General features: G+C 67.4%; 44 protein-coding genes and 4 pseudogenes (1 of these 48 running past the window's edge). 26 read left to right on the top strand and 22 right to left on the bottom strand.

Annotated elements, in window-relative coordinates; translation table 11 throughout:
* On the top strand, positions 1–2,209 hold the 3' portion of the coding sequence (locus tag ABD156_RS23995) for an ATP-binding protein (RefSeq protein WP_344277792.1). The gene continues 74 nt to the left of window position 1, outside the view; the window shows 2,209 of its 2,283 coding nt (coding positions 75–2,283); its start codon lies beyond the left edge, outside the window; the stop codon is at positions 2,207–2,209.
* Between the two features lie 214 nt (positions 2,210–2,423).
* On the opposite strand, the gene ABD156_RS23990 is transcribed toward ABD156_RS23995, so the two are convergent.
* The 4 genes from ABD156_RS23990 to ABD156_RS23975 form a co-directional block, all read right to left on the bottom strand.
* Complete coding sequence (locus tag ABD156_RS23990; protein WP_344277789.1) at positions 2,424–3,062, bottom strand: helix-turn-helix transcriptional regulator; 639 nt, start codon at positions 3,060–3,062, stop codon at positions 2,424–2,426.
* Between the two features lie 70 nt (positions 3,063–3,132).
* A complete protein-coding gene (locus ABD156_RS23985; protein WP_344277786.1) occupies positions 3,133–3,687 on the bottom strand; it encodes a type VII secretion system-associated protein in 555 nt (184 codons plus the stop codon).
* Positions 3,680–5,881 carry a hypothetical protein gene (locus ABD156_RS23980; protein ID WP_344277784.1) on the bottom strand — a complete coding sequence of 734 codons (2,202 nt, stop codon included), beginning with the start codon at positions 5,879–5,881 and terminating at the stop codon, positions 3,680–3,682. The genes ABD156_RS23985 and ABD156_RS23980 overlap by 8 nt, the downstream gene beginning before the upstream one ends.
* 94 nt (positions 5,882–5,975) lie before the next feature.
* Positions 5,976–6,758, bottom strand: a complete 783-nt coding sequence (locus tag ABD156_RS23975) for a type VII secretion system-associated protein (protein ID WP_344277781.1) — start codon at positions 6,756–6,758, stop codon at positions 5,976–5,978.
* 1,362 nt (positions 6,759–8,120) lie between these two features.
* On the opposite strand from ABD156_RS23975, the gene ABD156_RS23970 reads away from it, so the two are divergent.
* Both ABD156_RS23970 and vioD read left to right on the top strand, forming a co-directional pair.
* The gene (locus ABD156_RS23970; RefSeq protein WP_344277778.1) at positions 8,121–9,500 is read left to right on the top strand and encodes a pyridoxal phosphate-dependent decarboxylase family protein; all 1,380 of its coding nucleotides are present in this window, start codon (positions 8,121–8,123) and stop codon (positions 9,498–9,500) included.
* 86 nt (positions 9,501–9,586) lie between these two features.
* Entirely contained in the window at positions 9,587–10,696 is a 1,110-nt protein-coding gene (gene vioD / locus ABD156_RS23965) for a capreomycidine synthase (protein WP_344277775.1), read from the top strand.
* Positions 10,697–11,112: 416 nt separating this feature from the next.
* Here vioD and ABD156_RS23960 read toward each other — a convergent pair whose 3' ends face one another.
* On the bottom strand, positions 11,113–11,247 hold the full coding sequence (locus tag ABD156_RS23960; protein WP_344277772.1) for a hypothetical protein: 135 nt from the start codon (positions 11,245–11,247) through the stop codon (positions 11,113–11,115).
* Between the two features lie 402 nt (positions 11,248–11,649).
* On the opposite strand from ABD156_RS23960, the gene ABD156_RS23955 reads away from it, so the two are divergent.
* Both ABD156_RS23955 and ABD156_RS47860 read left to right on the top strand, forming a co-directional pair.
* Entirely contained in the window at positions 11,650–12,237 is a 588-nt protein-coding gene (locus tag ABD156_RS23955) for a hypothetical protein (RefSeq protein ID WP_344277769.1), read from the top strand.
* Positions 12,238–12,374: 137 nt separating this feature from the next.
* Positions 12,375–12,531 (top strand): annotated as a pseudogene (locus ABD156_RS47860) (ketopantoate reductase family protein); the annotation flags it as partial.
* A gap of 425 nt (positions 12,532–12,956) precedes the next feature.
* On the opposite strand, the gene ABD156_RS23950 reads toward ABD156_RS47860, so the two are convergent.
* On the bottom strand, positions 12,957–14,879 hold the full coding sequence (locus ABD156_RS23950) for a BTAD domain-containing putative transcriptional regulator (protein ID WP_344277766.1): 1,923 nt from the start codon (positions 14,877–14,879) through the stop codon (positions 12,957–12,959).
* 1,071 nt (positions 14,880–15,950) lie between these two features.
* Here ABD156_RS23950 and ABD156_RS23945 point away from each other — a divergent pair.
* Positions 15,951–16,556 (top strand): hypothetical protein, encoded by a 606-nt coding sequence (locus tag ABD156_RS23945; RefSeq protein ID WP_344277764.1) that lies wholly within the window; start codon positions 15,951–15,953, stop codon positions 16,554–16,556.
* Positions 16,557–16,584: 28 nt separating this feature from the next.
* On the opposite strand, the gene ABD156_RS23940 is transcribed toward ABD156_RS23945, so the two are convergent.
* The gene (locus ABD156_RS23940; RefSeq protein ID WP_344277761.1) at positions 16,585–17,529 is read right to left on the bottom strand and encodes a hypothetical protein; all 945 of its coding nucleotides are present in this window, start codon (positions 17,527–17,529) and stop codon (positions 16,585–16,587) included.
* Positions 17,530–17,701: 172 nt separating this feature from the next.
* Between ABD156_RS23940 and ABD156_RS23935 the strand changes: the two genes are divergently transcribed.
* Positions 17,702–18,574, top strand: coding sequence for a hypothetical protein (locus ABD156_RS23935; protein ID WP_344277758.1), 873 nt, complete (start codon positions 17,702–17,704; stop codon positions 18,572–18,574).
* A gap of 69 nt (positions 18,575–18,643) precedes the next feature.
* On the opposite strand, the gene ABD156_RS23930 is transcribed toward ABD156_RS23935, so the two are convergent.
* On the bottom strand, positions 18,644–19,150 hold the full coding sequence (locus ABD156_RS23930; RefSeq protein WP_344277756.1) for a hypothetical protein: 507 nt from the start codon (positions 19,148–19,150) through the stop codon (positions 18,644–18,646).
* A 438-nt stretch (positions 19,151–19,588) separates the two neighbouring features.
* On the opposite strand from ABD156_RS23930, the gene ABD156_RS23925 reads away from it, so the two are divergent.
* The gene (locus tag ABD156_RS23925) at positions 19,589–19,729 is read left to right on the top strand and encodes a hypothetical protein (protein WP_344277753.1); all 141 of its coding nucleotides are present in this window, start codon (positions 19,589–19,591) and stop codon (positions 19,727–19,729) included.
* A 388-nt stretch (positions 19,730–20,117) separates the two neighbouring features.
* On the opposite strand, the gene ABD156_RS23920 is transcribed toward ABD156_RS23925, so the two are convergent.
* The 5 genes and pseudogenes from ABD156_RS23920 to ABD156_RS23905 all read right to left on the bottom strand — a co-directional run bounded on the left by ABD156_RS23920 (position 20,118) and on the right by ABD156_RS23905 (position 24,092).
* Positions 20,118–20,249, bottom strand: a complete 132-nt coding sequence (locus tag ABD156_RS23920) for a hypothetical protein (RefSeq protein ID WP_344277750.1) — start codon at positions 20,247–20,249, stop codon at positions 20,118–20,120.
* Between the two features lie 110 nt (positions 20,250–20,359).
* Positions 20,360–20,734 (bottom strand): annotated as a pseudogene (locus ABD156_RS47855) (tyrosine-type recombinase/integrase); the annotation flags it as partial.
* Between the two features lie 424 nt (positions 20,735–21,158).
* Positions 21,159–22,121, bottom strand: a complete 963-nt coding sequence (locus ABD156_RS23915; RefSeq protein WP_344277747.1) for a hypothetical protein — start codon at positions 22,119–22,121, stop codon at positions 21,159–21,161.
* A gap of 751 nt (positions 22,122–22,872) precedes the next feature.
* Positions 22,873–23,217 carry a chymotrypsin family serine protease gene (locus ABD156_RS23910; protein WP_344277745.1) on the bottom strand — a complete coding sequence of 115 codons (345 nt, stop codon included), beginning with the start codon at positions 23,215–23,217 and terminating at the stop codon, positions 22,873–22,875.
* Positions 23,218–23,408: 191 nt separating this feature from the next.
* Positions 23,409–24,092 (bottom strand): hypothetical protein, encoded by a 684-nt coding sequence (locus ABD156_RS23905; protein WP_344277742.1) that lies wholly within the window; start codon positions 24,090–24,092, stop codon positions 23,409–23,411.
* Between the two features lie 461 nt (positions 24,093–24,553).
* Here ABD156_RS23905 and ABD156_RS23900 point away from each other — a divergent pair, with 461 nt between their 5' ends.
* Both ABD156_RS23900 and ABD156_RS23895 read left to right on the top strand, forming a co-directional pair.
* Positions 24,554–25,012 carry an SRPBCC family protein gene (locus tag ABD156_RS23900; RefSeq protein WP_344277739.1) on the top strand — a complete coding sequence of 153 codons (459 nt, stop codon included), beginning with the start codon at positions 24,554–24,556 and terminating at the stop codon, positions 25,010–25,012.
* Between the two features lie 18 nt (positions 25,013–25,030).
* Positions 25,031–25,270, top strand: a complete 240-nt coding sequence (locus ABD156_RS23895; protein ID WP_344277737.1) for a hypothetical protein — start codon at positions 25,031–25,033, stop codon at positions 25,268–25,270.
* Between the two features lie 52 nt (positions 25,271–25,322).
* Here ABD156_RS23895 and ABD156_RS23890 read toward each other — a convergent pair.
* From ABD156_RS23890 to ABD156_RS23880, 3 genes and pseudogenes are all read right to left on the bottom strand, one after another.
* Positions 25,323–26,234, bottom strand: a pseudogene (locus ABD156_RS23890) (Tn3 family transposase).
* Between the two features lie 42 nt (positions 26,235–26,276).
* Positions 26,277–27,350: a hypothetical protein gene (locus tag ABD156_RS23885; RefSeq protein WP_344277734.1), complete on the bottom strand. Its 1,074-nt coding sequence runs from the start codon at positions 27,348–27,350 to the stop codon at positions 26,277–26,279.
* Between the two features lie 34 nt (positions 27,351–27,384).
* Positions 27,385–27,849 (bottom strand): hypothetical protein, encoded by a 465-nt coding sequence (locus ABD156_RS23880; protein WP_344277731.1) that lies wholly within the window; start codon positions 27,847–27,849, stop codon positions 27,385–27,387.
* A gap of 322 nt (positions 27,850–28,171) precedes the next feature.
* On the opposite strand from ABD156_RS23880, the gene ABD156_RS23875 reads away from it, so the two are divergent.
* The gene (locus tag ABD156_RS23875) at positions 28,172–28,543 is read left to right on the top strand and encodes a winged helix-turn-helix transcriptional regulator (RefSeq protein WP_344277728.1); all 372 of its coding nucleotides are present in this window, start codon (positions 28,172–28,174) and stop codon (positions 28,541–28,543) included.
* A 14-nt stretch (positions 28,544–28,557) separates the two neighbouring features.
* Here ABD156_RS23875 and ABD156_RS23870 read toward each other — a convergent pair whose 3' ends face one another.
* Together ABD156_RS23870 and ABD156_RS23865 are read right to left on the bottom strand one after the other, a co-directional pair.
* Positions 28,558–29,817: a GGDEF domain-containing protein gene (locus tag ABD156_RS23870; protein ID WP_344277725.1), complete on the bottom strand. Its 1,260-nt coding sequence runs from the start codon at positions 29,815–29,817 to the stop codon at positions 28,558–28,560.
* 46 nt (positions 29,818–29,863) lie between these two features.
* A complete protein-coding gene (locus ABD156_RS23865) occupies positions 29,864–31,222 on the bottom strand; it encodes an MFS transporter (protein ID WP_344277722.1) in 1,359 nt (452 codons plus the stop codon).
* Between the two features lie 1,338 nt (positions 31,223–32,560).
* On the opposite strand from ABD156_RS23865, the gene ABD156_RS23860 reads away from it, so the two are divergent.
* Both ABD156_RS23860 and ABD156_RS47850 read left to right on the top strand, forming a co-directional pair.
* Positions 32,561–32,857, top strand: a complete 297-nt coding sequence (locus ABD156_RS23860) for a response regulator transcription factor (protein WP_344277719.1) — start codon at positions 32,561–32,563, stop codon at positions 32,855–32,857.
* A 70-nt stretch (positions 32,858–32,927) separates the two neighbouring features.
* Positions 32,928–33,075 (top strand): annotated as a pseudogene (locus tag ABD156_RS47850) (GP88 family protein); the annotation flags it as partial.
* A gap of 35 nt (positions 33,076–33,110) precedes the next feature.
* Here the strand turns inward: ABD156_RS47850 and ABD156_RS23850 are convergent.
* Entirely contained in the window at positions 33,111–33,992 is an 882-nt protein-coding gene (locus tag ABD156_RS23850) for a hypothetical protein (protein WP_344278079.1), read from the bottom strand.
* A gap of 196 nt (positions 33,993–34,188) precedes the next feature.
* On the opposite strand from ABD156_RS23850, the gene ABD156_RS23845 reads away from it, so the two are divergent.
* From ABD156_RS23845 to ABD156_RS23835, 3 genes are all read left to right on the top strand, one after another.
* On the top strand, positions 34,189–34,851 hold the full coding sequence (locus ABD156_RS23845) for a GP88 family protein (RefSeq protein WP_344277716.1): 663 nt from the start codon (positions 34,189–34,191) through the stop codon (positions 34,849–34,851).
* A 495-nt stretch (positions 34,852–35,346) separates the two neighbouring features.
* Complete coding sequence (locus tag ABD156_RS23840) at positions 35,347–35,997, top strand: hypothetical protein (RefSeq protein WP_344277712.1); 651 nt, start codon at positions 35,347–35,349, stop codon at positions 35,995–35,997.
* A 73-nt stretch (positions 35,998–36,070) separates the two neighbouring features.
* Entirely contained in the window at positions 36,071–36,934 is an 864-nt protein-coding gene (locus ABD156_RS23835; RefSeq protein ID WP_344277709.1) for a DNA-processing protein DprA, read from the top strand.
* On the opposite strand, the gene ABD156_RS23830 is transcribed toward ABD156_RS23835, so the two are convergent.
* Positions 36,931–37,404 carry a hypothetical protein gene (locus ABD156_RS23830; RefSeq protein ID WP_344277706.1) on the bottom strand — a complete coding sequence of 158 codons (474 nt, stop codon included), beginning with the start codon at positions 37,402–37,404 and terminating at the stop codon, positions 36,931–36,933. The two genes, ABD156_RS23835 and ABD156_RS23830, sit on opposite strands and share 4 nt — an antisense overlap.
* A 468-nt stretch (positions 37,405–37,872) precedes the next feature.
* On the opposite strand from ABD156_RS23830, the gene ABD156_RS23825 reads away from it, so the two are divergent.
* The 5 genes from ABD156_RS23825 (at position 37,873) to ABD156_RS23805 (ending at position 44,492) form a co-directional block, all read left to right on the top strand.
* Positions 37,873–38,910 carry a hypothetical protein gene (locus ABD156_RS23825; RefSeq protein WP_344277704.1) on the top strand — a complete coding sequence of 346 codons (1,038 nt, stop codon included), beginning with the start codon at positions 37,873–37,875 and terminating at the stop codon, positions 38,908–38,910.
* 20 nt (positions 38,911–38,930) lie between these two features.
* The gene (locus ABD156_RS23820; RefSeq protein ID WP_344277701.1) at positions 38,931–39,794 is read left to right on the top strand and encodes a class II glutamine amidotransferase; all 864 of its coding nucleotides are present in this window, start codon (positions 38,931–38,933) and stop codon (positions 39,792–39,794) included.
* 222 nt (positions 39,795–40,016) lie between these two features.
* Complete coding sequence (locus ABD156_RS23815) at positions 40,017–41,681, top strand: ParB/RepB/Spo0J family partition protein (RefSeq protein WP_344277699.1); 1,665 nt, start codon at positions 40,017–40,019, stop codon at positions 41,679–41,681.
* A gap of 88 nt (positions 41,682–41,769) precedes the next feature.
* Positions 41,770–42,738, top strand: coding sequence for a bifunctional DNA primase/polymerase (locus ABD156_RS23810; protein ID WP_344277696.1), 969 nt, complete (start codon positions 41,770–41,772; stop codon positions 42,736–42,738).
* Between the two features lie 209 nt (positions 42,739–42,947).
* Positions 42,948–44,492, top strand: a complete 1,545-nt coding sequence (locus ABD156_RS23805; RefSeq protein ID WP_344277693.1) for a DUF4192 domain-containing protein — start codon at positions 42,948–42,950, stop codon at positions 44,490–44,492.
* Positions 44,493–44,793: 301 nt separating this feature from the next.
* Here ABD156_RS23805 and ABD156_RS23800 read toward each other — a convergent pair whose 3' ends face one another.
* The gene (locus ABD156_RS23800; RefSeq protein ID WP_344277690.1) at positions 44,794–45,318 is read right to left on the bottom strand and encodes a DUF6283 family protein; all 525 of its coding nucleotides are present in this window, start codon (positions 45,316–45,318) and stop codon (positions 44,794–44,796) included.
* 606 nt (positions 45,319–45,924) lie between these two features.
* Here ABD156_RS23800 and ABD156_RS23795 point away from each other — a divergent pair.
* Complete coding sequence (locus tag ABD156_RS23795) at positions 45,925–46,392, top strand: single-stranded DNA-binding protein (RefSeq protein ID WP_344277687.1); 468 nt, start codon at positions 45,925–45,927, stop codon at positions 46,390–46,392.
* 276 nt (positions 46,393–46,668) lie between these two features.
* Positions 46,669–47,100: a hypothetical protein gene (locus tag ABD156_RS23790; protein ID WP_344277685.1), complete on the top strand. Its 432-nt coding sequence runs from the start codon at positions 46,669–46,671 to the stop codon at positions 47,098–47,100.
* A 218-nt stretch (positions 47,101–47,318) separates the two neighbouring features.
* Here ABD156_RS23790 and ABD156_RS23785 read toward each other — a convergent pair whose 3' ends face one another.
* Complete coding sequence (locus tag ABD156_RS23785) at positions 47,319–47,927, bottom strand: hypothetical protein (RefSeq protein WP_344277682.1); 609 nt, start codon at positions 47,925–47,927, stop codon at positions 47,319–47,321.
* Between the two features lie 658 nt (positions 47,928–48,585).
* Here ABD156_RS23785 and ABD156_RS23780 point away from each other — a divergent pair.
* The 3 genes from ABD156_RS23780 to ABD156_RS23770 form a co-directional block, all read left to right on the top strand.
* Positions 48,586–49,779, top strand: a complete 1,194-nt coding sequence (locus ABD156_RS23780) for a CobW family GTP-binding protein (protein WP_344277679.1) — start codon at positions 48,586–48,588, stop codon at positions 49,777–49,779.
* Positions 49,780–50,101: 322 nt separating this feature from the next.
* Entirely contained in the window at positions 50,102–55,213 is a 5,112-nt protein-coding gene (mobF, locus tag ABD156_RS23775) for a MobF family relaxase (RefSeq protein ID WP_344277676.1), read from the top strand.
* A gap of 1,127 nt (positions 55,214–56,340) precedes the next feature.
* Positions 56,341–57,671 (top strand): DEAD/DEAH box helicase family protein (locus ABD156_RS23770; protein WP_344277672.1); only part of this gene is annotated, 1,331 nt, incomplete at its 3' end.

Genomic DNA, 57,671 nt, shown 5'->3' with positions numbered 1-57,671 from the left:
ACTCGACCTGGGATCGTCGTTCCGCCGGGGCGTGTTCGCCGTTCTCGCTTGCTCCGCCGAACACACGGTCGCCCGGCATGAGCTCGTCGACGCACTCTGGGGCGAAGCGCCACCGCCGAGCGCGAGCGGCAGCCTCTACACCTATGTTTCCGATCTGCGGCGGGTGCTCGAGCCAGGACGGCCTCGGCGCGGCGATTGCCGGACACTCGCATCGGTCGGCTCGGGCTATACGCTTTCGGTGCCACGGAAGAACATCGACCTCTTCCAGTTCAGCGCTCTGTGCGAAACCGCGCAGGATCTCGCCGCGAACGCCCGCCGGGAACTAGCCCTCGAGACCGTCGAAACCGCGCTCGGGCTGTGGCGTGCCGATGCTCTGTCCGGCGTCCCGGGACCGTTCGCCGAAGCACAACGGCTCCGGCTCGCCGGAGTACGGCTGAGCGCATTGGAACTGAGGGCCGAGCTGCTGCTCGGTCTTGGCCCGCAGACCGGACTCGTCGACGAGCTGCGAGTGCTCTGCGCCGAGCATCCGAACCGGGAATCACTTCGTGCACAGCTCATGCGAGCCCTGCACGGTTGCGGCCGCACCGCGGAGGCACTGAAGGTGTTCGCGGAGTTCCAGTCGATCCTGATGGACGAGTCGGGCATCGAGCCGAGCCTGGATCTCCGAAAGCTGCGGCAGTGGCTTCTCGACCCCGTAGCCGAGCCCGCTCCGGCGTCCGCGCGACCGCAGGTGGCCGCCGGCGGACCCGCGGGCTCGCAGAAGCGGGAACTGGAGCGGACGAACGGCTTCGTCGGGCGTACCGCGGAGCTGAGCCTCCTCGACGCGGCCTTCCGTGAGGCAGTCGCCGGACACGGCGGCGCAGTGCGAGTGGCGGGCGAGCCGGGAATCGGCAAGTCCGCGCTGCTGGCGGAAGCCGCCTCGGAGATGTCCGGCGCACAGGTTCGCTGGGCCACAGCGCACGAACTGGACACGGAGGTCCCGTTCCGGCTGTTCGCGGACCTTCTCGGCCTGCCGGCGGACGCCACGCCCCGGGGCGGAACGGACTTCGACACCGAGACGGCGCAGGCGATCGCGGTGGTGCGAAAGCTCTGCGCCGAGCAGCCGCTCGTCTTGGTGGCCGACGATATGCAATGGGCTGACGAGGCGAGCGCCGCGACCTGGCGGTGTCTCAGCGAACTCGAAGGCCTGCCGCTGTTGCTGATCAGCGCCTCGCGCACAACAGAGGCTGGCACGGCCGGCCGCGGCACCGTCCTGTCCCTCGGTCCGCTGCCGCCGGCCGACGTACGCCGGTTAGTCGACCGGTGCACCGAGCCCGGCAGGAACCCGCTCTACCGGGAAGCTGCCGACGGAGCCGGCAATCCTTGGTACATCCGCCAGATCGTCGCGTGCATGGACGAGGCGCCCCCGTTCGCCGACGCGTTGCCGGAGCAACTGGTCTCGCTCGTCAGCCAGCACCTGACCTTCCTCTCCGAGGAGACACTCGCGACGATCAAGTACGCGGCGATGCTGAGCCGCGGATTCACCGCGGACGAGGTGGCCGCCGCTACCGGCCGGACCGGGACCGAGGTGACCGCACGCCTTCAGGAGGCGACGTCCGCGGGGATCCTCGATCGCACCGAGGATCGGCACGAGTTCCGGCATACCGTTGTGCGCCAAGCACTCTACGAGCAGACACCCCGGGCGCTGCGCGGCATGCTGCACCGCCAGCTGGCCGAGGCACTGGCCGGCATCGGCGTGCCTCCGCACCGGGTGGCGGAACACCTCGTCGTCGTTCCGGCGGCCGCCGACGACTGGACGGCCGAATGGCTCACGACAAGAATCAGCGCGGTCGCCGCCGAGCGGCCGCAGCTCGCCGTACAGCTGCTGCGCCAGGCGCTCGGCTTCGGATCGCTCGCGCCGCACACCGCCGACCTGTGCAGCGCGATTCTCGCCTGGATTCTCCTGTGGCTCGGCGAAGAGCCCGAATTGGAGGCCCGGTCCGCGCTCGCCCGGACAGAAGACCCGGAACGCGCCGCGGAGTTCCGATGGATCCTGGCTCATATCTACAAAGGACGCGGAGAGCGCGACGCCGCGCTCGCTGAGATCACCGAGGTGCTGCTGGACAGGCGGGTCACCGCAGAATGGCGCGCTCGGCACGAGACGTTGCTGAGCCTGCTAGGCGTCCGGCCAGCAGGTCGCGACAGCGGTCGGGGCCACACGGCGGGCTGAGCCGGTTTCCCGCCGCCGCGCACCGTCCGGTCAGGCGCAACGCACGATCAGAACCGAGGTGCGTCGCGTCCCGCAGGCGTTCCTCTTGCCAGCCGGAATCCGGTCGCCGACGCGCCTGAGCAGGACCGGCTCCGCCACCTGCCCGATTGCCGGGCGGAGTACGGCTGCGCGCCGCATCGGCAGGCCAGTCATCGCCCAGCAGGGGGCGAGCGGGTCAAAGGGCTCCGGCACGAATCGCGTAGGCCACGGCGTGCGCCCGGTTCTGCAAACCGAACCGCTCGATGACGCCGTACAGCACGTTCTTCACTGTGCCCTCCGAACACCACATCCTGGCCGCGATCTCGTCGGTGCGCAGCCCAGCGGCCACCATGCCGAGCACATCCACTTCGCGGTCGGCCAGACCGGCGAGAGAGAAACCGTTGGGCTCCAGCACGCCCCGGCGCAGCGCGTTCAACTGCTCGAGCAACGCGCGCTGCAGCTGAGACGGCAGGTACGCCGACCCCTGCCCGGCTGCGTGAACCGCTGACACGAGCAACTCCTGGCTGATCTTCACCCTGGGCAGCACTGCCTTCACGCCGTGCTCGACTGCGCGCATCGTCATCGCCGGATCGAACCGGTCGGTCACCACCACACAGCGCTGGGGCCGCCGGTGACCGGCCCGCCTGACACGCAATCCGGACAACCGGTTCAGATCGGCGACCACAACCTCGCCGGTGATCAGCACGACCACCTCGGCCGCTCCTGCCTGCTCGCCGTCGACCAGTCGCAACTGGTCGTCAGAACTCAGGAATCGAGCCGCGCCCGTGTAGTTGATCTCGTCCGCGGCCAGAATGCTCACTGTTGTCGGGTTCATGCCAGCCCCCGTCATGCTCGTTTCGTCACCGGATACGCACCAGTGTGAGCGAGGGCTCTTCATACCTCCTCTATGCGCTCGGATGACCTGCCGCCGTCCGGGACGCCGCGTCGCGGACCGTGTCGGCGAGCAGGCGCATCGCCGCCGGGCCGCCGGGATTGAGCAGGACGTCCACGCCGCTTCTGGGAAGCGCTTCGGCCAATCGCCGGACCGTGACGTTCGCCCACCCGGGCACGCCGTCCACCCTGACGCGGTGCCCGGGAGACGTCGTGACCAGCACGGAAGGCACTCCGTCCGGAGCGGGACGCACCAGCGCCACGCCCCGCTCATCGACCGCGATACCGACCAGGACTTCGCTCAGCAGCGCCAGCAGCAGCTCGGCGACGTCCTCGCCCTTCGCCAGCATGCGCAGAATCGCGTCGATCGGGTCGAGCGGCGAATCCGGCCGTCTCGGCCGGTACACCGGATTCGGCTGGAACACGCCGCGTTCTCCCTCGGGACTCACCACCCACGCCCCGAGCAAGACCTCCAGAGGCGGGTCGGGGGTCTCGCCGGTCGGCTTCCATTCCAGATCGACGAGAACCATCAGCCCGCCGCCGTCAAACGGATCGGCCCGCTCAGCCATCGCCGACTCCCGGCAGCACCCGGAACCTGGCCGCGGCGGCAGCCGGTACCCGCAGTGCGGGTACCGCTGCCGCCCAGCGCTCTTCGCTGCGTCGAATCGACTTCTTCGCCATTTCGTCCAGCGACGACCGGTTCGGAGCTGGCTGGCCTTCCGCGGTGATCTCGGCAGCCGGCAGCTCGCGCAGGACGATCCGGCCGCGAGAGGCACCGCCCGGGCGGGCCAGCTCCAGCACCTTGAACGCGGTCTTCGGCGCGAACATCACACGGTCGACCGCCCCGGTGGCCGGCTCCAGCAGTGCTGTCCTGCGACCGGACACCGACCACACGAGCAGGTCGGTGTCGCCGGCGGCGGCCGAGCACGGCTCAGCGAGGAGGTTCAAGAAGCCGAGCTCGGTAACCAAGGCACTTGCGTCCAGTACCGCCCACTGCGCGGCGGTGGGCGTCAGGGCAGACACTGCCGCGCCCCGATAGGCGGGCAAGGCGGCGAGACCTGCGGCCACGCATCGGCTGAACGTGCGGTCGGCGCCGGACTGTCCGGTGCGGAGCCCCGGGTCGATCTCGATCCCTTGCCCGGCCAGGTACATGCGCAGCGCGACCGCATCTGCCACCGCCCCCAGGCGCTCCGCGCCGGACCTGATCCGGAACACCTTGGGATTCTTCGCGAGAACAGCTTCGACGGCTGCCGTGTGCGCACCGAAATCCGCCGGCCAGTTGGCCTTCAGCCATTCCCGCGCGGACTCGAGGTCTTCCGCGGCCGGAGGCTCCGGCCGCGGAGGCTCCGGTGGCCCGGCGGCCGGAGCTTCCGCTGTCGCAGCTTCACCGGCGGCGGGCATCTCAAGCTTCATCGTTTCCATGAGCTGGCTGAGCCAGGGCAGTGCGGTGACCGGTCCGGCGTTCTCCAGCGGACGTGTCCTCGGGGCTGGCGGTGCGTCCGAACGCAGAACCGACACCGGCGCCACCTCGGTCACCCGGCGGGTCGGGGCGCTGAGGCGTTCGGTCAGCTCTACGGCCAAGGCACGCATCCGAGTCCCCTGGGCCGCATCGACGTCCTCGAAGAGGACGAGGTGCCGAGCCGGGTCGGCTAGCGCGGAATGGACCAGCGCGGTGTTCGGCGACTCCCCCTCCGGCCGGACCCACAGCCCGGCGCGCACAACCTCGACCACCGCCTCTACCGTGTAGCGGTACACTGCTGGCGAAAGCTCGGGCAGGCCGACGATCGGCGGCCGGTAGGCGCTCAACATCACCGGCGCGGCGCTGGTGATACCGGGCCGAAACACAACCTGTTCGGCACAAGCATGCCAGCCGTGCGAACCGTCCGCGCGCAAGACCACCACGTGGGGATCTTCCGGGTTGCCGGACGGGATGCCGGTGTAGCACACCACCGCTGTTCCAAGCAGATCGGCCAGCGCCTGCCCGAGACTGACGGACGGCGGCAGCTCCACGGGCCCGGCCTGTGCGAATTTCGCTCGCGCCCGCGCGGCATCGTCCAGGGTGGACCACAGCTCCGCGACCGCCTCCAGCGGCAGCGGCGGAAGCCGCTCCCCGCCGAGGACGATGGTGAGCACCTCCGGCTGGCATGGAACCCACCGGGCAAGGCGGTAGCGCCCCCGATCGAGGAGCGGCTCACCGCCATCCGAGCGGAGCCACAGCCCGCCGGGCAGCGGCTCGGCGCTCGCCGTCCCGGTCAGCGACCAGGTCGCCGAGTTGGCCGAGGACTCCCAGACTGGGCGGGGAAACCGCATCCCCTCGCGCACAGGCGGGCGTCCGCGACGGAACCGACCCCAGCCACAATTCTGCCCGGGAAGGACGAACAACGTCCCGGCGGCGGTCTGGAAGGTCGTGCCGCACGGCGCGACCACCGGCCGGCCGAGCCATTCGGCGAGCCACTGTGCTGTCTGCGGGCTCATCCGGCGCGGAAACCGGCCCGGGACCAGGCGCACCGGTCCCTTCCCCTTCGGCACTGCCGCAGCCACTGACTCCCAGACCTCAGCAGACGAATCCGGCGGCACGTCGACAACGACGAGAAGGCAGTCCGGATCGGGCGGCAGTGCTGCGGCCATCGAGCTTGCATCCACCCCCGCGCCGTCCGCGCCGTGCACGACGGTCGCCGCACCGCTGACAGTTGCCTGCATTCCTCCGGCATCGCGGCGGGACCGCAGCCGTCCCTTGCCAGGGAGTCTGGACAGGAGAGTCATTGGCTTCCCTTCGGGACGCGTTGCGTCACGATCACACCGCCGCCGAGCCGCCCGCACCGAATCGGTACCACGGACCGGTTTCGTCGGCCTTCTCTCAGAGCGGAGGCTCGGTCGTCCCGGACTCGCCCGGCCGGCCCGGATCGCCTGCCTCCACGGGCGGCGGGGCGGCCTCGGTGCCGTCCTCCTCTTGCTCCGCTCCGTCGGCCTCGGCTTCCTCGGCCTCGGTTTCTTCGCTGGTGTCCTCGCCAGGCGGCCGGGTCAGGTCGACCGGGACGACGCGCAGCCCCTCTGAGTCCAGCTGGTGTTCGGCGTACAGCCCGGCCAGCTCCTCTTCGTCCATCATCAGCGTTTCGCGGATGAAGTCGCCGTCGAGGCGAACGGCCGAGGGGCCGCCCGGGTTGATGAACACGTCGATCTCGTCTTCGAGCAGCTCCACCAGCTCGTCCAGATCGACTCGCGCCCAGTCCGGCGCGTTGATCCGGAGCCGGTGCACCTCGCTGGTCACGATCACGGTGCAGAGCTTGTCGTCGGGCGACTGGGTGATCAGCGGGCGGCCGTCCCCGTTCATCGCGATGTCGAAAAGCGTCTCGCGCAGGATGAGCTGAATGTGCTCCGCCGTCGCGTCGCCCTTCATCACCAGGCGCAGCACTGCGTCGAGCGGGTCCGACGGCGAGTTCTCGTCGGAGGGCTCGTACTGCGGGTTGGCCCGGAACTTGCCGAGCTTGCCGCCCTCCTCGACCGGCCAGAGCCCGACCACCGCCTCGATCGGCGGCGGCTCGTTCTCCGACTGCGGACGCCAGGCCGGGTCCATCAGTAAGAACCAATTCTCCAGCTGATCGTCGGGTGCACCCTCGGGTGTCTCTGTCACCGTGCTCATCGGCCTTCCCCGTTCGTCCTGCGGTCTCGCATGGGATGCTAGGCCCGCACCGCCCGCACCGCGGCCGATCGGGCTGCATGTCATTCAATCTTGCCCCAACGCGCCGCCCGTTCCGGACCTCGCCTCGGCGGCCACCGATCCCGCTGCGTTTCGGGGCACGGACGTATCGACGAGGGCCAACTCTTCCGCCGGAGAGTCGCGTCGCGCGCGACGGGCCGGACCATGCGGTCCAGGAACTCCGCAAACTCTCCGGTGCACTGTCGTTCTGGTCAGCTTGTTCCTCGATGCCGACCACGGCGACGTGTGGCCGGCATGCTCGGCTCCGCCCTCAGGCAGGCGGTGCTCGTCCCAGCTCGGTGGAGTGCGCCGCCCGGCCGACAGCCGCCGAGCAGCGGTCCCGTCCGCTGGAACGCCGAGACTTGGCGGGAGCCAGACGCACTGCGCTCGTTGCCGCCGCGCGGAAACTGCCCGGCCAGATGAGCGTCCCGGGATACGGATTCTCAGGTCATGCAGCGCAGCAACTATTCACATGGCTGGTCGAGCTGTCCAGCAGTCTCGTTGACAGCTGCGTGAATGACATCGAAGAGTGATTGACGCAGTTTGGGGCTATGGAGACTTAGCCGCGGCCCGTGCCCGCGCCGCACACACAGCGGCACCGGCGCAACCCATCGCCCGGTAATCGCGGAGCAATCCAGAGCGGCGCCGGCGATACGGCCGCACCCTGCAGAAAGCAACGAACCGAGGTCAGCGCCGCTACCAGAGCACCGGCCAGGGACACGGTCCGCAATCTCGTCCGGACCACCCGGCGAAGCGAAAATCATCGTGCGCCAAGCTGCTCCGCCGGCGTACGACCGGTCTTGCGGCGCGCTGAACGCGGCGGCGGAACCTGTTCCGGACTGTCCGACCACTGATTCGACGAGTTCCGGGCCAGCGGCCACTTCAGTTGGGCGTTCTCGCGCTCTGGCGGAGTGCTGCGCGTTCCCTCGCGACAACACGCGAGAAGCCAACTCCTCAAATCGCGCAAGAAAACGCTCCAGCGAAACATCTCGCAGCCGAACACCCCGTCGCCCCAGAGCACTCAGCACCACTGCGCACGCCCGGCAAACCCCGGGCAGTTTCGCTCAGAGACCGCCCGAGCGCAAACGCAGGTACGCACGGGCAAGGTTTTCTGCCCGCACCGGTCCGATCCTGGACGATTTAACCTCGCAAAGAGTATCGTGCCCTCACAACATTGAACCTCGACCGGATGCACATGCCACCGACTAAAACCTCCAGGCATACCGCTGGCAAAAATGAAGCGTACCGGAAATCCGGCATCGATTCAGCTATGAAAAAACAAGAACCACGAAATCCGGAAGATTCATGAGTCTGCACATGCATGAATACGACGAACAGCTCACAAGCCTGGTCTTCGATCACCTGCGCAATCGTCTGCGCCGGAACCCAGTTGAACTTGATTGCCCAGCTCCCGGCGAAAACGTCGCCAGCCAGCTGGAAGGCATCCTTTGCCCCGGCGGAAATGACCCCGAATACGTGCTCAAGCTGTACAATCGAGAACTGATGCGCACGGTGGTATCAGCGGACAGCCCTCGATACCTGTCGTTCATCCCCTGTGCCCCGACCAAGGCCGCGCAGCTAGGTGAAATGCTGGTTTCCGCCGACTCCCTCCAAGGCATCTTCTGGATGGAAGCGGCCGGGGCGATCGTCGCGGAAAACCAGGTTTTGCGACTGATCGCCGATCAAGCCAAGCTCCCGGAGACAGCTGGCGGCTGCTTTGTCACCGGAGGCTCGGCCGCCAATCTTTCCGCATTGGTAGTCGCACGCGATACCGCCCGCCGGCGGTTAGGCTTGCCGGTCAGCGCACGGTTCCGGGTGGCCGTGAGCGAGGAAACTCATTCGTCCGTGACCAACTCGCTCAACATCATCTGCGCGGAAAAGCTTGTCGTCCCGACCGACGACCACAGACTCACCGGCGAGGCGCTGCGGGCCGCACTGGAAGCAGACAACGACCCGGCCCCGGTCATCGCCGTCGTCGGCACTGCCGGCACCACCAACGCGGGACTCATCGACGACCTCTCCGGCATCGCGAGAGTGGCCAAGGCAAACGATATGTGGTTCCACGTCGATGGTGCCTACGGCGGTGCCGGGCTCTTCGCTCCGACCGTTCGGCAGCGGTTCGCCGGCATCGAATGCGTCGACTCCTTCGTGGTAGATCCGCACAAGTGGCTCTTCGCCCCCTTCGACTGCGCCGCGCTGATCTACCGGAACCCACAACTGGCCAAGTCGGTGCATACGCAAGCTGGCCCGTACCTGGACCTGGTGCAGGCCGCCGAAAACAGCCCGGAATGGAATCCTCCGGACTACGCCTACCACCTCACCCGCAGCGCATGCGGCCTTCCGCTCTGGTTCTCGCTGGCCGTCCACGGCATCGACGCCTACCGCGAAGCGATCGAGAGCGGCATCGCGCTCGCCAAAGCGGCAGCCGACCTGATCCGCGACGAGTACAAGTACCTCGAGGTCATCCGCGAGCCTGAACTGTCCTGCTTGATATATCGACGTCCCGGCTGGACGGCAACCGAGTACCGCCGCTGGTCGAGGCGCCTGCTCGCAGACCAGGTCGGTTTCGTCGTCCCGACCAGCTGGGAGGGAGAAGTAGTCACCAGACTCGCGTTCCTGCACCCTGGAACCACCCTCGAGATGATCCGCGAAATCCTTGACAGCATGCGCGAAGCGCCCGCCTGACACGAGGCGCTCCAAGAGCAGAAACCCATCGTTATTCGCACCCGTCCGGCACCGAAACCTTCCGCAAACCAAGAGAAACCCTGGCCATGGATCGCATGATTGCATCGGCGCCTCTCGAAGACTGGCTTCGCACGCGCTACTTCGACTGCCCCATCGACATTTCGAGTTCCGGCGTAACCGACTACACGTTCGGAGAACTGATCGATCAGCTCGGCATCCATTCCGCCGACCTCGACCGCGTTCCGTTCAAAGACAGCCCCTCGCTCGGCTGCCGACGGTTACGCGAAGCCGTCGCGGCCAGATATTCGCCCGGCCACGCCGACTCGGTCATGGTGACGCACGGCTCAAGCGAGGCGCTCTTCCTCGCTATCGCCTCCATAGTCGAGCCGGGCGACGAAGTCGTCGTGCTGTCTCCCGGCTATCACTCCCTGTCCGCGATCGCCGAGAGCATGGGCGCAGTGCTCCGACCATGGCACCTGGACGCAGACCGAGGATTTCGGCCAGACCTGGAATCCCTGCGCGAGCTGCTCAATCGGCGAACGAAGGCCGTCATCGTCAACTTTCCGCACAATCCGACCGGTGCCACCCTGGCCGAGGATGAGTATTCAGAGTTCCTGAAAATCATCGGCGGACACCATGCATACCTGCTCTGGGACGGTGCGTTCGCCGACCTCGTTTACGATCGCCCCCCGCTCGCCGACCCGTTCACCCGGACGGAGCGAAGCTTTTCTTTCGGAACACTTTCAAAAGCATACGGACTCCCTGGGCTGCGAATTGGCTGGTGCATAGCTACAGGAGCAAACCTCGATAACATGATCAAGATTCGCGATTATACTACCATCAGCTGCTCTCCACTTTCCGAGAATTTGGCCGCCAGCGCACTCGAGAATGCGGACACGCTCATCGGCCCTCGTCTAGATGATGCAACGGCAAACCGGAAACTATTGTCTCGCTGGGCTGCAGCAAACGCTGAATTAATCGACTATCCGCCACCCGTCGGCGGGGTCACCGCATTCCCCCGATTTCGCACATTTAGCAACACTCGCAATTTGTGCGAGATTCTATCGTCCGAGGACGGGGTGCTCGTCGTTCCCGGCTCCTGCTTCGGACTGGCCCAGCACATGCGCATCGGCTTCGGCTGCCACACCGAGACGTTGACAAAAGGACTGGACCGATTAAGCAGCAGAATGAGGTGACCGCACTGGCTTTCAGCCGAGTCTGCCGTTTTCGAAGCGGCAAGGATGAGTGCGCTGATCTTGCGGGGGTCGCCGACGAGGTGGCGGAGTACTCGTCAGCAGCCGAAGAGGAGCGCGAATGCCTTCGCCCAGGCAACCCGCGCCCGCGGAGCAAGGCATCGCGGGCGCGGGTTGTTCATGTCCAGCGCTGGTTCCCGGCAGGTTGTTCAACCGGGGTGCGCACAGCAGATCCGCCTTCGGTGCGACTGCCAGCGGCCAGCGTAGGCAGGCGAGACGGGAGCGAGCCTGAGACAAGGCACCGAGAACGTGGTTTCACGCCGCGATGATGTCGTCGATGGAGCCGGATACGGCCGACCAGCATGAGGCCGGGAACGCATCGGGTTCCATCAAATGCCTAGGAGCTTGCCGTCTTGTTCTCAGCACGCACTGGAACACCAGGCATCGATCTGCTGATCGTTCACGCTGGCGGCCAGTACCGCAATAGCCTCGTCCGGATAGCGGTAACCGCCCAGCCCGGACGACGCCGCAGTCCAGCGCCTGTGCAGCCTCATCTCGGTCCTCCCGAAACCAGCGCAACCCGAACACAGTTCGCCGAAAGCAGGTCGACGCGCGTCGGCGGCGTCAAGTACCCGACGCCCAGGCGTTCAGCAGGGAGCTGGGGTAATGCGCGCGGTACGCCGAGCATGACTCGATAGACCCCTTTCGCGTGGTCGACGTGCCCGGCTGAGCAGTTTCGGTTTCAGTGTCCCCGCGGCGGCGCGGTCTCGTCTGCCAGTACCGGTCCTGGCACAGGCTGGACTGCCGCAAGCATTCGGCCGCTTCCGGTGCCGGATACCGTCCGTGCCTCCTTCGTCACCCTCGCGCAGTGGTGAATTTCGCCCAGCGATCGAAACCAACCTTGGGACAATGCAAGTACCCCGTCCGCTGTCCGTGCGAGAGATCGAGGATTCCCTATGACTTCCCCCTGGAACCCGGATGACCTGCCGCCGCGGAGCGGCCAGCCATACCCAGGCTTGCCGCAACATCCGTCCTCCTCGCTGGCTCCCGGACAGCCGTATCCGGGTAGCTCCCGCGTGATGCGGCAGAAACCGCACGGCGGCACCGCGATCACCGCGGGTGTCCTCGCGATTGTCGGCGGCGTCTGGGCGAGCATCTCGGTGCTCGTCTCGATCAGCGAACTGTCGACGCTCCACACCGGACCGCTCTGGCCGCTCTACGCAGTAGTCGGCGCGAGCGCGATCAACGTGGGACTGCTGATCTACGGCGGCATCGGCCTGTTCTTGCACCAGCCGGCTGGGCGCATGTGCACGATCATCGGCTGCGGCCTCGCGATTGTGTTCAGCACCTTTTCTGTCGCGACGTCCGGCATCGCGTTTTCCGGGACGAGGGGCAGCGGCAGTGTCCTGGAGGCAGGAATCGGCGTCCTCGTAGTCGTACTGCTCTACGGCGGCGTCGGACTGGTGCTGGCGCTGGTCAAGCCGACCGCCGACTGGGTCAGCTATCGACCGAGCTCAGCTGAAGGTCCGCGGGCCGGCGCGTAGGATACGGGTCACCGGGCAAGACGAGCTCAGGCATGGCGCCGCCCGCTGCGGGCCGAGCGACGAGTGGCCCGATGATCCGCACATCGGCAGAAAGCCGCCCAGCGGAGGACAGTTTCTTGCCGCCGCAGCCTGGCCGACTGACTGCGCACGTCCCGCGCGCGCGTAAATTTCGCCGCGCACTCCGACCCCAACGCCGAGGAGCCGCGTGCGGTCTGCCGGGACGCCCTTGCCGAAGCGTGCCGGTTGGGCATCGCGGCGACGCGGCTGGAAGCTGCGGAACCGTACTTTGCCCGGGGCCGGGTAAGCGTGAATCCGCCGGTCCCGGTGGCCCATTGCGGTTTCCCAGTCCCCCGCAACCAGATGCCAACCTTGTTCGCATCGGTCGGCCGACTGTCGTTCGCGCGCGGTTTTTCGCTGCCCAGCCACAATGGACTGGCACCGAGAAGCGCGAACTCCCCTAGCAGGTATGGGGCCTTTCGCGCACAGAAGATCCGCGAAGGAGACCTGGTCTCGCGGGTCCGCCTCGCGCAAGTACGCCGTAACGGCGCCGCTTCTCCAGAAATCCGGGCTGGCCACGCCGAATCTGTAGCCGGCCGATTTCGCAGCGCCTGCCGCCAGCGCCACTACCGCGGGCGACGTAGCTCGCCCTTCGCGGACTGCCGCGCGACGCGGTCGTTCCGGTGGCAGTGTCCCGCATGAGGACGCTGCCACCGGAACCGTCACTTCCGCTCGATGAGGAGCGCCGCCGATGCCCGTTCAAGTTCCGTAGTCCGCTGTGTGGCTTGGGTGTCGTCTCCAGTGGCTGTGGCGATCTGGATGGCGGCAGGCAGCAGGTTGACGCGGCGAAGGGGATCCATGGCTGCGGCGGCCAGCGCGGTATCGATCATGGCGGTAGCTGCCCGCGTGTCCCCCTGGGCGAGCCGCACCATCGCGAGCCCGGGCTGGACGACCGCTCCGCACGCCTCGGCATGGCCGAGGGCGCGCTCGGCTCGGAACAGCTCACCGCGGGAGAGATAGATCATCGCGAGTTCGTAGTGGGCGATTCCGGCATGGAGCAGATCAACGGCCTGGATCTGCGAGCGGGCCGCGATCATTTCGGTTTCGGCCTCGTCGGGCTGCCCGAGCGCGCGCAGGACCTCCGCCTTGTGAATCTGGCAGTCGCCGGGAATGCCCCTGATTCCGGAGGCTTCGATCGCCTCGATCCATTCGGCGGCCCGGGCGTAATCGCCGGTGGCGAGCAGCGCCTGGGTCGACCAGCAGAAGATCTGCCCGGTGGCGATCGGGCCCAGCCTTCCGGTGGACGCGGTCGCCAGAGCTTCGTCCAGCAGGCACAGGGCCTCGTCGAAGCGCCCGAGCCGAGCAAGGGCACACCCGCGCAAGGTCAGGCCGACTGCCTCGATGTCCTGGTCGGCGACGGCGCGGCCGATTCGTTGTGCCTCAGCCGCCTCCGCCTCGGACGCGTCGGGCCGGCCGTTCGCCATGGCAACGAGAGCCCCGGTGAATGCCAGCACCCCGTGCGCGGCGCCTTCCGGTTGACCGACCAAGAGCCGACGTCCCTTGTGGTACCAGCCAGCGGCGATTGCGGCACGGTTCCGGACGTAATGGTTGCCTACGATCAGGAAGGCGGCGATGGCTGCCCGATCCGGCCGGCCGGCGTCCAGCCACAGAAAGTGCGCTCGCTGGCGAGCGGAGATCGACCTGGTCTGCTCTCCGGCCATGAAGGCGACGTCGCCGAGGAGTTCGAGGTCGTCTGCCCCGAGCCCGGCGGTCCGGTCGGCGGCGATCAGCAGTTCGCACGCGTTTCGCCACTCGCGTTGCCGGGCCGCGGCCCGCCCCTGGAAGAGCGGCCCGTCCGTCGGGTCCGCTCCAGCGCCCGGCTGGCGGCCAGGCGGGTCGAGGGCCGGATCCTGCCGCAAGATCCCGGCCTCCAAGGCGGTCAGCGGCGGCGAAGGATCGATGCCGAGCTGATCGGCGAGGAAGGTGCGGAGTCGGCGGCAGGCGGCCAGTGCGTCCGCCTGGCGGCCGCAGCGGTAGAGCGCGAGAATCATGATGGCCCATCGCTGTTCGCGCAGCGGTTCCTCGGCAACCGCCGCTTCCGCGCCAGCTACCACCCGCTCGTGCTGTCCGGCGTCCAGCCGGGCCCGCAGCAGCTGCTCGGTGCTCTGTACCCGCAATTCCTCCAGCCGGGCAGCCTCGGGCTCTGCCCAGGGCAGGTGCGCCACGTCCTGGAACGCACGGCCGTGCCACTTGGCGAGCGCTTCGGTCAAGCAGGCCAGCGCGCTGGCGTAGTCCCCGCTGGCCAGCTGAGACGCGGCGGCACTGGTCTGCAATTCGAACGCCGCGGCGTCCAGGACCTCCGCCCCGCCGAGACACAGCGCATAACCCCCTGGCCGGGTTTCGAGACACGCCCCGATCTCCGCGCGCAACTGGTTGATGTGGCTGTGCAGCGTCGCCTTCGCCGGCGGGCCGGCCGTTCCCTGCCAGGCGTCCGCCAGCAGGGTGTCCGTCGACACGACGTGCCCTGCGTCAAGAAGGAGCCGGGCGACCAGCGTGCGGCGGCGGGTACCGCCCAACTGGACCGGTGAGCCGTCGCGGCGGGCCTGCGTGGGGCCGAGTACGCGGAAGTCAACAATGCCAGTCATGGGTCTCAACTCCTCCGCGGGCCACCTTGGGGACAACATTATCTGTTCCTACGGCGGCTACTTTAGCCTGAATCCGTGGATTGGCTGGCTTGTCGTTCGGCATACGGACAGCGAATGCGCGACGAACCCGACTTTTTCACGACTGCCTCCCGCCGGCATGCCGGATATCCAACGACCAGAACTTCGTGTCGCGCGCAGATCTGGCACTGGCACCGATCCGCTGCGCGGGCCTCGCCGGACGACAAGCAGGTCAGGTCGACCATACGGACACATCTAGTCAATCTCGTCACTGTGTCCAATATCGGACATGGGCGACTGCCCGACTGCGCAGAGCGCCGGCCGCTGCTAGCGCCGAGCAGAGTTCCGAGTAATTCGCAGTCTTTCGCACCGATGGTCCGGCCGAACACGCGGTCGACGACTGATGGACCGCAATTTCGCTGGCGTGGCGGCTAAAATACCTGCAGCGAAGCCTTCTTATCGTCAAAGCGAAAATCAAAAATTTCCGGAAGGAAAGATATCTCGCGCAGCCAGGAACCGCCGGTCGACACCCGCGGCTGGGAAATTGCAGTCGAACGCATGTTTGACTACTCCAACGGTGAGACCGGCATCGGTTCCCCTGCAGCGACGAGCCTCCGGTTAATTGTTGTAAACGGCGTTTGAGGCTGGTGAGCTCGCGTATTCAACTATCGCCAGTTCTCGGTGGTTGTGGCCGTGAGTGATCGCCAGGGGCGCAGCGGCTCCAGGTCGCACCGGCTTCGGCGGCTATCCCGGTCGTGATGTTCTGGTGGTAGCCGAGGGCGTCGGCAACGACGGGGTGCTGGCATGTCGAGGGCGTGCTGGCGGATGGCCGAGGTCCGGCCGGTCGTGGCGGGAATGCCGAGCTCGTTGACGAGGGCGGCAAGCTAGTCGGGGTGCATCGGCTGGCCGGCGCGGCGGCCGGGGAACAGCCAACGCGGTCTCGGCCGCCAGCCAGCCCAACGGCACCCCTCGCGCTCGGATGCACCGACGTAGGACCGCCACGTATGTCAATCAACGGCTCAAGGAGTCGCCTAGGTAGAGTGTCCGCGGCAGGTGGGAATCGCGACCGAGGGGTGGGGAATCGACGCGGGAGGGCCGGAAGCGTCATCGGGCAAGTCCGAGGGGCAGGGGCACAAGTGGCTTGCAGCAGTCGGAGCGCTTCTGACAGGGCTTGCCGCTGTCGGTATTACTGTAAAGGGCTGCAGCGGCTCGGACGCCGACCCGCCGACCCCTCGACCTTCGGCGACTCAGCCTGGCACCGCAGCCCAGCAAAGCGACACCACGCAAGCGAGCGCTCAGCCACCGTCCACCGCGGCACTCGAAAAGCGAGGCGACGTCACATTGACCGACGGGGACCAGGTCGACCTTGAAGGGAAACAAGTTGGCAAAGACGTCCCCAATAACGATCTGTCCTTCTCGGGCGTGTTTCCGCAGCAGCTGATTCCATCGAGTGGGGTGATCACTTACATTTATTCGGGTGCCACTGCGGAAAATTGCCGAAAAGAACTCGAAGGTAAAACTTATTCCAACGCTACCGTAGATAACGGTAGAACTTTCTGTCTTCGAACCGTCGAAGGGCACATCGCAACGGTCGCGATCGTCAAAGCAAACCCGCACGAAAACGCGCCGGTTCAGTTGAAATATACTGTGTGGCTATGATCTTGTCCCGACTGGTGAACTCGCCTATTCAACTGTCACCATCTCTCCGACGCTGTAGCGGTGAGTGATCACCGGGTGCGTAGCGGCTCCAGGTGGCGCCTGCGTGCGCGGCGATTCTGGTCGCGGTGTTCTGGTGGTAGCCGAGGGCATCGGCGACGACGGGGGCTGGCATGTCAAGGATGTGCTGGAGGATGGCTGAGGTCCGGCCAGGCGTGATGGGGATGCCGAGTTCGTTGACAAGGGCGGCGAGCGACTCGGAGTGCATGGGTTGGCCGGCGCGGCGTCCGGGGAACAGCCAGCGTGAGCCCGGGTTGGTTGCGGTGTTCATGTTGTCCCGCTTGCTAATCCACGCGAGTAGCAGTTCCGCGGCGGGTGCGGGGACTGGTGAGGGCGGCTCGCCGAGGCGCAGCAGCACCTGATCACCGTCGTGGGTGACGTCGTCGACGGTGAGCCGCACGATCCTGCTAAGTGGCTGTGCGTAGAGCAGGACGATCACTCCGGCGACCCTGGAGCGCAACGGGAGATCCTGGTCGGTAAGCAGTCGTCCCAGCAGGGCTATCCGTTCGTGCTGCGGCAGCGATGCCTTCCGGTTGACCGACGGGCCGGGCAGCCGCAGTGAACGGGCGAGTTTGCTAGTCATGGCCCAGGTCAGGAAGCCGCGGACGCGGTTGCGTTCGTGGTCGCTGTGCTCGGCGTGCCAGGTGTCGATGTCGGCCTGACGGCAGGTTTCGAGGGTGCGCTGCTGCTCGGTGAGCCAGGTGAGGAACTGTGTGGCCAGCTTGATCTGCTCGCCGGCGCAGCGCCGATTGGCAGGGGTGAGCGGCGTGTTCTCGGCGCGGTTTCGCAGGCGTGGCAGGACTTCCCAGGTGGCGAACCGGTGGATGAGCTGGGCGTGGGTCGGGTCGCTCACTGTGTCGAGATGGCCGGGCAGCCAGCGTTCCAGTGAGCAGATTTGCTTGTCCAGCTGCGGCAAGGCACCGCAGGCCATGAGCAGTTCGCGCAGGTGCGCGGCGGCCCTCCAGGGCTGCAGAGCATGGGTCGGAGATCGTCGCGACCCGCACGAGTATGCCCGCCTGGAAACGCGGTGACCGGGCCGCGTGCAAGGTGTGTCGGCTTTGTGGTCGCGCCGACGTTCGCCTGCGGGCATGTCGTGGTCGTACAGGCCGAGCGCGCGCTCGGATCGGGATTGCCCGCCGTGCCGGCGGGCCGCCTGGGCCGAGGTGGAGAAACAGCTTCCCGCACGCCGCGAGAAAGCCCGCGCCGCCTCCGCGGCGACCGGGGACGAAGCGCGGGAACTGCTGGCGGGGATCGACATCCCGGAATCGGTGCCCGCCCCGCTGGTGGCCGGCTGGCGCAGCGTTGCGCTGACGCTGATCCGGCGGGCCATGGTGGCCGAGCGCGCGTTCGGCAAGACAGGCGCGGTCGGCACCGCGAAGAAGCATGCCGGGCAACTGCTGGCCGGGCTTCCGCCCGGCGAAGCCGAGCTGCGTGCTGCCGTCGACGCCCGCGAGCCGGTCAAGATTCTGGGCAAAGCCCACTGGCCGCACGGCTCGCTGCGCGTCCTCGGCCACGACAGCGAGCCACCCGCCGAGGACCCCGCGGCCGTCGCAGCCCTGCGCACCTGGTTGCGCCAGGCACTGGCGGGCACCGATCTGAAAGCGGATGCGGAGAGCCACAGCACGGCGGCCGTGACCGGGCTGCTCACGGGGCTCGTTCGGGACTGGGCCGATGCCCAGCCCCGCACGTTCCGGCACAACCGCTGGATCGGCTACCGCGAACTCACCGTCCCCGTCACTCCCGGCGGCGCGCGCCGCTACGGACGACTCGACGTCGTCGTCAACCGCCCGGGCCGACCCGACCTGGTCATCGAGATCGACTCCGCGCACAACCCGCGCAGTGTGGAGAAGCTGCTGTTCGCGCGCGATGCGGGCGCGGTGCCGATCTGGATCCGATGGCTGGGCGGCTCGCTGCACGAACACCCCGACATCACCGTCATCGACCTGCGAGCTGCACAGTAATGAGACGGAGCCGCTCGCCGTGACGAGCGGCTCCGTGATCGTCATGCCTGCCGGGGATCGGGTTCGAAGCTAGGGCTGCCGTCCGCGTCGGCGGTCTCGCGCGAGCTGTTCGAGCCGGTCGTGGTCGCGAGCCATCGAGGGGGTGCGGTTCTCCGCGGCCCATTTGGCCCGCGCCGCGACGGTTTCGACCAGGCCGTTCGGCTCGATGGCCCCGGAGGTCAAGTCCTGGGCGAGGTCGGCGATGCTGGATGCCTGCAGGGTCGGCGCCCAGCGGGCGAGCAGGTCCATCGCCGTCGGCAGGTCATCCGCTTTCAGGTAGGGCGCGATCGACGAATGGCCGCCGATCTCCAGCAGGAACTCCGGGTGGCTCCGGGCCGCGGTGTCGCGGCTGTGGCGGATGAACACGCGCATCGCGAACCCGATGGTCTCGCCGTTTCCCAGGCTGAGGAACTCCTCCCAGCCCTGCGAGCTGAGGATCTTCTCGAAGTCGTGCTCGTCGTCGGGCACGCCGGCAAAGGCGCCGTAGGGCTCCCAGCTGTTGCCCGACCAGTGCAGGTCGGCTCCGTCAGCGCTCATGATCCCGTCTTTTCGCGCCCGGGTGCTGAGACCGGGTCTGGCCTCCTTTGGATCATCCGCGCGGAGTCCGGCCGTTCCAGCGCACTGACCGGCTGTGCGGGACCGGAAATTTGGGGTTCTTGTTGTGCTGCAAGGAGACTCGTCGATCGTCGACACTCCGACGAGCGAATTCGGCGGGGCGCGCCGGGCACGGCTGGCGGCTCGCCCGCCGGGTGGGGCAGGCTGACGGCTCCCGCCCGGCCAGGAGAGGAGCCCGACCATTGCTGTCGTCGACACCGCGTCCGTTCCGCGCGCGGAGAACTGGTCGTGGGGGCCGTCGCGGCTGAGGCTCGGCAGCTACGGCGGCACGTGCACGGTCGGCCCGCTCGCGTTCGCCGTGAACGTCAGCCGACGCCACGGCGACGGCTGGGACCTGCAGGTCGCCTGCACGCTGGCCGGGTGAAGCTGGCGACGCAGAGCTGGGAGACCGACGGCCTGCTGTGCACGCCGGAGGGCATCGTCGCCGAGCTGTCCGATCGGGACGTGCTGCGCCAGCTGGCCGACACGACCCGGAAGAAGGTCGCCGACCCGGCCGGGTGACGCGGCGGCGCGATCGTCGCGTCCAGTGTCGGTCTCAGTGTCAGTCGCCGGGCAGGCGGGGCTTTATCCGTAGTATCACAGGCTTTTCCTGCACTCGGGTAGGGTTCGCGGCGTTTGGCGTGTTCCTCGTCGTCGAGGCTGCCTGGGCGGATCGCCGCGATGTGGTGCGCGGAGTGGGCGCCGTGGGCGCGAACGCGGTTGACCGGAGGTTGCTGGCCGGTCCAGCCGACGTAGTGCGTGATCGGGCAGTCGCGAGTGCGTTCCCCGTGCAGGTGATCGCGATCGGACACGGTGACCGGGCGGGCCGTAGCAGAGGATGTCGACGTGCTCGGCGTGCTCCAGGCAGTCGACCGGGCACGTGCCGGCGGCACAGGGGCGAGGCGGCGGGTCATCGCGTTGCCCCGTCGGGGCCGCCGGGTGCGGCGAAGGTGGCCGCGGCGACCAGGTGCGCCGGGTCGGTGGAGAGGTGGTCGTCGGTGTGCTCGTAGAGGGCGGTGGTGTCGGCGCTGACGTGCGCCAACGCGTGCTTGCGCGGCTCGAGGGTGGCGCCGCGGGCCTTGGCGATCGTGTTGAACGCGTGCCGGGTGGAGTGCGGGTGATCTGCTGCGGGTCCGGGACGCTGGCGGCCGCGGCGAGGACCTGCACGAGGTATTCGACCTGGTAGCGGGTGATGCGGGTGCCGTCGCGGTCGACCAGCAGCGCAGTCTCGCCCGGGTCGGCGATCCGGCGGGCCAGCCAGGCGTCCAGCAGCGGCGCCAGCGGGACCGGGATCGGCCGGACCCGGATCTTGTTGCCCTTCATCCGCAGCGTGACGATGCGGTACTGCGCGCCGGTGGCGTCGCTGCGGTGGCCGAGGTCGGGCAGGTCGAGGTGGCAGATCTCGGTGACGCGGGCCCCGAGGTCGACCGTCAGATGCATGGTGAGCTGCGCGCACGGCCGCGGCCACGGCCTGGGCGCCGCGGTCGGGGCGAGCGCGCACATCCGTCGGGCCTGCGGTTCGGTCAGCGAGCGGGTGTCGGTGTGGCGGCGGTCGTAGCGCGGCCGCGCGGCCTTCGCAGCCGGGTGCTAGTGCATCTGCCCGGCGCGGCCGAGGAAGGTGTAGAAGGACGACACCGCGTTCAGGACGCGGGCGATGCTCCGCTCGCTGCGCAGCTTGCCGGTGCGCTGGGCGCGTCGGCCAGGGCCTTGCCGAACACCTGGATCTCCGGCAGCCCGAGCGTGCGCGGGTCCAGGTCGTGTTCGGCGCACCAGCCCAGGAACAGCCGCAGGTCGCTGCGGTAGGCGGCGGCGGTGTTCGCCGCGAACCCGGCGAGGAACGACGCGACGAGCTGCGCGCTCGGGTTCTGCCCCGTGCGTGTGCCGGCGAGGCCCGTACGTCTCTGCGGCCGCAGCGTCGAGTCTGCGGCCGCAAAGACATCGCGTGCCGGTGTCAGAGGAGCTTCACGGCGGCGATGGACACGAACCCGGCGGCGCCGTCCGCGCCCGCCGCGGAGTGGTTGTTGCGGGCGCCGTTGCCGCCCGCGCCCTGGCCGTCGAGAAGGCCGAGCGCCTTGGGCATTCCCGCGCCGGCGGGGCCGCCGAGGCGGGTAGCCGCGCCGGAGGCACCGTCGCTGCCGGTGGTGCCGGTCACGTTCTTGCAGGTCGCCTGGCCGCCGCTGCCGCCGTGGCCGTAGGCCTTGGCGGAGTGCTGCTCGGTGTAGCCGCCGATGCCGCCGTGGCCGCCGGCGCCGGCCCAGCCGCCGCCGTGGCCGCCGTGGCCGCCGGTGCCAGTGCTCCAGCCGACCGAGGCGGAGCCCCCGCCTCCCCCGCCTCCGCCTCGTGCGTCGGCGAGCGTCGGACCGTCGATGACGAAGACCGACGACGCGCCGCCTCCGCCGCCTCCGCCGGAGTTGTAGCCGTTGGAGCCGTTGTCGCCGTTGCTCCCCGCTGCCCAGGCGGTGCCGTTCGAATTGGTGTAGCCGGTGCCGCCGGCACCGCCGTTCGGGCCGTACGGGTCCGGGGCACTGCCGCCACGGCCTCCCCCGCCCACCACGATCTGCAGGGTCTTGCCGCCCGCCACCAGCGTGGTGCACACGGCCGTTCCGCCGCCCCCGCCACCGCCGCCGGAGCCGCCCTTGGCGGCCGAGCCGCCGCCTCCGCCGCCGGCCCCCCGCACCGTGATGGTGACCCACACCACGCCGCCCTCCGGCAACGCCAGCGAGTACTGGCCCGGGGCGCTGTACGAGGTCGGGAGCAGCTCCGCCTGCGCCTGCGGGCCGGCCAGCGCCGTCGGCGCTGCCGTCGACCCCGCTGTCAACGCTCCTGTCGCCAACGCTCCTGTCGCGGCGAGCCGCGCCGCGGCTCGCCCCATCGAACGACCGGACGCCGCGCCCGGCGCTCGTTGCTCTCTCATGTATGTCTTCCTTTCACTTGTCGAATTGATTCGGAGAATGCGAGGGCCGCTCTGCCGCCAATTACGAGGGCCAGGGATCAAGCGGGTGGCAAACGCAAGCAAGACCCGCAGGCGTCTGCGGGCGCTGAAACGACATGCCGCACCCTCGGCAATCCTCTCGTCACCGCGGTCGGCGTTGCGCGCCGAGCGAATCGGAGCGTGCTGCACCGATTCCCGGCGGGCCGGCTGCCTCGCCGCGCACTGCACGAGTTCTGCCCGAACAGGCAGTCGATCTTGTTCGTTTGCCGCCCCGCGAAGAAGGTTGCCAGGTCGCGTCACACGAACGCGCCCACCGCTGCCGAGCAGCGGCGCCTCGTCCGCACCATCTCTCGAAGGGGCACAGCAGTGAGCCCCGAGGCAGTGCGCCCCTGCCGCACAACACAAAGTCGTCAATGCCCATGGCGCCCAGGCGGGGCGATTCGCACAACCGTTGTCATGTGTTTGCCGCACGCTGCGCGGCCAGCGACGCGTGCGGCCGTTTATTCGGGATGCCGGTTATGCGCTTGCTTCCGATCCACGCAATTTCGGGTTTCACAGGAGGCAGGTCGCAGACCCTGCGCCAGGTCAGGCGATCCACCCGGGGGCGTCGGGCTTTGCGGCTCGTTGAAATATCGACATGGGATGTCTGCGTTCCCCGGGCCGTAGGCTGGAGGGCGTCCCGGTGCGCAGACCTCCCCTCTTGTCGCACCGGGGCTTTCCACGTCCGCCGGGGCTAGCGGCCGGCGGGCCGGCCCTCGCGCTCCGGGCGGGTGATCCGGACGCAGAGCAGGTGCTCGACTAGCGGGACCGGGTTGAGCAGGCTGACCGTCGGGGAGGTCGCGAACACCAGGCCGACCGCGCGCGGCCCGGTGCCGACGGCGAGAGAGCCGGAGTCGCTGGGGCCGGCCAGCGTCGCGTCGGCGACGATCTGCTTGGCGAAGCGCGCGACCCGCCCGTACAGGTAGTTCACCGTCACCGTGGCGTTGACGGCGCGGACCCGCCCGGTCGTGTGCCCGCTGGCCCGGCCGCTCTTGGCGAGCAGGTCCCCGATCTGCGGGGCGGGGTTGGCCGAGGACACCTCGCCGATCCAGTGGATCCGCCGGTCCAGCTGGTCGAACCGCCCGCCGCGATCGCCGCGTCAACATGGTTGACCGGCACCATGCCCGGGTCCTGTGGGACGCGGCCGCCGGGCAGGAACCTGATCGGCACGAACCGGGCCAGCCGGGCGATGACGTCGCCCGGCGCGCGGCCGCCGTCGGCCGGGGCGGGCTACAGGACCGGGTCCCCGATCGCGGCGTCGTTGCAATTGGCCAGCACGTGGTTGTTGGACAGCAGGTAGAACCGGGGCGCCGCCGCGGTGCCGATGGCCCCGGTGCCGGGGGCGGCGTCGGTGCAGCAGACGCCCAGGGTCCCGGCGGTGCCGTGGACGTGCCCGACCGACAGCCCGCCGGCCGCGGGGCGAAGCCGCGCCGCGGCCAGCGGGTGTGCCGAAGCGCCGGGTGACCCGGCCTCGGCGGCGCGGCGCCGGAGGGCGGCCTGCTCGGCCGGGGCGAGGGTCGAGAGCCTCGCCTGCCACGCCGCGGACGCGTCGTCGGACTCGCCCCCCGGGTAGCCCGCGTAGCGGTCGTGGTCGCCGCCGAGCAGGTCCGCCCGTTCGGCCGGCTGCGGCGGGGCCAGCGCGGAGGACCCGGCCTGCAGGATCCCGGCCTCGACCACGTCCGTCGGGGTCGCGCCCAGCTTGGCCGGAACCAGCTCGTCTCTTCCCAGCAGCGCGGGGCCGAGTTTCATGTCCACCAGCACCGTCACGCACGGCGTCCCGATGTCCTCGCCCCGGACCTGCTTGCGGCCCAACGCGACACCCACCACGTTCGGCATGCCCAACAGCCGCTGCTCGTGCTCGGTCTGCACCGCCGCCAGTTGCCGCAGATCCCCGGGGATCAACAACTCGGTCATCATCGGCTTGTTCGCTCCTGCTCCGTCGAAAAGGGGAACCACGACCCGAGCGCCCCGGAGCGCTCGGGCACCAGCATCCCTGCTCACGGCACCAGTTTCCACCGCTCTGACCTGGAAAACCCGGCCGGATGCCGGTCTTCACCCGGCAAGGACACTCACGCCGACAGACCGCCCGCGACAGTGGTCGGCGAGACCCGGGCCCGCCCCGGCCGAGCGGCGCCCGACACCCGCCGGAGTGACCCCGCCGAGCGCCGCGTTGCCCGCGTCCCCGCCGGGCTAGTCGCCAGGGGCCGGACCCCCGTCCCGGACGAGGCCTCGCCCGCGCGAGCGAGGGCCGCCACCCGACCGGGTGAACGCGGTGTCGGCCGGTCGGGTCGCGGGCTCGGTCGCGGGGCGCGGCCGGTCACAATGGGCCCGCTCGCCGCTGCGCGCGGGCCCGGCGGCGGTTGAAGGAGGGCCACGTGGAAACGACGGCGGAACAGACAGAACAGACCCGGTCGAGCATTGTGATCCCGGCGGCGCCGGCACGGGTGATGGCGGTGATCGCCGACGTCGCGGCCTACCCCGAGTGGATCGGCGAGATCACCCGCGCGCAGGTCCTCGACCGCGACCTCGAGGGGCGCGCGGCCCGGGTCCGGCTGAGCCTGGACGCCGCCTCGATCCTCGACGAGCAGGTCCTCGCCTACCGGTGGGACGGCGACCGGTCGGCGTCCTGGACACTGGAGTCCTCCCGGATCCTCGAAAAACTCGACGGCACCTACACCCTCGCCGCCGCCGGAGCGGGCACCCGGGCGGTCTACCGGCTGGCGACCGCGCTGAAAGTCCCCGTCCCGTCCGTCGTTCTCCGCCAGGCCGAGCGTGTCGTCATCGACCGCGCCCTCGCCGGGCTCGCCCGCCGCGTCGAGAACACCGCTGGCTAGCCCCCGCCCGCGACCGTCATGAGCGACCTGCACGAGCCGCATGGCCTGGACGACGACTACCCCACGGGCTGGCTGCTCACCTACCGCACCCGCGGCCCCGGCAGCGCCCCGGGCACCGGCGTCGTCGCCGGCCCGGGCATCCACGACCCCGCCACCGGCGTCCTGTTCATCCCCGTCGCCGAACCCGGCACGCCCCGGCCCCGCATCGCCTGGATCGCCGACACCGACGTCATCGGCATCACCCCCCTCCCAGGATGATCGCCCCGCTGCGGAGAACCGGCGCCGCCACCGCCACTGACCAGGCTTTTCCCTACTCGATCTCGTCGTCCTCGTCCTCGTCGTCGTCCAGGACGGCGTCGGGGTCGCTCAACGGCCGTAGGCCCCCGGCGAGCTCGGCGGGCAGGAAGAACGAGTACTTGCCGAGCAGGTTGATGTGGCGGTGGCGAAACGGGGAGAGCCGGGCGGCGTCCTCGTCGCGGTCCTCCGCACCGTCGGCGCGCAGCCTCGCGAGCACCGCGTCGAGGTAGCGAGTGTTGAACAGCACGACCGCGTTGAGCACCAGGCCCAGCGCGCCGAGCTGGTCTTCCATGCCTTCGTAGTAGCGCTGGCGCAGCTCGCCGCGGCGGCCGTGGAAGATGTCCCGCCCGAGGGCGTGGCGGCCTTCCTGGAGGTTGCCCTGGGCTTTCATGGTGCGCCGGTAGCCGGGTTCGTCGGCCATCCGCAGCACGTGCAGCAACTTGTGGATCCGGCCGTAGTGGGCGATCGCCTCGCCGAGATGGGACGGGTTCCCGTCGCGCGAGAGCATCCTGATCACGTCGTGCGCGCGGACCGCGCCGGTGTGGATCGAGGCGATCACCCGCAGGATGTCCTCCCAGTGCCGGGCGATCCGCTCCAAGTCGATCTTCCCGCGCGCGGCCTGGTTGAACGGCCCGTAGTCGGCTTTCGCCTCGACCCGTCACAGTTTCTGGTCGGGCAGGTCGGCCAGCTGCGGCGCGTACGTCCACCCGGCCAAGGGCAGGAGCCCGAACACGATGTCGCTGTAGGAGGCGGTGTCGGTGACGATGGTCTGCGGCCGCGGTCGTAGAGCACGTCCAGCACGTACAGCGAGTCGCGCGGGGTGCCGGCCACCACCTTCGTGAATCGCAGGAGTGAGCAGGGGCCGCCCGGCTGTCCTGCGGTCACCGGCAGGGATCGGTGGCTGCTTCCGCCACCTGGCAGTCACCGATCCCGCCCCCTCCCTTCGCCGATCTTCCCCGCGCTGATATCAGGCGGTACGCCGCACCGTCCCGTTCCGCAGCACGAGCTTGGCCAACCTGGCGACCTGAGAACGTTGGGCCGCCACATCGACATCCAGCGGATCTTTCTCCACATTGAGGTCAAGCGGGCAGACCTCGAGGGGCACAGCCCCGCTCTGGCGACGACAAGTCCTGTTCACCGCGGCGCGCAGCTCGACAGCGTCAATGAATTCGGTTCGGTCCCTCTGGCCAAGGCCTGCCGCATCAGCGACCAGCGCTGCCCTTGCGCGCACCCGTCCGCAGTTCTGTTGCCGCGCAAGAAGGAGCGAATCGTAGATGTCAATGATCTCTCGACTCGGCACCCCGCCCGCGTGAATCCGGTCGGTCATCGTCCACCTGATCGGCTCCACATAGCGCCACAAACGCCGAACTCGCACGTTCTCCCGCCTTCTGCGCACATCGGCGACGAGGCCCACGGCTTCGCCGAAACACGAACCCGCCGCGACGAGCATGCCGCCGCCACTCTGCACCACGAGGCCACGCCACTCGTTGCCACCGGACAGGTCAGGCCCTCCCGTAACGGTGACCAGGCTCGCCACTACCCCGGCAGTGCATACCAGGCAGCCAGCAATCGTCAGAGTGCCCGCCACGCGCACCCGCCAAGATGCTTGCCGAACGACCGTCCGGATCCGCAATGTGACCGCCGCGAAGGCCAGCCCCGGGACAGCGCCGCTGATCCACACTACGGCGGCTAGCAGCTCAGGCCCTCCGCGCGGACGCGAGCAGCCGAAAGCAAGCCAGGCAAGGGCGCACGTGCCGACGGCGACGGCTGCCAGGGCGTACCTCAGCCGCAACCAAGCCCATCCGCTGAGTTCAAGGAGGCCGACGACCCCGATCACGGTTCCCAACGAGCATGCCGCCCGCACGAAGACCGTCAGGTTCGGCACGCCGGTCGCCTCGGTCGTCGTCGTGATGGCATCTGGTGCTCTGAGCGCCAGCGACGTACCGAACAACATCAGAATCGTCCCGAGGTACATCTTTCCTCGCGCGTGACGGTGCCGAGCGAACACGATCAGCGTTCGGACGCCTTCGACTGTGACCACCGAAGCCGCCGTCAACGCAACCCAGCCGTGCGATTCAGGCATGCGCGTCGCGCAGATCCGCCGCGGCCGCGAACGTCTTGCCCAACGCCGCGACCGCCGGGGTCTCAGCCGCGCGGCGTCTGTCGAGAGCGTGCGTATCGACTCGCTCGGCCAGTTGAAAGGCGAACTCCTCCGCCAGCAACTCGTCGGCGTCGCAGCGATGCGGGTCCGCAACCGGCAAGCACGGACCGGCCATCGCAGCGTCTTCGAGGACGATGTGGCCGAGTTCGTGAAAGTGGATGTGGCGAGCATGTCCGCGCTCGACGTCGCGGATCACGACGATGTAGTCCGCAGTCTCGGTCCGCAGCAGCATGCCGGTCGGCAGGGTTCCCGTCAGGTCGCCGCGCATCAACCGGATGGGCTTGTCTCGAAGCCTGTTCAGTCGGTCGATCAAGGCGTTCATGCTGAACGGCCGCGGGATCGGAAGCTCTCTGACGAGTCTCGCGACCTCGGCGACCATGCTCGGTTCCTGGTTGGATACTTCCGCTCGATTCGCGCGCATTCCCCGTCCTTCTGGACTCGGCCCGGCGGCCGATTTCCCCTTCGCGGCGCGGCTCGGGTCGGCGGCCTGCTCCTGGCCTCCGACCCAAGCCTCGCCTTGTGCGGTGCCAGACGGTCAGTCCCGGCTGCGGCCTGCCTACCAGGCAATCCGCCGACTCACGCAAGTGGCGGGTGTCGACTCACGCAGGGGTGTTCCGGGCTGCTTTCACTCATTCGGCGCAGCGGGAGGCGAGTCTGCGGCTCAGCGAGACACCGCCGCGCGGATCGTGTTAGCTGAGAACGTGTCGAGGCAGAACATGTCGTACCAGAAGACCTTCGAGTTGGCGGTCGAGATGCTCCGAGGCCGGTGGATGATCGTGGTGTTGGCCGCGCTCTCCACCGAGGACAAGCTCCAATACCGCGACATTCGCGACCGGGTGAACGAAGGTGAAGTGCGACCGGACAATGGCGACGACGTCAGTCCCCTGTCGGACCAAAGCCTCACCAAGACGCTCAAACGAGCTCAAGACAACGGACTCGTGCGCCTGCACACCGACGAAGGTCACTTCAAGCCGACCTGGTACGAGCTGACGCGGAAAGGCGCGGAAGCGTTGCGTGCCGTCCGTCCGCTGATCGAGTGGATGCACCGGCACGAAGCAGCACCGAGTCACTAGGTGGCAACCGCAGGTCAGCGAGCCTGACTGGTGTAACCCGCGTTGATTCGGTCGCGGCCTTGGCCTTTGGCGAAGAACAGCCGGTTGTCCGCCGCGAGCAGGAGCTGGTTCAAGTCGATGTCGTCGCCGCATCCGTCGTCACACGCCACGCCGACCGTGACGCGAACAGGGACGGCGGGCGAACTGTCCTTCTCCTCGGGGGTTATCTCCAGCGAGGCAACAGCACCGCGAATGCGCTCGGCGATCTCAGTCGCTCTGTCGAGGCTGACGTCGGACAGGAAGATCACGAATTCCTCGCCACCGAAGCGGCCCACCAGATCCGTCCGACGCGTCTCGCTGCTGATCACCTGCGCGACCGCACGGAGGACATCGTCACCGAAAAGGTGGCCGTGGGTGTCGTTGATGCGTTTGAAGAAGTCCAGGTCGAGCATCAGCACCGCGACCGGCACGTGGTGCCGTCGCGCCTTCCGCAGACCCGCTTCGGCCAGGCACCGCCACGTCTCCATGTTGAGCAGACCGGTCTTACGGTCGGTGCTGGCCGCGGACTCGAGATGCTTCACCGAGTCGCTGCGGTGCAGCACGTAAACCAGCGGCAGCAGGAAAAGCGCGAGCCACGGCCGCAGCTCGACGAACACCGCAGTGACCGCGCCCAGGAACAGAGTCACGATCTCCAGCGCATTCGCGCTCCAACCGCCAACGATACCGGCGACCGAACGCTGCTTCTCCGCCGTGACGATCGCAGCGCCGACAGCCAACGTATTGACCAGCCAAAACGTCGCGATCGCGGCGAACAGCACCAAAGCGCTCACCTCGCTCGACGCACTCAGCACGTTCTCGGACGACGATGCACGGACCACGCCGTACGAAACGCACGCCGAGACGATCATCGCGCTGGTGTTGAACACCGCCCGGTACGGAGCGATCCCACTGGTCCACCGGGACGCCCTCCACCAAAGATGCAGGTAAAGCACCGCAGCAGTCATCGATCCCACGACCGGGCCGGAAACCAGCGTGACCGCCAGGATCGCCACCGAACTCATGTTGACGTGCGGGGTGTCGGTGAGCTGTCGACGCTGGCGTTCGAGACGCCAGGTCAGTTCCGCGCTCAGCAGCCCTCCCACAGCAATGAGCGTCGACTTCCCGACGTCAGCAAATACCGGCGGTCCGATCCACAACCAGCAGAGCACCAGCAAGGCTGCGAGGACATCGACGAGCACCACTGTCACGAAAACCGAAAGCGGAGCGTCCCTCAGCCGCGATTTCCGATCCGACATCCGCCTTCGCGCCGTGGTTTTCGTCGAGCCTGGCTCCATGGCTTGCCTACCCGCCATACTGGCTCCTGTGTGTCGCCGACCGGGTCGGCGCTGCCTCGTGGTGCACTGCCCGGTCGGTCAGGCGGTCCTGGTCCCGGGGGGAGGTGCCGAACGTGCGCGGCAAGGAATGGTGATCGTGCTCCCGATCAGCTGAGATCGGCTCGCTCCTGGTTGCTCCCCGGGAGCGAGCCGCCCACCACCCAGCGCCAACGATCACGGCGACCACCGCAGCGCTCGCTCCGGCTGCGGCTATCGCCAGAAATGGACCAATGCGGTCCGCGACGGCTCCGCCGGCCACGATTATCAGGCCCTGCGAGCAGTACATTGCCGTTCCCATCCGGCCCATCACGCCACCGAGTCTTCGGTTCGGCACGACCTTGACCACCAGCGCCTGCGCCTTGATCACGTACACCTCGGCAACCGCGCCGGTCATCGCCCACAGCACCAGCGTCACCGCAAGATTCGGGCTCGCCGCGCAGGCGATCAGCGGCACCCCAGCCAGCACCGCCAGCGCGGCGACCGTCGACACCTTGGTCGGCAGCGCCACCAGCGTAGAAACCCAAGCGCCAATCGCGCTGCCGACGGGGTCGGCGGCCATCAGCAATCCGATCCCAAGCGCGCCGACGCCGACCGCGTGCCCGTACGGCGCGGCCAACCCCTCGGGAACGATATACAGGCCGAGCAGCACTACAAGCCCGAACAACGCGACAACGGTAGCGCGACTGCCGCGAGGAATGCCGTCACCTGGCTCTGAGACTTCCGGCTGTTCCGCCGCCGTACGCGCAGCCGGCCGCGGCCGCACGCCGCGCAGCACAAAGACTGTGCTAACCACGAACGTGCCCGCGTTGAGTCCCATCGCGACATGCGGATCAAGCCACGCCAGCAGCAGCCCTCCCCCAGCGAATCCCCCGAGTTGCGCGACCTGAGTTGTGAACTGTCGTAGCGCAAGCCCCGCCTCGTAGCACTCACCTCGGCCGAGGACTTCCGGCAACAACGACATCTGCGCGGCTTTGAACGGTCCTGCAGCGAAACTCAGGAGCCCGACGCAACCCCACAACACCGGCAATGGCAGCCCGGGCACGGCCATCGCCCCAGCGAGCACGGCACGTGCCGCATCCGCCGCAGCCATGACGGTGCGTCGGGGAAGCCTGTCGGCCAAGCCAGACAACAACATTCCGCCCAGCAAGCTGGGCACGAGGGTCAGGCCGTATGTCAGTGCGGTGAGCAAGGCGGACGAAGTCTGCGCATAGACGACTAAGGCAAGCGCCACCCGCGCGAGCTGGTCGCCGACGACGGAACTCAGCTCGGCAAGCCACAACGCCCGGAATTCGCTGCTTCGCAATGGTGCGGCGAAGCCGGGCTTCACTCCTGCAGACATTCATCCCCCGCGGTGGTCGCGCGTCACCGGGACCGGGTCGACTAGGCCCCGACCACGGCGAACCGGACGTTCGGACGGGCCAGGCAACTTCTGCCAGGCCCCGCGGCAGCTGTCACAGGTCGCGGCGCCTGCTTCCGTGCAGGTGGCGACGCGAATCCATGGGCATTCCACGCACGACAACGAGATTCATACGGCCTCCCCTGCCGATATGACTTCTTGAAGACGGCTCCACCCACCGCCTCCAAGTGGATCAACGTATACCGCTGAGTGCCCAAGTGTATGCAGAACGCAACACTTCACTCGGATGGCTCAGTGCTTTGTTCGTGCTTCCCGGACATGTGCCCACCCTCCCGCAACACAGAGCCCTGCACTCCGGAAGCGAATTCAACAAGAGTCAAGCGCTGGACCGGTCGCCTAGGAGGCGGCGCCCTCCCCGACAACCGCCTCCCAGGCCGGACCGCGGCATCCACAAAGGGGGGTGACAAGGAAGAAGCCGCCGACCGGAAGGTGCCGCCGCAGCCACTCCGGTCCGAGCTGACGGCTGATCACCTTCTGCCTTCAGATTGCCCAGGGTGTTCTGTTTTGTCAACAGGTGAAGTCAAATCCTGAGTCAATTGGCCATCCGCGAAGCCACCGAGTTCCGTCGCACCGAAGACGGCCCAGCCACCCAAGCATCCACGCGGCGACGTGCAAGCCCGGACCCGACGAGTCGCCGGACCTGTCGCCGTCCGCGGGCTTGCACGTCCGCGACGCGCGGCTGCTGAGGGACGCAGGTCCGTCCTCCGGCACGAAGGAACCAGTCGTCATGCACCGACGCCAGAAAACCGCAAGGACATCTCAAGACGTCTCCGACCGCGACGTCTCGGCGTGTTCCGAAAGTTCCCCGTCCAGGCAAGTTCTCGTGTGCTGCTCCTGCACCGACGCGTCCGAGCAGGTGCGTCTCGCCACGCGCGAGCCCCAAGCGTCGTTGACGTTCTCCCAGTCGACCGGCGATCTCAAACAGTTGCGGGACGACGGCATTGCGCGGTTCGACGCCGTCATCCTCAATCAGGTATTCCGACCCGATTGGGCCGAGCCAGTGCTCATGGCGTGGTCTCTGGTCGCCGACAACGGGAATCTTCTCGCCGTAGTCCCCGGGGATTGGGATCGCGACGCAAGTCAGCACACGCGCGCCGTCCGGGAGATTGTCAACCGGTTCGGCCGAGCCCGCCGATCCTCCCGCCGCGCCCGCCAGGCCGGAGTTCCCGCCGACTGCTCCGTCCTGACCTGCACCAAGCGCACCCTGCGAACCGCGAGCTGGTGGCAGCGGGTACTGCGGAGGGCACGATGAAGCGCCGACCGGCTCTCACCGGACGTGAAATCCAGATGCTCGCGCACGTCGCTCGCGGCCTGTCCAACCACCAGATCGCGCAACTGGAGCACGTCAGCGCCGAAACAGTGAAGACGCACCTGTACAACGCGTTCCGCAAGCTCCGGGCCGCCAATCGAGCCCACGCAGTCGCGATTGCTTACCACGTAGGCATTTTCGCGGCTGGCACGCACTTCGGTCCCGCATCTGAGCCGTCGCCGCTTGCTCCCGCTCGGCGTTCGGCACCCCGACAGAACCGGTCGTTCCGCCAGTAACCGCCGAACGAGCGTACTCTCAACAGAGGACGTTCGTCCGGCCCTCCTCACTTGATTTCGAGGAGCGCCAATCACTTTGCTACGGCAGAACCGCGAACTCAAGCGGTTCGGCATCTGGAACTGGTCACTGCCAGCGTTTGCCGGCACGCTCCGTGACGGCCGCAACTACAACACCTGGCCCGTCCGCCGGAGTCTGCGCGAGCGTCTGCTACGCCCGCTCTGCGCGAATCTCGCCCTGAAGCGCGATGTCCTATCAGCTCATTCGAGACCGATAATATTTTTGATCTTCAAGCTCGCGCCGAGTCTTCATCACCCAAGGGATACCCTGAAGGAACCGATGGGTTACCGCGACTACGGCAAGTATCGAATCGACAACTATGACACTAATCAGCGAATTAAAGTCCAACATGCTAACAAGTGCAAATCCGGCAGTATACAAAAGAAAACCGACCATCGTAGGCAATCGCCTACGCGGAAGATCCTCACTGAGAGTACAAGCAGGATACTTCTTGGACCTCCGCCGCCAGAGGGCCAGTTGATCCCATAGGCAGTTGAAGCCGAAGAACACTGCCATGATCGCAGTCTCAGGGGTCGCCGAGGTTACAACGGGAGAAAGAAGCGAGTCTCTACCTTCGTAAGTGTTTGCAAGTAGCCAATATATGTAGAGAAAGCAGATCTCGATCACAAATTGAAAGAAGGCTATATTGAAGAACTTAAGCCGTTCTCGCGCCCTATTGGAACTATTGCGGTAGCCTATCCAGCTTGTCACAATGACCGTCACGGATAGGATGAGATGGGAAACGCCTGCCGCATAGGCGGTGTTGCCTATCTCGAGCACCCTCGCAAGAACTGCGGCAAACAGTAGGTCGATGAATGTAATGCCGACAGCAGCCTGTTCGAACAATTCAAAACCAGCATTCACCCGACCGGTCACAGCGTCAGAATTCGAATTTTCACTCAGCAAGACGCGCGGGGTCACACGATCACCACTTGTCGATGCAGCCGACTCATTCGAACGACTGGAACCTAATGAAGTTTTCCCTTTCGATTTGACTTGGAATTTTCTTGCAATGAAGATTGCACTGACAACCGTCAGCGCTCCAGCAATTAATTGGCCCCAGCCCCGCTCTCTCATCTGCTCCCACCCTCAGCCTCGCCAGTTAGCCACCTATCCATTGGATCGTTCCAGGCCTGAGCTTATTACGAGCAGGTCGCCTTGGAGCTATCCGCCATCTTGGTAGTTCTCTACGCCGACACTGTTGCAGTAGGGACGCCTGCTGACGGTTGCCGGTCTTCGTTGATCCTGCGCCAAGGGGCAAGCAGGCCCCCGGATGGGCAGCAGCAGGACCGCCTACCTACCACTGGAATTCCGCAAGTTTGATACCCGACGTTGCCAGTACAACGGAACCTACCGATTCCCGGTCGTGCTGCGGCGGCACCAGGAGAACCTCCGGTACGTCCTCGACGACCTTCCCGGATGGACCGCTGAGATAACAGCCGAGCTGGCGCACCCCAAGTTCGCTGACAGCTGGGTGAGGATCCACGACTCCGGCGACTTCTTCAGCGGCGAATACCTGTCGGCCTGGCTTCGCATCATCGCTAGCACTCCAGCTACCCGATTTTACGCCTACACCAAGGAAGTAGCCGCGTTCCGAGCCCTCGTCGAGACCGCTCCACCACGCAACTTCTGGTGGGTTTACTCCTACGGCGGCAGGCAAGACGACCAGCTCGATCCGTCGGCGGACCGCGTCGCAGACGTGTTTCCGGACGCCGACGCGATCACCGAAGCCGGCTGGAACTCGCAAGAAGAGTCGGACTTGCTCGCCGTCCTCGGGCGCTCGCCCGTCGGCATTCCCGCCAACAACATCGCACATTACAAGGCTCTCCAAGCAGGTCGCCGGTGGAGCCACTGGCAGACCGCGGTCAACGCCGCTCGCCGCGACCGGATCGAACGAGCCTCACGAACCAAGAGGAATCCTCAGCATGCACGCTGACCACCCTCCCGTTCCCGCCTGGCTGTCCGGTCGACCGCGTGTCGGCGGACTGGTTGTCCCGTGGATAACGCCGAAACTGCAAGACGGACGCTATGTGTTCGGCAGTATCGAGCAAACCTATGCCGAACATTCGCTCGTGCACCGCTTATGCGGAGTGTGCGGGCACCGCCTCGCACCCCAGCGTGTCGTGCTTCTCCTGCGCGCGTCCGACCTGCCTCGACAGTGCACCAGCGAACCGGCCCTGCATCCCCAATGCGCCGCTTACACCGCCGCTGCGTGTCCGATGGTCAACGGAACGCTCGCGACCTGCCGCACCACGCCCGTACCGGGCGTGCCCGTGACAGCGGACTCTTCAGCTCGCCGCGGCGCTCGATCCGAACGGTGGTATTCGGTGCGGCTGAACGATTACCACGTCGTCGTCGACCACGGACACCTCGCGGCCTCGTTCCGCGGCGAACACCCGTTGCGGATCCGCCCGATCCCTCGACCGCCACAGTGACCGCATTCCGACCACATCCATTGCTCCTCAACAACTTCACACATCTCAAACTGCTGAATACCGGCAATCCGACAGGACTATTCGCGATGAGCCCGCACGCCGACAACGACCCGACCGTTCCGAACCTGGCCCAGATTGAACAGCTTCGCGTGCGGGCTGCTGACGCCGAGCAGCTCGCCGCAGTGCGTCAGGCCAGCCTTGAAGAAATTGCTGGCTTTGCAGAGGATCTACGCATCCAGGTAGCTGATTTCATCGACGACGCGAACACCCTGTTCCGCGCGAAGCCATACCCGCCGAAAGGCCTGCGCTACGTCACCGAACGCATGAACCTCCTTGCCGACACCATGGCGCGAGTCACCGCTGGCTACACCCACGCACGCAGTGAAGACATGGAATACCCGCAGATTATCGACGATCTCGCCGCACATGGATGGGTCTCGCGCCCTGACCGCGAACTCGACGGCGCTCTGCCTCCCGTGCCGCTCGACGAACTCGGCAACGCACATGGGTACCGTCGCGGATTCACCCGCGGATCCGAAACTCTCACGTTGTGGTTCACCGGACCGGAATACCTGGCGTACGCAAACTCCAGTACCCGCTGCACTCTCCGCACCGCCGCCGACATTCGAGCTGCGATCAGCGACTGAGCCGCTCCTCCCGTCTCTTCGGCAGGCGGTCGCGAAACCTTGCCTGCCTGCGACCTCTTTGGAGGAACCGTCTATGCCGTCACAAGCCGAACTGCACGCCAGGCTCTTCCTGCTCGGCGCGGCAGAACCACCGGCACCCAACGTCCACTGCTACGTCACTGACGTCGGTCCGGTCGACGCTGCCGAGCGCATCAGGCAAGGCATCGCACCGGCCGCCGTCCTCAACGAGATCACCCGTCCCGACGCCGTGATCAACGAGGATTTACGCGTCCTCGACGCTGGCGCCGCCCGCCTGCTTACTCCTGAAGACGACGAGTGGCCGATCGTCCGGCTAACCGGACTCGCAGGTCACGGCACACCTCTTGCCCTTTGGACACGCGGGAACGCGAATCTCACCGACCTCACCCGGTCCGCAGTCACGATCACCGGTACCCGGTCGTCGACGCCGTGCGGCGATACCGTCGCGACCGATCTCGGCTACGAACTCGCCTGCGGCGGCACGACCGTCATCAGCGGCGGAGGCTTCGGAATAGACGCTGCCGCACTCCGTGGTGCTCTTACCGCCAACGGCGCCACGATCGTCGTGCTCGGCACCGGTATCGACCAAACCCACCCGCGGTCACACGCCCGGCTCTACCAAAGCGTGCTCGACCAGGGCGGGCTGCTGGTCAGCGAGTACCCCATCGGCACTCGCCCTGCCCGCACTCGGTTTCGTTCACGCTGTCGGCTGCTCGCTGCGTTCTCGTCAGCGACTCTGATCGTCGAAGCCGGGTTACGCAGCGGCGCACTCACCGTCGCCCGTGTTTCTCGCGAGCTCGGCCGCCCCGTCTACGGAGTGCCCGGTTCGATCCGCTCCGCCGCATCGACGGGCGTCAACGAACTGCTCCGCACGCGAGCCGCCGAGGTGGCCACCGCGGCCTGCCACATCTCCGTCTAGCGGTCTCGGATCCGCCGCTGTGGCTCGTCGGCACCGCGGCGGATCCATTCCCGTCCGTGCTGATCAAGAAAGCTGATCGTCGCGACGGGAGAGATTTCGGGCTCCAATGTTGACGGGCCGTCTGCGGTGTGGAAGTAGACCGGCAGCGCTGTGGTCCGCTCCATAGGCCGGACTTCTTCGGTCCGGACTTCTCCCCCGCTGCGGATGGCCCGGGGCAGAGAGATCAGGAACTCTTCCCGATCAGGGCTGTGCGCCCGGCCGACGACCCACCGTCCCGGCCCGTAGGCCGGATCGGTCGAGATCTCCAAGACCACCGGGTTCAGGATCATGCCCGTCGAGCGATTCGTGACCGTGACTTCACCTCGCAGGTTAGTGGGCAGTCGCTTGTACTCGCTGAAAACAAGCGGCGCTTGGTTGCGGTCGTCATCCCTGCGCTCGCGGTCCGCGTCCCGTCGGCCCAGGTCGGCCACCCACAGCGCGACACCGGCAGCGACGAGCGATCCGACCGCGCCGAATCACCGGCCGACCGCGCCCCACCATCCGTCGCCTTTCCCGCCTATCCACCCCAAGCGATGAAACTCGTCAGGACGACCACAGTGATCAAGCTGCTCCAGCGCAGGGCAGTCCGCATGACTGAACATAGTGCACGACCGAGGGCGCGCGGACTGCCCGGAACTGGTCCATTGAGGATTCAGTCCAGCGGGCAGCGAGAGCGCCTCGACGCCAGCAGACGTAGGCCGCACCAACGGTAGCGAGGGCGGCGCACAGCGAGCACCTGCCAGCCGACCACCGGTCGGTGAACGGGCCGCCGCGCGCCGCCCTCGCTCTTCGGGACGCGGCCCACGCCCGTGGGCTGCCGGCACCGCCGGCTCACGCTCCCTTCCGCCGTTGCTCGGGCAACGGGCCGGGAAGGGTGGTTCGCGTCTGAGGAGTCACGGTTGACTGCTACAGCCCAAGACGAGGACGTCTGCTTCCATTGCGATGCCGAGGTCATCTCCGAACACACACGCACCAATATCGATGGCGAGTTCGTCTGCGATGACTGCACGACCCTGCACTATCTCCAGTGCGACAACTGCGCCCACATCTTCCGCACGCTGCTGATCGTCGAAGACGACAGCGAGTCGCTGTGCGACGACTGCGCCGCAGCGGCCGGATATCACGAGTGCCTCGACTGCAGGTACCTCGTGCTCGGCCGCTCGCGGTGCACCGGATGCGAGAACGAGCGTCGAGGATGCTGGGAAGACTACGTCTACGGCGCCGGCTACAAGCCGTATCCGCGGTTCCACGGCGACGGCCCCCTGTTCCTCGGGATGGAACTGGAGATCAACACTCCGGACTTCGACACTCAACTCTGCCAGCTGTGCCAAGACCGGATCGACAGCTTGGCTTATCTCAAAGAGGACGGCTCGATCAGCGTCGGTTTCGAACTCGTGACCCACCCGATGTCGCTTGCCTGGGCACAGGCGAACTTTCCCTGGGGACTGCTCGACGAACTGGCCGCCCGCGGCTGCGACGGAGACGACGCTGGACTCCACATCCACGTCAGTCGCGAGGCGTTCGACGGTCATAGCCACGTGTTCCGCTGGATGAAGTTCATCTACCGGAACGCTTCGGAAGTACAGCAACTCGCGCGCCGGCACGATTCGAGCTGGGCACAGTTCTCCCAACTGGAACGCGCAGAGGTCAAAGACATCTGCAAAGGCGACCGCGACCGGCCCCGCTACTCGGCGATCAACGTGCAGAACGACGAGACCTTCGAGTTGCGCATGTTCGCCAGCAGCGTCAAACCGCGGGAAGTTCAGGCCGCACTCGCGTTCGCCGACGCCAGCGTCCGATATGCGCACCAGTTGACGCTCAGGGCCATCGTCCGCGAGGACGGCTGGTCCTGGGAGTCGTTCCTTGCTTGGACCGCCGACCGGCCGGAGTACGACGCCCTCTCGCGCGAATGCGAGGCGCTCGCATGTGCATGCTGACCTACCTTCCGGCTGACGTTATGCCTGAAGCCGCGGCGTTGGCCCACGGGGCCGAGCTGAACCCGGACGGCCACGGCTATGCCGTCGTCACCGCGCAGGGCATCGTCGTCGGCAAGTCCTTCGATTTCGAGGAGGCACTGGAGAAGTTCACGCATCTCCGGCACGAGCATCGCGGCGGACCGGCGTTGTTCCACAGCCGGTTCCGTACGCACGGGAAGACCTCGATGGCGAACATCCATCCGTTCATGGTCAACCTTCGGTCCAGCACTGTGCTGGCGCACAACGGAATTCTCCCGGCGAGCGTCCAGCCCAGCCGTGGGCAGAAGAAGTCCGACACCCGAATCTTCGCCGAGGATTGCTTGGGCGAGTCGATGTCGGACCGGTTCGACGACGATGCCGTGCGCTTTGTCCTCGAACGCTGGCTCGGGCCGTGGAACAAAGTCGTTGTGCTCACCGTGGATCCGGCCTACGCCAAACAGTCGTACGTCTTCAACGAGAACGCGGGCATCTGGGAAGACGGAATCTGGTACTCGAATTCGGACTTCCAGCCTCCCGTTCAGTTCGACCGCGTCGGGTACAGCGGCATGTGCATCGCGTGCGACAGCGTCGACACGGCCGATCCGACGGGGATTTGCCTTGTCTGCGACAAGTGCGTCGAGTGCGCGTCGCGTCCCGGCGACTGCGCACGCTGGTGCCCTCGCGTCTGGTCGATTCCTCTCTGCGACGAGTGCGAACTGCTGGTTGATGAGTGCGAATGCGCGACCGCCGCGAACATAGTCGTGGACGCCGACGAGACGATGCCGATCGAGCTGCCGACGACTGCGCGCCTGTCCGCATTAGCCGGCTCGCCGACGCGACTGTCCCGGCGGGACAACGCAGGCTAGCGCAGCACACCGGGCGCAGGCCCGGATCCCTGATCCCCGCGCCAACCGGACGGAACCCCGCCGCATCGCCGCGTCCGAAAAGGACCCTCGGGCGGGGCTCCGCCCGGTTGGGCGGGGGCGATCCGCCCGCGCCCGGCGGCTGCGCTCAAGCACGTGCGTCCCGCACGGGGACACCCGCGCCGTCCATCACGACGGCGCTGAATTCCTTTGCCAGGAGAATGAATGAGCACCACCACGGACCTAGCCGTCGAATCCGATCACGCGGACACCGCCGAGGAAACCGTGCCGACTCAGCGTTCGGTCGTCGGTCCCGTCGACGAGGACGAATTGGCATCGTGGAAATCCCAGTGGGGACACGAAGTCGACACTATCGTGCACGCCGATCCCAACGAGATCGTGCTTGAAGACAACGTCCGGTCGCTCAAGGTGAAGACCCGGGCCGCGACTGTGCGCAACTACCAGGAGTCCGGCGTCACCACCGCCGCGAACGGATACCGCTCGATGGACGGCACGATCGTCATCCGTTCCGGTCAGCGACGCGTCCTGCACGCTCGAAAAGCGGGCACGACCGTTCCGGTTTGGATGCACCTGCCCCCGCAGGGCGACGACCAGACCCGGGAGATCGACCGGGTGCTGGAGCAGCTGGACGAGAACGATCACCGCGAGCCGCTCACACACCAGGAGAACACCCAGGCCTACCAGTACCTGCTCGAACTGGGCGTGTCTCCGACCCAGATCGCGAAACGACGCGGTCAGCAGCGGAAGGTCGTACAGAACACTCTCGCCGCAGGGGCCAGCGAGCTGGCGACCAAGGCCGGTGACCGCTATGGGCTGGCCCTCCCCCAACTCGCCGAGATCGCCTGGTTCGACCAGCAGGGCAAGACGGAGCAGGCGAAGGAACTGATCCTCGCGGCCAACGAGAGGCCGCGCAACTTCGAGATGCTGGCGCAGAAGTTCCGCAACGATCTTCGGGAAGATGAGATCCGCCAGGGACTCGTCGACGCCGTGACCGCCGAATTCGACACCACCGATGTTGCGGTGCTGGCCGAAGACAGCGACGAAGCCCAATCGGCCCTGCCCTTGGTCGACCTGCGCCCCAGCCCAGACTCGCCCCGCGGAACCGAACTCACGGCCGAAGAGCACGCATCCTGCGCGGGTCATTGTGTACGGGTAGGACGCCGGTATCTGCGGGACGACGAGGAAGACCCGCATGGCATCGGCTACGTCATGGTCGCTCGCTACGCGTGCCACAACTTCCGCGCGCACGGACATGCGCTCCGATGGGTACCGGACAGCAGCGCCGAAGCCCCCGACGAGAACGACGACCGTGATGCCGAAGTGCAGTGGAATCGCGCGCAGCGGCGGTGGGTCAGGGAGAACAACAAGCTGTGGAGGGCGGCCAAACCCAAGCGGCTGGATTGGCTGAAGTCCTTTGCCGGGCGTCGCCAAGTCCCGACGGGCCTGCAGAACTGGCTCGCGGTCCAGAAGGCGAACGGGGACAAGCCTCTGGTCCGTGCGATGGAACGCGGGCACACTCTGGCGTGTGCGCTGCTCGGACGAGACGACCTGGTCGCCTACCTCGAGCGGCTGAGCGCCCAGCAGGCGACAGTGCTCGACGCGTTCCTTACCCTCGCCGCGCACGAGGAAGCGCTGCAGCGCGACCGCAGCCCCTGGCGTGCGCCGAACCACCTGCAGCAGCAGTACCTGCAGACGCTTCAGGACTTCGGCCACACCCTTTCTGACATCGAGTTGAAGGTTCTGGCACCGGACGACGAGGGCGAGGCTGTCACTCAACTGGTCGACGAGGAGATCTCCAGCGACGGGACCTTCGACGATCCGGACGAGGCACTCGATCCCGCCGACGAGCAAACGACAGACCACGACTGATCCCGCCGAGCAGCGCGGCGTCGGGTGCGGCATTCGCGCCCGGCGCCGCGTTCCGCGGCAATGCTTCCTCACACGACGGGAGCTGACCATGCACCGTTCACGAATTCACTCCGCCCCGCCCATCCGGCCTGACCTGCCCTTCCCTGCGATCGAAGGTCCGCGTCGGCTCCTGGCCGCCGCGCTCTGGTGCGCGGCGCGGGGGTGGGCAGTGTTCCCGCTCAAGGCCGGCGGCAAGATACCGGCAATCGAAGGCTGGCAGCGCTGGGCCACCAGGGACGCTGCCACCATTGTCGGCTGGTGGCGCCGTCATCCCGCCGACAATGTCGGGATTGCCTGCGGCCCCTCCGATCTCGTCGTCCTAGACCTCGACGATCCTCGCGGCCAGCGAGCGCGCAACGGCCCGCACGGCCGCGAGGTTCTCTCCGACCTCGCTCGCCAGGCGGGTTTACCCGATCCCGTCGCGACATTCACGGTCGCGACACCGGGCAATGACGGAAATGAGCATCGCTTCTTCCGGCAACCGCCCGACCAATGCTTGCGCAGCTCGGTCGGAACCTCGAAGCGCGGACTGGGCCGCGGCGTGGACACCCGCGGCCACGGCGGACTCGTCGTCGCACCTGGCTCGCTCGTGGATCGCAATGGAGATCCGTTGCCCTACAAAGTGATTCGCGACCTTCCCGTCGCTCCCCTTCCTCGATGGCTCGTTGATCGGCTCACGCCGCCACCGCCACCAGCAGTCGTCCCGCAGCAACGCGTACCCGACGCAGCGGACCCGCGCATTGCCGCGTATGTCCGGGCCGCAGTGGCCGGCGAGGTTCAGCGGGTGCGCACGGCTGAGGTCGGCGGTCGCCACGAGGCGGTGCTCTCCGCCGCGAGGTCGCTCGGCCAACTCGCAGCGAACGGCTGGATCACCGACACCGACATCGCTCAACACCTCGTCGACGCGGCCCGCCGACACCTCGGCGTCGAGGAATTCACCTGGAGCGAACTGACCGCTGCTATCGACGACGGAATCGCCTACGGCCGCCAACTGCCCCGAGTGATCCGCACTCGGTAGCGACCCGGACAACCTGGTGATCGCCGCACCGGCGATCCCAGCACACCCGCCGGGGCCCGCACGCGTCCGCACGATTCGTCGCGGCTGCGGGCCCGGGCCCCGGGCGGGTGCGCTGCCTGGACCTCGTCCGGCGATCGACGCCCAAGGCCGCCCGAATCGCCGACGCTCCACATCGTAACCGGCCGAAACCGTTTCCCTGGAGGAAAACGATGCCGTTGCCCAATGCCGTAGCCAAGTTTCTCGCCTCCGTCCCGGCTGTGTGCGGGTTCTACCCCGAGGAATCGATCGTCGTCATCCACATGAAGCCCCGCGAGGACGGTCGTGAGCGCGTCGGGCTCACGATGCGACTCGACATCGACCACTTCCTCGCAGATCCCGTCAAGTGCAGCGAGGTTTTCGCCGAACCGCTGAGCACCCAGACCTCCGGAGGCATCGTGGTCATTGCCGTGTCCAAAAAGGACACTGGTGGCACCGATCTGCCCTGGTGCGAGGAAATCGAGACCCTCACCGCTTCGCTCATCGCCGCTGGACACCCCGTCAGGGCGGTCTACTTCCTGCCCGAGTTCCGCGAAGGCGTCCGGTGCCGCTGCTACTGCCCGTTGCCGGACTGCGGAGGCGTGCTGCCTGACCCGACCACCTCTCCGGGCGCCGTCGCAGCCGCAGCGGCCGGCTTCACTGTCCAACCGAGTCGCCGGTCCCTCGAGGACCTGTTCGCGCCGGCGTCCGAAGCCGAACGCGCACCCATCGAAACGGCGACTCACCAAGTCATCGCACAGCTCGAAGACTCGCCGCGGCCGATCGCCGAACGGCTGGCCGCCTTCGACCGCGCTGTCACGTCATCAGGGGAAGGTCCGTTGCCCCAAGACCGGGAGCACATCGCGCACCTGATTGCCAGCTTCACGTCGCCGCTGTTCCGCGACGCGTGCGTCCTGCCCGCGAGCGGTACGGAACCGGAGCTGGAACGGCTCAACGTGCTGATGCACCTCCACCGGCTCGCACCGGCCGAATTTCGCCCGCGGATCGGCACCGCGCTCGCGGCCGCTCACTGCCTGATCGGCGAGTACCTGCAAGCGTCCATGGCCGCCCAGACGGTACAACCGCCCACACCACTTGCGGACCTTGTCGCGGACCGGGTCAGCCGAGGAACCGATCCCTTCGCTCCCGGCGATGGTTTCTCCGGTTACTTCCGTTCCGCTCGCGACTGCGCCACCGTCATGACGAGGACAGTCGCCGCGGTAGCCGATCCCCTCCCCAGGCTGCGCTCGCTCGTGACGGAGGCGGCCCGAGAGATCGAAGCCGAACACAGTCGCTTCGACTATTGGGCACTCCAAGCACGGCTCCATCGGATCGACAGCGCAGTCACAGCATGGGCAAACGGTCTGCGTCCCGACTCCGACAAAGAACTCGCCGACCTCATCGCCGGCATGAGTGCGCCGCGACTCCGCGAAGCAGCGCTCGTTCCGCCTTCCGGCAGCGACGTCGAGAGCGCAGGACTTGCCCTGTTCCGCCACCTGCTGCAAATCGCGCCGCTCGAGTGCGCCCGGCACCTTGCGGGAGCCGTCGCCTTCGGGGAACTGGCCAAGGGAGACGTCAGCGCAGCCAGGGCCGCCGCTGCTGCCATCGACCCGCCTTCGCAGCTGTCCGAGGCGGTTCGGCTGGCAAGTTTGGTGCCGACGATCGCGCTTCAGACCAGTGCGCTCACCGCAATCGCACGTGCCGAACGCGATTGGCTTGAACGCCCGACGACGGACTGAATGCCGGGAGGGCGCGGCGGGTGCATGGGCCGCGCCCTTCTCGTGCACTCCTCAGACCGAGCTGGCAGCAGAACGGACCGTCGGCGGCAGCCGAACTCCCTCGTCAGAGTATACATATCCTCCTACGGCACGCAGCCCGCAGAACCACACCATCGTCCTCGACAACACCCAGCCGCCGTCCTGCTCCCGCGTCCGATGCTGAGGTCAGTGCCGGTTTTGCCCGTCGCGCTTGGCCTGCTGCACCGGCTGCTCGGCCAGCGTCTCGACGCCTGCGACGCTCGCCACTGGACGCCGTGCGGATTCAGACGTCCGGGTTTTCGCGCTCCTCCGCATCGATGCAGTCGATCTCGGCGTGTCGACAGCGTTGAAGGGCTGGGTCGTCGGGCGCGACGCCGTTGGCGATGGCCATGTCCCGGTAGCTGTCGTAGAGCGAGCGGTCGCTGGACACCTCGTCTACGCCAGGTCCGTACATCCGGACTGTCAGGTTGTGCGCGGCACCGCGCAGCAGGAAGCCCGCACACATCCGCGGCTCGCCGCGCGGGCTGGCGTGACACCCGAAGGTGCTCGTCGCAAGGTCGTAGGCGGTCCGCGCCGAGTGCCGGAAGACCTCTGGCGGGAACGCGCCCCGTGGAGATCCGATCAGCCACGGACACTGCGCGCACGGCTCCCGCTGGTAGTCGCCCGCCCGCGATCGGAATGTCATGACGCCCCAGCCGTCCGCGCCCTCATGAACAGCCACAATTTCGGACTTCGGCGCGGCCGCCGCGCACGAACCGGACGCCTCAGCAGCGTCGCCATCCGCCGACGATCCCGAGCTGTCGCTCATCTCGCGTCCTCCCGTCGCTGAACCCGACGACCAGGCTAGTGCCCTGTCCAAGGGCAGCTCAGCCAAGGTGCAGTCACGTAGCGCGAACACAAGCCTCCCTTCCAGAATCCTGTGATCGCAACTAGCCAACAACGCGCCCGCTTCACGCGGACACAACCATGGCCGCCCGTGCCGCCGGCCGAAGGCGACACGGGCGCAGATGATGCCCGCGATGCCGTCATGGTTCGACCCGCTTTTCACGGGGCGCGATCTCGCGGTCGAGCCGTACGTGATCGGTGCTTGCGGCGACAGCGCCGACACACCCGGCGGGCCAGCTGCTGGCCTGGATGGACCGCCGCTGATGTGACGCGCCGCCCGCCGAACCTCTGTGAGGGAGCCGGGCGCGGATCGCACACAGCCCAGCACACCCCGGGCAGGGCTGTGAACGGCACGGAGCCTCGCCCCGCCCGGCCGGGTGAACCGGCTGTTCAGACCGCGAGTGACGACCCGACGAGTACAGCCGGTCCACGCCGGACGAACGAGCCGATCCGCGCCGTACCGGCCCCGCCCAGGGAGCGCTCCAGGCAGATCGCGTTCCACACCACCGACCCCTCTCAGGAGGACACCATGGCTGGCGACACGATCATCACGATCACCGGCAACCTCACCGCGGACCCCGACTTGCGATTCACCGCGAACGGCACCGCCGTCGCGAACTTCACCATCGCGTCAACCCCCCGCACCTTCAACAAGCGCACCGGCGATTGGGAAGACGGCGAGGCTCTGTTCCTGCGCTGCACGGCCTGGAAGAACCTTGGCGAGCACATCGCGGAGTCCCTGAAGCGCGGAGCCGGCGTCATCGCCCAGGGCCGACTGCGCCAGCGCTCCTTCGAGACGCGCGAGGGCGAGAACCGCACCGTTGTCGAGCTCACCGTCGACGACATCGGCCCTTCGCTCCGCTACGCCACCGCCAAGGTCACCAAGGCCACCCGCCAGTCCGGTCCCGGCCAGGCGGAGAACGACCCCTGGAACACCACTCCTGCCTCCGAGGATGCTCTCGTCGCCGCATCCTCGGGCTCTGACGCACCGTTCTGATCCAGTCCGGGCGGTAGTGAGGCTCCACCAGCGGGGTGGGAACGGCAATTGCCGCTCCCACCCCGCTTTCCTGTTATCGCGCCCTCAAGGAGGTGCGCCGTGCCTACGTCACAGGTGCATCCGTCCCCTGACCAAACGAATTCGGCCGTGATCCGCAACAGCGCGCATGCACCAACGGCCACCGCTTCACGGCAACGAGCACCAAGCCAGCCTCGAAACCGGTTCGCACGACGAATCTCCCCCAACCGTGGCGCTAGATCGGCCTACCCTCAGGTGATGGCTCGAGTCGCTCCTGGTCTGTCGGTGCGCGAATGGTCGCTCGCCGGTGCCTTCGGCCTCTATCTCACAGCTGCGCCGTTGGGCGCTGTCGCACTCGTCGCCGCACCGACCGCAGTCGACGCGGTGCGCGTCCCGATTTACGCAGCGCTCGGCATGCTTATCGGCTTCGTCCACGATCGCCAGTCACGTCGGCGCGCTACTCCGAAAGGCCGGTCAACCGCACGCACGTTGGTTGTCACGCATGCGCTTGCCCTACCGTGCGCGCTTTCCTTCTCGAAGGTGCACGATCTCGGCTGGGACGAACCCCACCTCGGCGGTGTCCTGTTCCTCGGTGCCAGCATCACAGTGTTGTTGAGCGCGGTGATCAAACGTCGAGCGGCACGTCAACGCGGCGCTACTGCGAACGCCGCGAAGATGCCTCTACGGTAACGAAAAGCGCTATTCGCCGTTCCTGGCAGGGGGTGGGAGCGCTACGCGCTCGCACCCCCTGCTTTCAACGACACCGCAGCGTTGCGAAGGTTTGCCGCCGAGCAAGCCTCCGCCGCATGACTCCTGGCCGCCGCGTCTCTCCCGACGCTGCGCGGCGGCCGGGTTCCACCCTCCTCGCTCAATGGCCGCCGAGTGAGGCATGCGCCCGACTTCTTGCCTCACTCGCCGTCCGCCGCGGCTCCCGGACCCTGTAGCTCGACGCTAGGCACCGCTTCCACTTCAGGAACGAGCTCGCTTGCCGACGTGGCCGACGACGCTTCGTGCGCGGGACCATCAGCCGTCGATTCAGCCAGGGACACGTGTCCGGCCGCTCTCTTCGCCACAGCCGCGAGCCTGCGCGCTTCGCCCACGCTGACGCCGAGCAGAGCGGCAGTCTCCGGCATTCCAGTGCCCACTTCCCGGATCGTCCGGACCGACTGCCCCATCACCGCGCGCAGCTCGTCGGTCTCGTCGTCCAGCACCTCTTTCAGCGCCCCCCGCTCTGCAGCCGCTGCTTCGACGGCTTTCGCTCGTGCGCGGTCGAGATCCGCCAAGTCGCGTTCCAGCCTGGCGGCGATCCGCGCGCACCGCTCTTCATAGCGCCGTTTCGCTGCCGCGATGGCTTCCGCGGCTTCCGCGAACGGCGCCAGTGCGTCGTCGATCCGCTGTTCGTCCTGCCGGACGCGTTCGAGTTTCTCCGCGTGCGCTTGCCGTAGTGCTTTCAGCCGAGCTACCTCGGCACTCGATCGGCGTCGACGACGGCTCTGTCGCTGTTCGTCTTGCGGCATGATTGCCTCCCTGTGCAGGGAGGGCTGCGGTCGCCAGTTTAGTCGCGTCGCAGCAGTTGCGGGATGGGGCCGGGGCGCATGTCCCCGACCCCATCGAACCGGCGGCGCACGGCACAGGGCCGACATCGCCGTAGCGACGGCTCGCCAAAGCAACGACGCCGGGTGTCGCGACGTGCCCACGGGACAGAAGGCCCATCACGTCGCGACCTGACCAGCATAGCCAGGGCCGCCCCGGAGCGTTTGCACAGGCCAGACACGGTGGCCGGCGATTGCGGATCGGTCGCGTCCGCGGCGGAGAGGTGGCCCCGAAATTGTATCGGCCGCTGCCCCAAATACAAGGGCACCCCACTATTCTTTTGACAAAAAGCGCGTCAAAACAATAGCGAGGCCCCACCCTTGCATTCGGGTCCCCTTGCGGCCTCGGTCAGGCATTAGGGGCAGGCCGGGGGCCTGCCCCGGGCGGCTTCGGGGCCACCTCTCCGCCGCTCTGCACCTGGTCGCCTCTACCGCAGATCAGAGCATCCCAAAGTATTCCACTTTTCTGGCGTTGCATTATTGAGAATAGCGAGTGTCACCATTAATATGGTAATTACCGGTTGACCGGGGCGCCAAACCCGACCCGCCGGAAACCCACACATAACAGAAATGGATTATCGACATGACCGACACCGATCGGCGGCACCGTTACACCCTTGACGACGTCGTGACCGCGCTCAGCGCTACGCCTCCGCGCACGGCATCGGCGCTCGTCGCGCTCCGGTGGATGTTTGAGCATCTTTCAGATGCCCCGCAGGCCCTACTCATGACCTGCGCACACCTGCTCAACTCCACCGACCCGACCGACCCGGATACCCTCGCGCGCGTCCGCAAAATCTACGAACACCTCACGGACCTCGCGCCGGACGCACAACGCGCATTCGCGGCGTGCGTGCACACCACCGAATCCCGCGCGTCGCTCGCCGGACACCCGAACGACGTAACGGCGCTCCTAGCCGACCCCGCCCACAACCGCAGCACCGCGCGTCAGTCGCTGCGCTGGCTCGCCGCACGCGCCGAAGGACACGAGCGCGAAGCGCTCCGCGCGTGCGTCACGCTGCTGGAAAACCCATCCGCCGACCACCCGACCGTGACCGACGCAATCCGCAGCGGCCACAAGGCGTGGCCGTCGATCGACCAAGCCCACCGCACCCTGCTCACGACCTGTGTTTACGCCAGTCGCCAGCGTGCGAACGCGATCCGCGCCAAGCGCGCAGCGGAAGAAACACAGCGCGAGGCCGAGTCCGGAGACATCCACCGGTGCGGGCACTGCGACGGGAACCTCAGCATGGCACCCGACATGACGTACTGCTCCGAGTTCTGCCGCCGGGAAGCCGAATCGCACACGATCCCGCAACCAGTCTCTACGGTTGCACCCCGGCGGGTCCCGCAGCCGATCCCGCGCCCAGCTTCCGCGCCGCGCGAGCCGTTCGAGGTCCGCGCACGCCGCTCCCGGGTCGAGTACGAACCGCAAACCAGCTACGACGAGAACCACCGCGCGATTGAGCCCGCCATCCCGCAGACCAGGCGCGCACGCAAGGACGACCGTGTTTCCGAACAGTACGAGGACGAACGCGGCGAACTGTTCGACGAACGCGACGAAGTCACACCGGAGGAGCGCGGCCGCCTGGAGAAGTTGTACCGGAACCTTTGGCAGCGTCCGCTCACAGACGGCGCTCTGTGCATTGCGTGCAACCTTGAGCGCACCCCCGCCGAGCACCGTTCCGAACCGGTCGGGCGGTGCGCGTACTGCACCGAGCTCGACCGCCCGCCGCTGCGCGCCGTTTCGCAGCATCGGGAGTTGATTGCGGCGTAGCCGCACAGCCACCCAACCGACGCGGCCGCCGGTCTCACGACCGGCGGCCGCTTTCGTGTGTCCGCACCGCATCAGTGCCCGGTCGGCAGGCGCGTCCCGCGCCGGCCTCACCACACAGCGCGCGCCGGCACCCAGCCGCGCCCCGAACACCTTCCTTGCCCGCACCGCGCACCCCGCCCCGTTTGCATGCGGCTGCCCCGCCGCCGACACCGCCGCGCCCACACCCCGCGCCGCCCGCACGGCCCACCGAACACACAGGACATCTTGCAGATCCTCTGAGTCAGGTGGGCGTCGTTGATTTTGCGGCGTACGCTCGATCTCGGTGATCGGCTCGCGTAAGCTGAGCCCTGGTGATCATGAGTACCTCACCAACGCGGTCGCGTGTCACGACCGCAGGCTCGACCCCGGCGAGCTGTTGAGTGGCTACTACCTCTCCCACGGTTACCCGGCAGGCGAATGGTTCGGCGCCGGTGCGCAGATTTTCGGGCTCACCGGTGAGGTCAAACCTGCCCAGATGAAGGCGCTCTTCGGCGAAGGCCGCCACCCCAACGCCGACGCGATCGAGAACGAGATGATCGCCGACGGCAAGACCGCCGCCGAAGCTCTCAGCGCCACAAAGCTCGGCCGCGGCTTTCCCGTCTACAGCGGACTGGACCTCATGCGTGTCCACACCGCACAGGCGTACAAGGACTACAACCTCGAGCACGGCCGACCTGTCGGTGCACCGATCGACGCTGCGACCCGACACGAGATCCGCCAGGAAGTCCAGAAACAGGTCTATCGCGACGCGACCGGAGCCAGCGGCCCGGTCGACCCGGCCGCGCTGCAGACATGGCTGGCAGAAGAGCAACGTAAGCTCCGGAAAGCGGTATCCGGTTACGAGATGGTGTTCGCACCCGACAAATCCGTGTCGGTTGCGTGGGCACTGGCACCTCCGGACGAACGCAAACTGATCGCGAACCTTGTCCGGCAAGCGATGCAGGACACCCTGGCCTACGTCGAGCAGAACCTCGCCTTCACCCGCGCTGGCAACCAGGGCCAAGCCCAAGTAGACGTCGACGGCATCACCGTGGCGATCTTCGAACACTGGGACAGCCGCGCAGGAGACCCGCATCTGCACTTCCATGCGCTGATCTCAACCAAAGTCCGCCGATCCGAAGACGGCAAATGGACAGCACTCGACGGACGCCCGATGCTCGCCGGAACCGTCACCGCCTCAGAGTTTTTCGATACCCGCACTCGCGATCTGTTCCGCGAGCACGGTGCACGATGGACACAACGTCCCGCCAACGGAGTCGATCACAACCGGAATATCTGGCAACTGGCTGCGGTCCCGCTTCCGTTGATCAAGGGCTTCTCGCAACGGACTCGCCAGTTCGAGGCCGCTCGCGCGCGCCGGATCGTCGAATTCCGCGAACTCAACGGGCGCGAGCCGCGGCCGAAGGAAATCTTCGCGATCGACCGTGCCGCCAAGCTGGACGGCCGCCCCGGCAAACCGCCGCCGAAGTCGCTGGCCGAGCACACCGACGACTGGCACGATTTCGCCCGCGACCTCGTAGGCCAGGAGGCGATCGACAAGCTAGGCCGAGGAGTCTTCGTCCGCGGGCGTGCGCCGGCTGCCGAAATGTCCGAGCACGATCTCGACGGTTTGGCCGAAGCCGTCGTCGCCGTGGTCAGCGCGAAGTACGCGCACTTCACCCGCTGGCACCTCGAAGCACAAGCCCACCGGCAGACGGCGCGTCTCACGGTGCCCGCCGACGACCGGGCCAAGCTGATCGACCGCGTCGTAGACCGCGCGATCTCGTCGCCGACCACCCTCGCATTGGAAGGCGCGACCCTCATAGCCGAAGCGCCGTTCCTGCGGCGCCGCTCAGGAGAGTCGGTATTCCACGAACACCACTCCACCCGCTACACCACCACGCAAACCCTTGCGGAGGAAGGCGATTTCGTCGCTTGGGCCAAGCGTGGCGGCGGCTACCGCGTTCCGGACCGCGCCGTTCGCAAGGCACTCCGCTCCTCGAAGCTCAACAAGGGCCAACAGCGGATGGTCACCGAATTCGCCGGCTCGGGCAAACGGCTGCAGCTGGCACTCGCTCCCGCAGGTGCCGGGAAGACCGCCGCGATGAAAGTGCTGGCGGACCTGTGGCGGTCTCGAGGACGGCAGGTCTACGCATTCGGCCCCTCCGCGCGGGCCGCACTCGGGCTCGGTGTGTCGATCAGAGCCCGCCCGCACACACTGCACCAGCTCCCCACCGCGCTCGAACACGGAGTCGCGGAGCGGAAGTTCCCGATCGCCGAGGGGGACCTGGTCCTAGTCGACGAGGCCGCGATGGCCGGCACCCACACCCTGCACACCGTCGTCACCTACGCACTGAACCGCGGTGCCGACGTGCGCCTGATCGGCGACGACCGGCAACTCGCCGCCGTCGAAGCCGGCGGAGCCATCAGGCTCATCGCACTCGACGTCGGCGCAGTCCGGTTCTCGGAAGTCGTCCGATTCAAAGGCCACGACCGCGACGAACAAGCCGCCGCCTCGCTCATGATCCGCGTCGGGAACGAAAAGGGTATCGACTTCTATGCCGACAGCCGGCGCATCTCCACCGGCTCCGTCGAAACCATGCGCAACGCAGCCCTGACCAGATGGCGACGCGATCTGCGTTCCGGAACCGACTCCCTGCTGATCGTGCCCACCAACGAAGACACCGTCGCGCTCAACCTCGAGGCCCGCGCAATCCGGCTGCGCCACCGAAGCGAACCCACCGGCCCCGAAGTCGACCTGCACGACGGCACCCAGGCAAGCACCGGCGACACGGTCGTCACCCGGCACAATCACCGCCGCCTGAGCCTCTTCGGCGGCGCGGACTTCGTCAAGAACGGCGACACCTGGCGCATCCTCACCGCCCACGAAGGCGGCCAATTGACCGTCCGCCACGTCGAGCACGGCGCACGGATCACCCTGCCCCGCAACTACGTCCGCCGTTACGTCGAACTGGCTTACGCCGCCACCGTCAACCGGGTCCAGGGCATGACCAGCTCCGGCAACGCCCACTCCCTGGTCCCGCCGACCATGACCCGCGAGCAGCTCTACCCCGCGATCACCCGCGCACAACAAGAGAACTACCTCTACGTCGTCACCCACCACCACGTCATCGACCTGCACCAGAAGACCCCCGAAGTCGACCCCGACCCGGACAAGGCTGCCCGCAAAGTCCTCGTCGGCGTCCTCAACCACACCAGCATCGAACCGTCCGCGACCGAGGCGTACCGCGACAGCCTTAACCACGTCGTCTCGCTCGCGACGCTCGTCGACCACTACAACTACGCCGCGACCTACCTCGACGAAGACACCTACCTGCACGCACTGTCCCGGCACGCCCCTGAAACCCTTGACGCCAAAGCAGAAGCGGCGCTCGTCCAGACTCTCCGCAACGCCAACGATCTCGGCTGGAGCCCCGAACAACTCCTCCCCCGACTCACCGCCGGGTCACCGCTCACCGGAACCAACGACCCCGCCGCGGTCCTCGCCTCGCGCATCACGACATTCCTCGGCACCGACACCACCGCGCCACCCGCTGGACACCCCGACCCGCGCGACGTCCACCGATGGCGAACGGCCTTCGACACGATCGCACCCGACGCTGACGTGGAAAACCCACGCTGGAACCGCGTCTGGCGCATCGCAACCGGTGCCATCGCACACGGCCATGACGTCGAAGTCGCCCTCACCACGACCGCGCACCACCTCGCCGCCCGGCACATTCTCGACGGAGGCGGCTCCCCCGACCCCATGCCCGACCACGCCTACGCCGCCAACGCCCTGCTCCGCGAACTCGACGCTCAGAAGTACCGCGGCCAAGTCCACACCCGCACACTGCCCTGGCAATCCCGCCCAGATCTCGCCGCAGCCCGCACCCAGCCCGGCCGACGTGAATACCTCGCCGCGATGAACGACGGCATCCGGAACCGACTCGAACACCTCCGCGGCGAAGCCATCCGCAATCCGCCAGCCTGGACGGCGCGTCTTGGCCCGCATCCGGACAACCCCATCACCGCGTGGGAATGGGACGAAATCGTCGGACTCACCGCTGCCTACCGCGAGACCTACCAGCTCGACAGCGACCCCGACCGCCCGCTCGGACCACGCCCCGAGACCCACGGCGTACGCACCCACAGCTGGGACGAACTCACCCTCCGCTGGACTCGCTACAACGCCCCTGCTCCCGCCGCCGAGCCTTCTCCGGCAAACCAACCTGCCGAATTCACCGCCGACGACGCGCTCGACTACCTCGACGCCGAACGCGAGACCCACGTCGAAACGCTGGATGTTCTGGTCAAGCGCTACGAAGTTCTCGCCCGCGCAGGAGACGAAGATCGATACCTCGACCTGCTGGCCCGCTACGTCCCGGCTACCGTCAACAGCGGTGCCGAACAAGCAATCCTCAACGCCCTCGCCGACGCCCAGGACGAAGGCTGGCAAGCAGAACGCCTGCTGCACGCAGTCACCCGCGGCAACGACTTCGCCTGGGCCGACGCGCCCGACCTCGCGCTCTTGGCCGCGCTCCGCAACTACCGCACCAACCGCCGGCCACCCGCACGAACCGCCAACCCCACCGACGAGCAAACCGAGCGTTGGCTAGAAATCGTCTCCCGGAATCTCCCGCACGCCAACGTCGCCGACCCCGCCTGGAACAACGTCTGGCGTCACGCCGCCGCCGGATCGCTCGCTTTCCTCGCCCCCGACACAGCCCTCGACTCAGCTGCCCACACGGTCGCGCACGACCGAGCACCCGACCCCGACGACCTGCCCAACCGAGTCGCGCGAGCGCTCGTCGCCGAACTCGCACACCTCTCCCGCCTGAACAACAATGGCCCAGCACTGCAGTGGCTCCCCACAGCCGACATTCCCACCCCCGGCGAGCAATTGGAACGCATGCGCCGACTCGAACTCACCAACGCTGAAGTCCGGGACCGCGTCGCTGCCCTCCGCCACCAAGTTACTGGCCATCCGCCGGCGTGGGCCGCCTCCCTCGGACCGCGTCCAATCGACCCAGAACACTCAACCCGGTGGGACGAGACCCTCGCACTGGCTGCGGCCTACCGCGAAACATTCCACGTACCGGGATCCGATACGACAAGCCCATTCGGTCCGCCCCAGACCGGTAGGCGCGCCCGCATGTGGAGGATCCTCACCGCACAGTCGGAAGCCGTCGTCGCGCAATCCGTACGATTGAGCAGCACGAATGTCGGCGCCGCCTCCAGGGTCCGCGCCAAGGACACCCTCGATCGCGAATTCCACGCAGGCGTCGAAGCAGCCCAAGTCCGCCACCGCAGCGCTGGCGGCACTGCGCCGAAACAAAACTCGAATCCCCCTCCCGGTGCCGACGACGAGGAAGAACGTCTCTCCTATAGCGATCGAGCCAAACACAGTCACTGAGCCGACAATAACGACGGCGCCCTGGCCCCGGGTTCGAGACCACGTGCCCAGGGCTAAGACCGCTGTCGGACCCACAGACTCGGCGTTAACGGCATCCTCGCCACGTCAATGCCCGGCTCGAACGTCGACTACCAACCGTCGGGATGACAACCCCAAGGCGACAGGAAGGGGCCATGCTCCGGACGCGGAGACCGAACAGAAGTGAATGAAAATACACCGACAATGAGATAGTGTCGCAGGTTAAGAAGTGTATTCCCTGCGCGAGCGGGGGTGGTCCCTGATCCTCAAGATCCCGGATCTGACGATCCTCGTCTTCCCCGCACGAGCGGGGATGGTCCGGTCGTCGATCACCGCAAGAAGACGGAGATCGATGTTCTCCCCGCGCGAGCGGGGATGATCCCGCCTCGGCGGCGTCGGCGCGCTCGTCGGTGACATTTACTTCTCGAGTGCGGAGGTGGTCCTCGCCGACGCCAGTCGATCTCGCGCCACCCGCCTAGGCGGAGTGCAGTCCCATCCACCCGCCACGACACCAATACGTGTCACAAATACCTCAACCGATCGGGGGGCGCGGTCAACAACGCGTGCGAGAAGCTCGTCACGGACGGGTACGCGATCAAAACCCTCGAGGCGCCAAAGCGATTCGCCATCAACCCGGACAAGACCGACGTCTCGACGGCGACCGGGAACGCTCACACGCCCGCACCGGAAGCCTGACAACCGCCAGCGCCATCCCGCGCAGGACCGCCGCCCGATCGCCACAGGGCACCGGTCCCGCGCGGGACCTCTCGCTCCGGCGTTCGTGTCAGCGCCCGCGCTGGCTGTGGAGCTCCCCGGTACGCCGTGTGGATCTACCGCCGCCACAGGCCATGCGAGGAAACACGGCCGATCGCACCGCACGGGTCTGGAGTCGGAGTTGTGTCAGCGTGGGGCCAGCTGTCGCACGGAGCCGTGCGCCGTTCTTGAACACTCTTCGCTCGATCGGTTGACGTGAAGCGATGCCTAGACGACCTCGTCCGAGAGCCGTATCTCTGCAGGTCGGCGAGTTCAGGGCTCTCTTGCCGACGCGTGCCTAGACATCGGGTTGTGCAGTGGGTTGGAACAGGCTGCCGTCGGTACGCTCGCGCGCCGTGTCCATTTCGTTCCCCGCGGAGGTGCTCGGCGCCGCCGACTGTCCCGTCGTGTTGCGGGACTACCAGGCCGACGCCGTCGCGAGCGTGACGGCGGTCGCGGCGACGTCCGGCCGCGCGCGGCTGCTGATGTTCTGCGCCACCGGCAAGACACTCGTGGCTCTGTGCTCCGCGGTGCGAATCGCGCCGCCGGACGGGGTCGTCGTGGTGTTGGTTCCGACCCTGGATCTTCTGTCCCAGACACTGGCCGTCTGGGCGTCGGCGGGAGTGGACCACGAGGCGATCGCGGTGTGCGGCGATCCCGACATCGGCGAAAGCTGGACGCATCCGGACGATCTTCCGTGCCCGGTCAGCCGCGACCCCGAGTTCGTCGCGCACTGGCTGACAAACCGGCTGCGCGGGCTGAAACTGGTGCTGGCGACGCATTTCTCCGCCGATCGGGTGGCAGGCGCGCTGCTCCGATCGGGTGTGAGCGCGGACGTGACGGTCGTGGACGAGGCCCATTGGACAGCGGGCCGCGCGGACAAGGCGATCGCCGTCGTCCACGACGAGGCCAGGTTCCCAAGCAGGTTCCGGCTGTACGCGACCGCGACGCCGAAAGTCGTCGTCGCGCGTCCCGGCGGCGAACTCGAGTCGGTGTCGATGGCCGACCCCGCTGTGTACGGTCCGGTCGCCTACGACTATCCCGCGTCGCGGGCGATCGCCGAAGGCTGGGTGGACGACTACCGGGTCGCGGTCATCGGCGTTCCCCGCTCCGAGGCGACGTCCTTGCTCCGCAACGGCAGGCACGGCGGACGAGCGACCGGGCACGAAGGAGCCGGCCTGCACCGCGCGGTCGTGCAGGCCGCCCTCGCCAAAGCGGCGACCACGTGGGGCCTGCGCCGGGTGCTGGTGTTCACCGGGCGCGTCGCCGACGCCGCGTCCTTCGCGCAGACCCTGCCCCAGGCGGTCGCCGCGCTGCCGCCTGAGAACCGCCCGCCGGGGCGGCTGACCGCCTCCCACGTCTCGGGCGTGATGCCGGGCAGGCAGCGCCGCGCAGCCCTGGCCGATCTGCGCGACCCGCCGGACGCGGGCTGGACGGTGCTCGCGAACGCCCGCTGCCTCGCCGAAGGCGTCGACGTCCCGGCAATCGACGGAGTCGTGCTCACCGCACGCACCAAAAGCAGCGCCGGAGTCCTGCAAGCCGTCGGGCGCGCTCTGCGGCCCCACCCCGACGGCCGCGGCACCTCGCTGGTCCTCGTCCCGCTCCTGCTGCCCGACGACGGCGCCATCCCCGACCTCGTCGAAACCTCCGGCTGGTCCACCATGCTGCAGACCCTGCGCAAGGCCGA

It is taken from the genome of Amycolatopsis albidoflavus, assembly GCF_039525725.1.
Classification (GTDB): Bacteria; Actinomycetota; Actinomycetes; order Mycobacteriales; family Pseudonocardiaceae; genus Amycolatopsis; species Amycolatopsis albidoflava.
Note: the sequence above shows the minus strand (reverse complement) of the source record. Positions and strands in the feature narration are given on the sequence as shown.

What these genes read in the sequence shown, in the direction of transcription:
- ABD156_RS23810 (WP_344277696.1), top strand. Translation starts at nt 41,770, where the DNA reads ATGCACCGTTCACGAATTCACTCCGCCCCGCCCATCCGGCCTGACCTG.
- ABD156_RS23820 (WP_344277701.1), top strand. Translation starts at nt 38,931, where the DNA reads ATGCCTGAAGCCGCGGCGTTGGCCCACGGGGCCGAGCTGAACCCGGAC.
- ABD156_RS23880 (WP_344277731.1), bottom strand. Translation starts at nt 27,849, where the DNA reads ATGGTCGCCGAGGTCGCGAGACTCGTCAGAGAGCTTCCGATCCCGCGG.
- ABD156_RS23895 (WP_344277737.1), top strand. Translation starts at nt 25,031, where the DNA reads ATGAGCGACCTGCACGAGCCGCATGGCCTGGACGACGACTACCCCACG.
- ABD156_RS23845 (WP_344277716.1), top strand. Translation starts at nt 34,189, where the DNA reads ATGGGCAGCAGCAGGACCGCCTACCTACCACTGGAATTCCGCAAGTTT.
- ABD156_RS23800 (WP_344277690.1), bottom strand. Translation starts at nt 45,318, where the DNA reads ATGAGCGACAGCTCGGGATCGTCGGCGGATGGCGACGCTGCTGAGGCG.
- ABD156_RS23990 (WP_344277789.1), bottom strand. Translation starts at nt 3,062, where the DNA reads ATGAACCCGACAACAGTGAGCATTCTGGCCGCGGACGAGATCAACTAC.
- ABD156_RS23930 (WP_344277756.1), bottom strand. Translation starts at nt 19,150, where the DNA reads ATGAGCGCTGACGGAGCCGACCTGCACTGGTCGGGCAACAGCTGGGAG.
- ABD156_RS23815 (WP_344277699.1), top strand. Translation starts at nt 40,017, where the DNA reads ATGAGCACCACCACGGACCTAGCCGTCGAATCCGATCACGCGGACACC.
- ABD156_RS23960 (WP_344277772.1), bottom strand. Translation starts at nt 11,247, where the DNA reads ATGAGGCTGCACAGGCGCTGGACTGCGGCGTCGTCCGGGCTGGGCGGT.
- ABD156_RS23980 (WP_344277784.1), bottom strand. Translation starts at nt 5,881, where the DNA reads ATGACTCTCCTGTCCAGACTCCCTGGCAAGGGACGGCTGCGGTCCCGC.
- ABD156_RS23975 (WP_344277781.1), bottom strand. Translation starts at nt 6,758, where the DNA reads ATGAGCACGGTGACAGAGACACCCGAGGGTGCACCCGACGATCAGCTG.
- ABD156_RS23915 (WP_344277747.1), bottom strand. Translation starts at nt 22,121, where the DNA reads ATGAGAGAGCAACGAGCGCCGGGCGCGGCGTCCGGTCGTTCGATGGGG.
- ABD156_RS23850 (WP_344278079.1), bottom strand. Translation starts at nt 33,992, where the DNA reads ATGAGAGAGCGGGGCTGGGGCCAATTAATTGCTGGAGCGCTGACGGTT.
- ABD156_RS23935 (WP_344277758.1), top strand. Translation starts at nt 17,702, where the DNA reads ATGTCGTGGTCGTACAGGCCGAGCGCGCGCTCGGATCGGGATTGCCCG.
- vioD (WP_344277775.1), top strand. Translation starts at nt 9,587, where the DNA reads ATGGATCGCATGATTGCATCGGCGCCTCTCGAAGACTGGCTTCGCACG.
- ABD156_RS23985 (WP_344277786.1), bottom strand. Translation starts at nt 3,687, where the DNA reads ATGGCTGAGCGGGCCGATCCGTTTGACGGCGGCGGGCTGATGGTTCTC.
- ABD156_RS23905 (WP_344277742.1), bottom strand. Translation starts at nt 24,092, where the DNA reads ATGACCGAGTTGTTGATCCCCGGGGATCTGCGGCAACTGGCGGCGGTG.
- ABD156_RS23870 (WP_344277725.1), bottom strand. Translation starts at nt 29,817, where the DNA reads ATGTCGGATCGGAAATCGCGGCTGAGGGACGCTCCGCTTTCGGTTTTC.
- ABD156_RS23795 (WP_344277687.1), top strand. Translation starts at nt 45,925, where the DNA reads ATGGCTGGCGACACGATCATCACGATCACCGGCAACCTCACCGCGGAC.
- ABD156_RS23805 (WP_344277693.1), top strand. Translation starts at nt 42,948, where the DNA reads ATGCCGTTGCCCAATGCCGTAGCCAAGTTTCTCGCCTCCGTCCCGGCT.
- ABD156_RS23835 (WP_344277709.1), top strand. Translation starts at nt 36,071, where the DNA reads ATGCCGTCACAAGCCGAACTGCACGCCAGGCTCTTCCTGCTCGGCGCG.
- ABD156_RS23790 (WP_344277685.1), top strand. Translation starts at nt 46,669, where the DNA reads ATGGCTCGAGTCGCTCCTGGTCTGTCGGTGCGCGAATGGTCGCTCGCC.
- ABD156_RS23785 (WP_344277682.1), bottom strand. Translation starts at nt 47,927, where the DNA reads ATGCCGCAAGACGAACAGCGACAGAGCCGTCGTCGACGCCGATCGAGT.
- ABD156_RS23970 (WP_344277778.1), top strand. Translation starts at nt 8,121, where the DNA reads ATGAGTCTGCACATGCATGAATACGACGAACAGCTCACAAGCCTGGTC.
- ABD156_RS23950 (WP_344277766.1), bottom strand. Translation starts at nt 14,879, where the DNA reads ATGACTGGCATTGTTGACTTCCGCGTACTCGGCCCCACGCAGGCCCGC.
- ABD156_RS23955 (WP_344277769.1), top strand. Translation starts at nt 11,650, where the DNA reads ATGACTTCCCCCTGGAACCCGGATGACCTGCCGCCGCGGAGCGGCCAG.
- ABD156_RS23860 (WP_344277719.1), top strand. Translation starts at nt 32,561, where the DNA reads ATGAAGCGCCGACCGGCTCTCACCGGACGTGAAATCCAGATGCTCGCG.
- ABD156_RS23780 (WP_344277679.1), top strand. Translation starts at nt 48,586, where the DNA reads ATGACCGACACCGATCGGCGGCACCGTTACACCCTTGACGACGTCGTG.